General features: G+C 59.4%; 52 protein-coding genes and 3 pseudogenes (2 of these 55 cut by a window edge). 24 read left to right on the top strand and 31 right to left on the bottom strand.

From position 1 onward, the window contains the following. A protein-coding gene (locus tag AC4ANK_RS12365) for an efflux transporter outer membrane subunit (RefSeq protein WP_460382845.1) crosses the window boundary here: on the top strand, positions 1–787 show its 3' portion. Its footprint begins 647 nt before the window's first position; the window shows 787 of its 1434 coding nt (coding positions 648–1434); its start codon lies beyond the left edge, outside the window; the stop codon is at positions 785–787. Positions 788–807: 20 nt separating this feature from the next. Here the strand turns inward: AC4ANK_RS12365 and AC4ANK_RS12360 are convergent. The 7 genes and pseudogenes from AC4ANK_RS12360 to antA form a co-directional block, all read right to left on the bottom strand. Next, positions 808–1342: pseudogene (locus AC4ANK_RS12360) on the bottom strand (GNAT family N-acetyltransferase). A 537-nt stretch (positions 1343–1879) separates the two neighbouring features. Next, a complete protein-coding gene (gene catA / locus AC4ANK_RS12355) occupies positions 1880–2785 on the bottom strand; it encodes a catechol 1,2-dioxygenase (RefSeq protein WP_005733729.1) in 906 nt (301 codons plus the stop codon). Positions 2786–2846: 61 nt separating this feature from the next. Beyond that, complete coding sequence (catC, locus tag AC4ANK_RS12350) at positions 2847–3137, bottom strand: muconolactone Delta-isomerase (protein WP_005733728.1); 291 nt, start codon at positions 3135–3137, stop codon at positions 2847–2849. A 40-nt stretch (positions 3138–3177) separates the two neighbouring features. Then, positions 3178–4299, bottom strand: coding sequence for a muconate cycloisomerase family protein (locus tag AC4ANK_RS12345; RefSeq protein WP_002554202.1), 1122 nt, complete (start codon positions 4297–4299; stop codon positions 3178–3180). A 57-nt stretch (positions 4300–4356) separates the two neighbouring features. Beyond that, the gene (antC, locus tag AC4ANK_RS12340) at positions 4357–5379 is read right to left on the bottom strand and encodes an anthranilate 1,2-dioxygenase electron transfer component AntC (protein WP_002554203.1); all 1023 of its coding nucleotides are present in this window, start codon (positions 5377–5379) and stop codon (positions 4357–4359) included. A 15-nt stretch (positions 5380–5394) separates the two neighbouring features. Further along, entirely contained in the window at positions 5395–5904 is a 510-nt protein-coding gene (antB, locus tag AC4ANK_RS12335) for an anthranilate 1,2-dioxygenase small subunit (RefSeq protein WP_002554204.1), read from the bottom strand. 2 nt (positions 5905–5906) lie between these two features. Then, on the bottom strand, positions 5907–7310 hold the full coding sequence (antA, locus tag AC4ANK_RS12330) for an anthranilate 1,2-dioxygenase large subunit (protein ID WP_002554205.1): 1404 nt from the start codon (positions 7308–7310) through the stop codon (positions 5907–5909). Between the two features lie 208 nt (positions 7311–7518). Here antA and AC4ANK_RS12325 point away from each other — a divergent pair, with 208 nt between their 5' ends. Further along, the gene (locus AC4ANK_RS12325; RefSeq protein ID WP_002554206.1) at positions 7519–8529 is read left to right on the top strand and encodes an AraC family transcriptional regulator; all 1011 of its coding nucleotides are present in this window, start codon (positions 7519–7521) and stop codon (positions 8527–8529) included. Between the two features lie 160 nt (positions 8530–8689). Here AC4ANK_RS12325 and AC4ANK_RS12320 read toward each other — a convergent pair whose 3' ends face one another. The 9 genes and pseudogenes from AC4ANK_RS12320 to AC4ANK_RS12280 all read right to left on the bottom strand — a co-directional run bounded on the left by AC4ANK_RS12320 (position 8690) and on the right by AC4ANK_RS12280 (position 16100). Next, the gene (locus tag AC4ANK_RS12320) at positions 8690–8857 is read right to left on the bottom strand and encodes a hypothetical protein (protein ID WP_460382848.1); all 168 of its coding nucleotides are present in this window, start codon (positions 8855–8857) and stop codon (positions 8690–8692) included. Beyond that, complete coding sequence (locus AC4ANK_RS12315) at positions 8832–10238, bottom strand: methyl-accepting chemotaxis protein (RefSeq protein WP_460382850.1); 1407 nt, start codon at positions 10236–10238, stop codon at positions 8832–8834. Before AC4ANK_RS12315 ends, AC4ANK_RS12320 begins: the two co-directional genes overlap by 26 nt. An 83-nt stretch (positions 10239–10321) precedes the next feature. Then, positions 10322–11050, bottom strand: a pseudogene (locus AC4ANK_RS12310) (SphA family protein); the annotation flags it as partial. A 13-nt stretch (positions 11051–11063) separates the two neighbouring features. Further along, positions 11064–11813: an IS5 family transposase gene (locus AC4ANK_RS12305; protein WP_460382697.1), complete on the bottom strand. Its 750-nt coding sequence runs from the start codon at positions 11811–11813 to the stop codon at positions 11064–11066. Between the two features lie 90 nt (positions 11814–11903). Next, positions 11904–12116, bottom strand: a pseudogene (locus AC4ANK_RS12300) (phenol degradation protein meta); the annotation flags it as partial. A gap of 40 nt (positions 12117–12156) precedes the next feature. Beyond that, a complete protein-coding gene (locus tag AC4ANK_RS12295) occupies positions 12157–12693 on the bottom strand; it encodes a flavin reductase family protein (RefSeq protein ID WP_002554209.1) in 537 nt (178 codons plus the stop codon). Positions 12694–12716: 23 nt separating this feature from the next. After that, entirely contained in the window at positions 12717–13955 is a 1239-nt protein-coding gene (locus AC4ANK_RS12290; protein WP_031595090.1) for a styrene monooxygenase/indole monooxygenase family protein, read from the bottom strand. 84 nt (positions 13956–14039) lie between these two features. After that, positions 14040–14843, bottom strand: a complete 804-nt coding sequence (locus AC4ANK_RS12285) for an SDR family oxidoreductase (protein ID WP_002554211.1) — start codon at positions 14841–14843, stop codon at positions 14040–14042. A 9-nt stretch (positions 14844–14852) separates the two neighbouring features. After that, positions 14853–16100 (bottom strand): dienelactone hydrolase family protein, encoded by a 1248-nt coding sequence (locus tag AC4ANK_RS12280; protein WP_031595093.1) that lies wholly within the window; start codon positions 16098–16100, stop codon positions 14853–14855. A gap of 321 nt (positions 16101–16421) precedes the next feature. On the opposite strand from AC4ANK_RS12280, the gene AC4ANK_RS12275 reads away from it, so the two are divergent. The 3 genes from AC4ANK_RS12275 to AC4ANK_RS12265 all read left to right on the top strand — a co-directional run bounded on the left by AC4ANK_RS12275 (position 16422) and on the right by AC4ANK_RS12265 (position 19518). Then, a complete protein-coding gene (locus AC4ANK_RS12275; protein WP_031595095.1) occupies positions 16422–17435 on the top strand; it encodes an AraC family transcriptional regulator in 1014 nt (337 codons plus the stop codon). A 147-nt stretch (positions 17436–17582) separates the two neighbouring features. After that, positions 17583–18416, top strand: a complete 834-nt coding sequence (locus tag AC4ANK_RS12270) for an ion transporter (protein WP_002554214.1) — start codon at positions 17583–17585, stop codon at positions 18414–18416. 103 nt (positions 18417–18519) lie between these two features. Next, positions 18520–19518, top strand: a complete 999-nt coding sequence (locus tag AC4ANK_RS12265; protein ID WP_002554215.1) for a sulfate ABC transporter substrate-binding protein — start codon at positions 18520–18522, stop codon at positions 19516–19518. Positions 19519–19577: 59 nt separating this feature from the next. Here the strand turns inward: AC4ANK_RS12265 and AC4ANK_RS12260 are convergent, their stop codons facing one another. From AC4ANK_RS12260 to ccmA, 10 genes are read right to left on the bottom strand one after another with little or no spacing between them, the layout of a single operon-like run. Further along, positions 19578–19985: a hypothetical protein gene (locus tag AC4ANK_RS12260; RefSeq protein ID WP_002554216.1), complete on the bottom strand. Its 408-nt coding sequence runs from the start codon at positions 19983–19985 to the stop codon at positions 19578–19580. 11 nt (positions 19986–19996) lie between these two features. After that, the gene (gene ccmI / locus AC4ANK_RS12255) at positions 19997–21178 is read right to left on the bottom strand and encodes a c-type cytochrome biogenesis protein CcmI (RefSeq protein ID WP_002554217.1); all 1182 of its coding nucleotides are present in this window, start codon (positions 21176–21178) and stop codon (positions 19997–19999) included. Continuing rightward, positions 21175–21645, bottom strand: a complete 471-nt coding sequence (locus AC4ANK_RS12250; RefSeq protein ID WP_002554218.1) for a cytochrome c-type biogenesis protein — start codon at positions 21643–21645, stop codon at positions 21175–21177. Before AC4ANK_RS12250 ends, ccmI begins: the two co-directional genes overlap by 4 nt. Next, positions 21642–22178, bottom strand: a complete 537-nt coding sequence (locus tag AC4ANK_RS12245; RefSeq protein WP_002554219.1) for a DsbE family thiol:disulfide interchange protein — start codon at positions 22176–22178, stop codon at positions 21642–21644. The genes AC4ANK_RS12250 and AC4ANK_RS12245 overlap by 4 nt, the downstream gene beginning before the upstream one ends. Next, positions 22175–24148, bottom strand: coding sequence for a heme lyase CcmF/NrfE family subunit (locus AC4ANK_RS12240; RefSeq protein WP_002554220.1), 1974 nt, complete (start codon positions 24146–24148; stop codon positions 22175–22177). Before AC4ANK_RS12240 ends, AC4ANK_RS12245 begins: the two co-directional genes overlap by 4 nt. 3 nt (positions 24149–24151) lie before the next feature. After that, on the bottom strand, positions 24152–24619 hold the full coding sequence (gene ccmE, locus AC4ANK_RS12235; RefSeq protein ID WP_002554221.1) for a cytochrome c maturation protein CcmE: 468 nt from the start codon (positions 24617–24619) through the stop codon (positions 24152–24154). Further along, complete coding sequence (gene ccmD / locus AC4ANK_RS12230) at positions 24616–24792, bottom strand: heme exporter protein CcmD (protein ID WP_002554222.1); 177 nt, start codon at positions 24790–24792, stop codon at positions 24616–24618. Before ccmD ends, ccmE begins: the two co-directional genes overlap by 4 nt. After that, positions 24789–25592: a heme ABC transporter permease gene (locus AC4ANK_RS12225; protein WP_002554223.1), complete on the bottom strand. Its 804-nt coding sequence runs from the start codon at positions 25590–25592 to the stop codon at positions 24789–24791. Before AC4ANK_RS12225 ends, ccmD begins: the two co-directional genes overlap by 4 nt. A 54-nt stretch (positions 25593–25646) precedes the next feature. Then, entirely contained in the window at positions 25647–26318 is a 672-nt protein-coding gene (ccmB, locus tag AC4ANK_RS12220) for a heme exporter protein CcmB (RefSeq protein WP_002554224.1), read from the bottom strand. After that, positions 26315–26962 (bottom strand): cytochrome c biogenesis heme-transporting ATPase CcmA, encoded by a 648-nt coding sequence (ccmA, locus tag AC4ANK_RS12215; protein ID WP_044423772.1) that lies wholly within the window; start codon positions 26960–26962, stop codon positions 26315–26317. Before ccmA ends, ccmB begins: the two co-directional genes overlap by 4 nt. A gap of 190 nt (positions 26963–27152) precedes the next feature. Between ccmA and fliK the strand changes: the two genes are divergently transcribed. The 3 genes from fliK (at position 27153) to AC4ANK_RS12200 (ending at position 30129) form a co-directional block, all read left to right on the top strand. Then, positions 27153–28790, top strand: a complete 1638-nt coding sequence (gene fliK / locus AC4ANK_RS12210; RefSeq protein ID WP_031595100.1) for a flagellar hook-length control protein FliK — start codon at positions 27153–27155, stop codon at positions 28788–28790. After that, positions 28790–29113, top strand: a complete 324-nt coding sequence (locus tag AC4ANK_RS12205; RefSeq protein WP_002554226.1) for an EscU/YscU/HrcU family type III secretion system export apparatus switch protein — start codon at positions 28790–28792, stop codon at positions 29111–29113. The genes fliK and AC4ANK_RS12205 overlap by 1 nt, the downstream gene beginning before the upstream one ends. A gap of 119 nt (positions 29114–29232) precedes the next feature. Continuing rightward, positions 29233–30129 carry a metal-dependent hydrolase gene (locus tag AC4ANK_RS12200; RefSeq protein WP_002554227.1) on the top strand — a complete coding sequence of 299 codons (897 nt, stop codon included), beginning with the start codon at positions 29233–29235 and terminating at the stop codon, positions 30127–30129. Between the two features lie 18 nt (positions 30130–30147). Here AC4ANK_RS12200 and recR read toward each other — a convergent pair whose 3' ends face one another. Continuing rightward, positions 30148–30750 (bottom strand): recombination mediator RecR, encoded by a 603-nt coding sequence (recR, locus tag AC4ANK_RS12195; protein WP_002554228.1) that lies wholly within the window; start codon positions 30748–30750, stop codon positions 30148–30150. A 110-nt stretch (positions 30751–30860) separates the two neighbouring features. Further along, the gene (locus tag AC4ANK_RS12190; protein ID WP_002554229.1) at positions 30861–31745 is read right to left on the bottom strand and encodes a LysR family transcriptional regulator; all 885 of its coding nucleotides are present in this window, start codon (positions 31743–31745) and stop codon (positions 30861–30863) included. A 95-nt stretch (positions 31746–31840) separates the two neighbouring features. On the opposite strand from AC4ANK_RS12190, the gene AC4ANK_RS12185 reads away from it, so the two are divergent. The 5 genes from AC4ANK_RS12185 to AC4ANK_RS12165 all read left to right on the top strand — a co-directional run bounded on the left by AC4ANK_RS12185 (position 31841) and on the right by AC4ANK_RS12165 (position 37107). Continuing rightward, positions 31841–32977 (top strand): DSD1 family PLP-dependent enzyme, encoded by a 1137-nt coding sequence (locus AC4ANK_RS12185; protein ID WP_002554230.1) that lies wholly within the window; start codon positions 31841–31843, stop codon positions 32975–32977. Further along, entirely contained in the window at positions 32967–33359 is a 393-nt protein-coding gene (locus AC4ANK_RS12180) for a RidA family protein (protein WP_002554231.1), read from the top strand. Before AC4ANK_RS12185 ends, AC4ANK_RS12180 begins: the two co-directional genes overlap by 11 nt. A 19-nt stretch (positions 33360–33378) precedes the next feature. Beyond that, a complete protein-coding gene (locus AC4ANK_RS12175) occupies positions 33379–34563 on the top strand; it encodes an NAD(P)/FAD-dependent oxidoreductase (protein WP_031595101.1) in 1185 nt (394 codons plus the stop codon). Between the two features lie 38 nt (positions 34564–34601). After that, positions 34602–35462 (top strand): GNAT family N-acetyltransferase, encoded by an 861-nt coding sequence (locus tag AC4ANK_RS12170; protein WP_002554233.1) that lies wholly within the window; start codon positions 34602–34604, stop codon positions 35460–35462. 184 nt (positions 35463–35646) lie between these two features. After that, positions 35647–37107, top strand: coding sequence for an aldehyde dehydrogenase family protein (locus AC4ANK_RS12165; RefSeq protein WP_002554234.1), 1461 nt, complete (start codon positions 35647–35649; stop codon positions 37105–37107). A 900-nt stretch (positions 37108–38007) separates the two neighbouring features. On the opposite strand, the gene rlmM is transcribed toward AC4ANK_RS12165, so the two are convergent. After that, entirely contained in the window at positions 38008–39081 is a 1074-nt protein-coding gene (rlmM, locus tag AC4ANK_RS12160) for a 23S rRNA (cytidine(2498)-2'-O)-methyltransferase RlmM (protein WP_002554235.1), read from the bottom strand. Between the two features lie 192 nt (positions 39082–39273). On the opposite strand from rlmM, the gene acnA reads away from it, so the two are divergent. The 4 genes from acnA to AC4ANK_RS12140 all read left to right on the top strand — a co-directional run bounded on the left by acnA (position 39274) and on the right by AC4ANK_RS12140 (position 46057). Continuing rightward, complete coding sequence (acnA, locus tag AC4ANK_RS12155) at positions 39274–42018, top strand: aconitate hydratase AcnA (protein WP_460382860.1); 2745 nt, start codon at positions 39274–39276, stop codon at positions 42016–42018. 130 nt (positions 42019–42148) lie between these two features. Beyond that, the gene (locus tag AC4ANK_RS12150; RefSeq protein WP_002554237.1) at positions 42149–42940 is read left to right on the top strand and encodes a CPBP family intramembrane glutamic endopeptidase; all 792 of its coding nucleotides are present in this window, start codon (positions 42149–42151) and stop codon (positions 42938–42940) included. A gap of 96 nt (positions 42941–43036) precedes the next feature. Then, on the top strand, positions 43037–44602 hold the full coding sequence (locus AC4ANK_RS12145; RefSeq protein WP_031595104.1) for a methyl-accepting chemotaxis protein: 1566 nt from the start codon (positions 43037–43039) through the stop codon (positions 44600–44602). Positions 44603–45532: 930 nt separating this feature from the next. Then, positions 45533–46057 carry a hypothetical protein gene (locus AC4ANK_RS12140; RefSeq protein ID WP_002554239.1) on the top strand — a complete coding sequence of 175 codons (525 nt, stop codon included), beginning with the start codon at positions 45533–45535 and terminating at the stop codon, positions 46055–46057. Between the two features lie 64 nt (positions 46058–46121). Here the strand turns inward: AC4ANK_RS12140 and AC4ANK_RS12135 are convergent, their stop codons facing one another. Further along, positions 46122–47987: an autotransporter outer membrane beta-barrel domain-containing protein gene (locus AC4ANK_RS12135; RefSeq protein WP_005731598.1), complete on the bottom strand. Its 1866-nt coding sequence runs from the start codon at positions 47985–47987 to the stop codon at positions 46122–46124. A 766-nt stretch (positions 47988–48753) separates the two neighbouring features. On the opposite strand from AC4ANK_RS12135, the gene AC4ANK_RS12130 reads away from it, so the two are divergent. The 3 genes from AC4ANK_RS12130 (at position 48754) to AC4ANK_RS12120 (ending at position 52828) form a co-directional block, all read left to right on the top strand. Then, the gene (locus AC4ANK_RS12130) at positions 48754–50634 is read left to right on the top strand and encodes a hypothetical protein (RefSeq protein WP_002554241.1); all 1881 of its coding nucleotides are present in this window, start codon (positions 48754–48756) and stop codon (positions 50632–50634) included. A 51-nt stretch (positions 50635–50685) separates the two neighbouring features. Further along, positions 50686–52278, top strand: a complete 1593-nt coding sequence (locus AC4ANK_RS12125; protein WP_031595106.1) for an immunoglobulin-like domain-containing protein — start codon at positions 50686–50688, stop codon at positions 52276–52278. Positions 52279–52369: 91 nt separating this feature from the next. After that, positions 52370–52828: a hypothetical protein gene (locus AC4ANK_RS12120; protein ID WP_005731593.1), complete on the top strand. Its 459-nt coding sequence runs from the start codon at positions 52370–52372 to the stop codon at positions 52826–52828. A gap of 1 nt (position 52829) precedes the next feature. Here AC4ANK_RS12120 and AC4ANK_RS12115 read toward each other — a convergent pair whose 3' ends face one another. Beyond that, positions 52830–53519, bottom strand: a complete 690-nt coding sequence (locus tag AC4ANK_RS12115; protein ID WP_002554245.1) for an alpha/beta family hydrolase — start codon at positions 53517–53519, stop codon at positions 52830–52832. Between the two features lie 666 nt (positions 53520–54185). On the opposite strand from AC4ANK_RS12115, the gene ccoN reads away from it, so the two are divergent. The 4 genes in view from ccoN to ccoP are tightly spaced (at most 5 nt apart) and all read left to right on the top strand, a layout consistent with a single transcriptional unit that may run on beyond the window. Continuing rightward, entirely contained in the window at positions 54186–55628 is a 1443-nt protein-coding gene (gene ccoN / locus AC4ANK_RS12110; protein ID WP_002554246.1) for a cytochrome-c oxidase, cbb3-type subunit I, read from the top strand. Then, on the top strand, positions 55628–56236 hold the full coding sequence (gene ccoO / locus AC4ANK_RS12105) for a cytochrome-c oxidase, cbb3-type subunit II (RefSeq protein WP_002554247.1): 609 nt from the start codon (positions 55628–55630) through the stop codon (positions 56234–56236). The genes ccoN and ccoO overlap by 1 nt, the downstream gene beginning before the upstream one ends. A 5-nt stretch (positions 56237–56241) precedes the next feature. Further along, complete coding sequence (locus AC4ANK_RS12100) at positions 56242–56433, top strand: CcoQ/FixQ family Cbb3-type cytochrome c oxidase assembly chaperone (protein ID WP_002554248.1); 192 nt, start codon at positions 56242–56244, stop codon at positions 56431–56433. Then, positions 56430–56673, top strand: partial view of a cytochrome-c oxidase, cbb3-type subunit III gene (gene ccoP / locus AC4ANK_RS12095; RefSeq protein WP_002554249.1) — the 5' portion only. It continues 734 nt past the right edge of the window; 244 of the gene's 978 nt are visible here — the first part of the coding sequence; it begins with the start codon at positions 56430–56432; its stop codon lies off the right edge, out of view. Before AC4ANK_RS12100 ends, ccoP begins: the two co-directional genes overlap by 4 nt.

The raw sequence follows: 56673 nt of genomic DNA, 5'->3' as shown, positions 1-56673 counted from the left end.
TGCCGGGCGAGGCGATGAAACCCAGGTCACTCGCTCGCAGACGCAGTTCAAGTCACTGCGAGCCGAAATGCCCCGTTACGAAGCGCGGCGTCAGGCGGCGATGTTCCGCCTGTCGATACTGCTGGCCAAACCTGTAGAGCAACTGCCCGCCGGGGTCAGCAGCTGCAATGCGCTGCCGCACATTGCGCAGGTCATGCCGGTAGGCGACGGCGCAACACTGCTCAAACGCCGCCCGGATGTGCGTCAGGCTGAACGTCATCTGGCGATGTCGACTGCGCAAATCGGTGTTGCCACCGGCGAGTTGTATCCTGACATCAGCATCGGCGCGAGCATCGGTACTACCGGCCTGATCGAGAACCTCGGCAAACCGGCCGCCAACCGCTGGGGCTTCGGGCCGCTGCTGAACTGGACCATCCCGTCCAACGGCTCACGCGCACGCATCCATCAGGCTGAAGCCTCCGCGCAAGCTGCACTGGCGCGCTTTGACGGTGTGGTGCTCAACGCCATCCGTGAAACCCAGACCGGTCTGGCGCAATACACCGCCCTGCTCGACCGTCGCGATGCTCTCAAGGAAGCCGAACAATCGGCCAAGCAAGCGGCTGACCAGACCCACCGCTTCTATCAGGCCGGACGCGCCTCGTTCCTCGCTGACCTGCAAGCCACACGCACTTACACCGACGTGCGCGCACAAATGGCCGAAGCCAACACCCAGGTGGCCATGGGACAGATCAACCTGTTTCTGGCGCTCGGCGGCGGCTGGGAGAAGGATGACGTGGCGCAGAAGTAGGAAAGGCGCTCGCCTCGCCATCAGGCCTCGTTCGGATTGATCAGTGCCCTCAGGACATGGTCTTCCCAAACTCCGGCAATTTTCAGGTAGGCGCGCGCGTACCCTTCCTTTTCGAAGCCGAGTGATTGCAGAAGTCGCTCGCTGCGTACATTGGCTGGCCATGATTCGATGCAGCCCCATCTGTTCGAAACAATAGCGATTGCCCACCTCAAGCGCCCTTTGCATCAAGCCACGCCCCTGAGCAGTCTCTGCCAGCGAGAAGCCGAGGTTGCAGGCCTGAAAAACGCCCCTCACGATATTCGTGTAACTGAACCGCCCCAGCAATTCGCCGCCGACTGAGTCGATGACGAGGAAGAAAACCGCGCTGCCGGACTGCATGCTTTCCCACTGCTGCTGAACCCTGGATCTGGCGTTTTCGAGAATGAAATAGTCATCGTCCCTGAACGGTTCCCAAGGCTGCAGATGCTTGCGATTGGCCTTTTCGTACCGGTTGATCAACTCGCAATCATCAAACGCCAATACCCTTATAGAAAAGCCCTCACCTGAATACTGCATGCATCCTCCCGCGTCAGTCATTGCCGACGCTCACCACCTGGCTTGTTATACCTGATGATTCCAGCACTGGACGCTCTACGCCACAAGAGGACGCGGAGCGTCCAGAACGGCATGCGACGCAGAGCGACGCACGATAGTTGCGATGATCGTTCCTCACGCTCCCGAACGGCATGCGACGCAGAGTGACGCATGATAGTTGCGATGATCGTTCCTCACGCTCCCGAACGGCATGCGGCGCAGAGCGACGCATGATAGTTGCGATGATCGTTCCTCACGCTCCCGAACGGCATGCGGCGCAGAGCGACGCATGATAGTTGCGATGATCGTTCCTCACGCTCCCGAACGGCATGCGGCGCAGAGCGACGCACGATAGTTGCGATGATCGTTCCTCACGCTCCCGAACGGCATGACGACGCGGAGCGACGCACGATAGTCAGGGTATCGTTCCTCACGCTCCGCGTGGGAATGCCGTTCTGGACGCTCCGCGTCCGATCTTGAGTGGCCGAAGCGTCACATCTTCGTGAGAGGACGCTCGACTCAGACTTCCAGTGCCCGCAGGCGTTCCTGGCGGCGTTCGTCCTCGACAGTCGTTGCAGGCTGGAGCACAAAGTCGAAGTCTATGTCTGCGTGGCGGCCGTTGGCGTCTTCGGTGAAGCGAATTTCGGCGATCAGTTCATCGCGCGTGGCGTAGGCAAAATCATCGTGCAGGTACTTGTCGCCCGCCAGATTGATCTGCGTGGTCAGGTGACGATGGCCAGGCGCTGAAATGAAGAAATGAATGTGTGCCGGACGTTGACCATGACGACCCAACTGGTCGAGCAATTGCTGAGTCGGCCCATCCGGCGGGCAGCCGTAGCCTGATGGCACGATGCTCTGGAAGCGGTAGCGCCCTTGTGCATCGGTGCGGATCCGGCGACGCAGGTTGAAAGCCGATTGCGACGGGTCGAAATACGAGTAGGTGCCCCCGGTATTGGCGTGCCACACATCGACGATGGCATTGGCCAGCGGCGCTCCATCGGTGCCGCGAACCTGGCCGGTCATGAACAGTACGGTTGCAGGGTCCTGACCATCGTCCAGGCGGGCATAGTGATCGGACAGCGGAGCCCCTGCGACATACAGCGGCCCTTCAATGGTCCGCGGGGTACCGCCCGTCTGCCCGGCCTGTTCGTCTTCAGCGTCCATCAGCAAATCAAGGTAATGCTCGAGCCCCAGCCCCGCGACCAGCAAACCGGCTTCCTGACGGCTGCCAAGCACGTTGAGGTAATTGACGGCTTTCCAGAACTCTTCCGGCGTAATGCGCAGGTCTTCGATGATTTTTATCGTCTCGGTCAGCACCCGGTGCACAACGCTTTTCATCCGCGGGCTGCCACCCGGCTGGTCAAGGCCGCAAGCCTCATTGAAGAACTGTTGCACATCGTCGGTCTGGGAAATGCGTACGCTCATGGTCTTTTCCTCATCGGTGTTCATTGTTGTTTTGCCGGTGTCGGGCTGAAAAGGTACGAACTCAGCGGTCGTCTTGATGGATGGAAGACGGGTGCCTGCACAGGGCCGTAACCTCGATTTCCATGTAGGGATAAAGCGGCAGTTGCAGCAATGTGTCGTGCAGTGCCTGGGCGTCTGCCACATCAAAAATACTGACGTTGGCGTACAGCCCGGCGATGCGCCACAGATGGCGCCAGGTGCCCTCTTGCTGCAGGCGCTGGGCCAGGGCTTTTTCATCAGCCTTGAGTCGAGCGGCCTTGTCGACCGGCATATCGATCGGAAGTTTGACGGTCATGCGGACGTGGAAAAGCATGTTGTGGGTATCCTCGTGGCTAGTCTTGTGCTCCGGCAGATCAGCTGCGGGCAAAGTGCGAAAGACGCTCAGCATCCAGCTCCATCCCAAGCCCTGGGGTGTCGGGGATGATCAGTTGAAAATCGCGATAGACCGGAGGCTCGACCAGAATGTCTTCGGTCAGCAGCAGTGGCCCGAACAGTTCGGTGTGCCACTCCAGCCGGTCGAGTGTGGCGAAGGCGTGAGCTGCTGCCAGCGTGCCGACGCTACCCTCCAGCATGGTCCCGCCGTACAAACCAATACCGGCGGCTTCGGCAATCGCAGCGGTGCGCAACACGGCACGCGGGCCGCCGACCTTGGCGATTTTCAGAGCGAAAATCGACGCTGCACCCGACTGCGCCAGCGCAAAGCTGTCCTGCACCGACTCAATGGCTTCATCGGCCATCAATGGAATCGGGCTGCGAGCATTCAGACGAACCATGGCCGCGCGGTCGTGGCGCGAAAGCGGCTGCTCGATCAACTCGACGCCTGCCTCTGCAAGCAACTGGCAGCCACGTATGGCCACCGCCTCGCTCCACGCCTGATTGATGTCGACACGCACGCTGGCTCGATCACCCAATGCCCGCTTGATCGCCGCAACATGAGCGATATCACGGGCGGGTTCACCGGCACCGATCTTCAGCTTGAAATGCCGGTGACGGCGCATCTCCAGCATGTGCTCGGCTTCTTCGATGTCCCTGCCGGTGTCGCCACTGGCCAGTGTCCAGGCCACTTCCACACCGTCGCGCACGCGCCCGCCAAGCAATTCGGCAACCGGCAACCCAAGGCGCTTGCCCTGGGCATCAAGCAGCGCCGTTTCAACCGCCGAACGCGCGAACGTATTGCCGCGAACGGCACGATCCACGCGCTGCATCAACGCGTTGAGGTTGGTGGCGTCTTGCCCGACAAGAAGCGGAGCGAACCATTTGTCGAGGTTCACCTTGATGCTTTCCGGGCTCTCTCCGGCATACGCCAGACCGCCGATGGTGGTGGCCTCGCCGATACCGATAATGCCGTCACTGCACCGAATGCGCAGGATGACCAGTGTCTGACCATGCAGGGTATGCATGGCCAGTTTGTGCGGACGAATCGTCGGCAGGTCGACGATCAGGGTCTCGAAACGTTCGATCGTGATGGCACTCATGGGGGTTCCGTCTGCTGGGTAATTGTTCTGGAGCAGCGACTGGCGTCAGGCGGCCGGTCAAACGCTGCTGTCGGCGAATTTCTCGAAGTACAAACGCGAGGCGTCCAGCGAATGCCCGTGCAGCCAGTCCTTGATGGACTCGACCATCGGCGGCGGACCGCACACGTAAATGTCCGTGGGTACTTCGGCCAATGCAGCGGCGTCCAGGTGATCGACGATGTAACCGCGCCTTCCGCTCCAGTCGGCCTGCTCTTCGCTGACCACCGGGACAAACCTGAACCCGGGAATCTGCTGGCTGTAGGCTTCAATTCGCGCCAGCTGGCAAAGGTCCTGTGCCGTACGCACGCCGTAATAAAGATGCACGGGCTGCCCGCAGCCTCCTTTGGCGGCGATCTGATCGAGCATGCCGAGGAAGGCGGACAGCCCCGTACCTCCGGCAACAAGCGTCAGCGGCCGATCGACATGGCGCAGGTAGAACGTGCCCAGTGGTGCTTCGAACTGAATCACGTCACCCACCTGGCAGCGGTCACGCACGTAGTTGCTCATCGCCCCGTCAGGTAAAAGGCGAATCAGGAACTCCAGCGTGTTACTGCCGGGAGCATTGGCAAACGAGTAAGAGCGACGCAGATCAGTGCCGGGAATTTGTAACCGGGCGTACTGGCCGGGCAGATAATCCAGCCCACTGTTCTGCTCATCCAGCGTCACCTGCACGATGGCGGTGCCCTGCGAAACCAGTTCGACCTGGCTGACCTTGCCTTGAAGGGCGCTCGGGCCGGTGTTGTCACACAGGCTGGAGGCGAAATCGAAGTAGAACGCCGCATCGGACTTCACCCGGGTCTGGCAGCTCAGCACCTTGCGTTGCGCCAGGTCGCTGGCCGAAAGCGCCTCATCGTCCACGTAATCCTGGGTGTACTGCCCCGACTCGCAACGCCCCTGACAGGTGGCGCACACGCCTTCGCGGCAATCCATCGGCAACGTGATCCCGCTGCGTAACGCAGCATCCAGCAACAGTTCATTGTTCTGCACGTTGCAGAACAGCGTCTTGCCGTCAGCAAAACTGAAAGCGACCTTATAAGTCATGTCCGCTCCGCTACCTCAGAGGTGATAGAAATCGAGCACCGAGTTGATGGTGTCGTTGAGCAGCACCACGTGTTTGCGGGCGATTTTCCAGCTGTCGCCATCAGGACGCAGGCGATAGCTGGCGCGTCCGAAGAACTGCTCCGCAACTTGCAGGCGGTAATACAGGGTGTGCCAGTTGACCTGCACGTCCAGTTCGCCCGCCTGCCCATTTGCACCCTCACCCGCAGGTGCGATGCGCACATTGCTGATCAGGTGCAGCGTGCGCGGCATCGGGATGGTTGACGCCGCTTTGCCGGTACGCAGGCGGTAGACACGATCTTCCAGGCCACCGCGGTTGGGGTAATAGATCAGCGACATGCCTTTTCTGGGATCGGTGGTGTAGACATGCTCCGAATCCCACTGCGGCAGGTGGAACTCGCTGTCTTCACTGAACAGGTCCAGGTAGCGATCCCAATCCTGGGCATCGCAGACTTCGGCCATGTGGTACAGGAACTGCTCGATGCGGTACTGCAATTGGGCGCTCATGTTCAGACCTCACGCAGTTTCAGGGAGTGTTCTTCAGCGGCCTTGCGTGCCAACCCTTCAAGCAGGAAGCGCTGCCAGTTACCGTGCTGATTGACGTACAGCCCTTCGTGGGTGAACTCGGTGCCGGTGAGTACCGGCGAGATGCCGATGGCCTCGCTGTTGGGTGTTGCCCCGTCGACCCATTTTTCGTACCCGCGCGAGATGTCGCTCCAGCGTTCCAGGCGCGCCTGAAAGCCACGCTGGGCCTCGCGAAACTCCACCAGGTCATCCGGCGTGCCCAGCCCGGACACATTGAAAAAGTCTTCGAACTGGCGGATGCGGTTTTCGCGGTCGGCGTCGGACTCACCCTTGACGCCCAGGCAGAAACTGTTGATTTCGGTCTTGTTCCAGGCCAGCGGGCGGATAATGCGCAGTTGCGAGCTGATCTGGTCGAGGAAGAACATGCTCGGGTAGATGTTCAGGTTGCGCAGCCGGTGCATCATCCATTCAGCCTTGCTCTGCCCGTATTCCTCCACCAGGCGCGGCATGATGGTCGCGTAACCGGGGCGTACGCTCGGGTTGGGCATGTCGCTGAACAGCAGGCTGTGACCGTTATGAAACGAGAACCAGCCGTCGTCGGTGTCTGCATCACCGGCCCCCAGCTTGCTGTAGTCCAGCGTACTGCCCGCCGCTGCGCCCTTTTCGGCGTTGACCTGCTGGCGGTGCTGCACCGTGGCGACGTAGTTATAGTGCACGGTACTGACGTGATAACCGTCCAGACCGTTTTCGTTCTGCAGTTTCCAGTTGCCGTCGTAGGTGTAGGCCGACTTGCCCGGCAGCACTTCCAGTTCACCGGTAGCCGACTGCGCGACCATCATGTCGAAAAACACCTTGGCATCGCCCAGGTAGTCGGCAAGGCTGTCGCTGCCATGCACATCGAGGCTGATGAAAACAAACCCCTTGTAGCTTTCGATGCGCGCCTTGCGCAGACCACGCGTGGCCTTGTCGAAGCCTTCCGGGTACTCGCCGGGCGCCTTGACCTTCACCAGGCGACCATCGCTTTTGTAACACCAGGCATGGAACGGGCAGGTAAACGTCGACTGGTTACCCTTGCCGACCCGGGTCAGGGTGGTGCCGCGATGCTGACAGGCGTTGATCAATGCATTGAGCTGGCCGCTGCCATCACGGGTGATGATCATCGGCTGGCGACCGGCGCGCATTGTCATGAAGTCGTGATTATTGGCAATTTCGCTTTCATGACAGGCGTAGATCCAGTTCTTTTCGAAGATCAGTTCCATCTCCAGATCGAACAGCTCGGGCTCGGTGAACATCTCCCGGGCAATGCGGTACACACCTTCGACGGGACGAAAATCCAGACAACCTTCAACAAAGTGCTGCCATTGGCTTACGGTTTTTGCGCTGCTCATCAGGGGGCTCCTTTTTAGAGTCATCAGCCTTGAACTGATTGAACGCCCCGCAGCACTGCCCTTCTATCCGTTTTCCCGGCAGAACGTATCCGTTTTGCGGTTATTTGCAGTAAGTGGATAGAGGCGGCATACGCGCTGCAGTAACGTGAGCAGAACCTGATCAGAACCAGACCGGACTTACCGGCAGACCTACCGGCAGGGCATCGATATGAAGAGTGAAGCTGTTTTGCCCAACGACTTGCGCGCCCATGGCCTTCATGCCGCGCACCATGATCTGGACGGCGCGCGGGCCTGGATGTCGACCATCTGCGGCCCGCACAGCCTTCAGGCCAGCGCTCCGCATTGCCTGGAATTCGAACATTCGGCGAACGTGCTCAGCGCAATGTCTACGGTGCTGGGGCGTATCCAGTACGGCACCGATGTGGTGATCGGCGTCGAGCCCGGCAGTTCGTTGAAGAGCTACAGCATCAGCCTGCCGCTGGACGGCGAGCAGGAGCTTGACTGCGGCAAGGGGCTGTTGCGTTCCAATGCCGGAACCGGGCTGATTATTTCGCCGTTCGACTCGCAGCGACTGAGCATCACCGGCAACTGCCGCAAGTTGCAGGTGGCGATTGACTGCTGCTCAATGCAGCGCGTGCTGGACGAGTTGCTGGAGCGCCCGGCCCAGGCGCCGCTGGTGTTTGAGCCGTGTATCAACGCGGAGCTGGGTGCCACGGCGTCGTGGTGGCGCATGGTGCGGTATCTGGTCGATGAAATGGACGGCGACTGCGACTATTTCGAGCACCTGCCGATGGCGCGGGACCTGGAGCGCAGCCTGATCAAAGGCTTGATTCTCTCGCAACCGAACAACTATTCGGCGGCCCTGAACGAAAAGGTCCAGAGCCGCTGTCCGGCCTATCTGAAACGGGCGCAACAGTTCATCGAAGACCATTGCGGCGATGATATCCACCTGATCGATATCGAACGCGCGGCCGGTATAGGGCCGCAGAAACTGCACGACAGTTTCAAGACGCACTTCGGCGTCTCGCCCGTGGCCTACCTCAAGCGTTTTCGACTCCAGTCGGCGCGACGCAGCCTGTTGCAGGGGCACAGTGGCTACAACATCGCGGCCATTGCCTCGCAATGGGGCTTCAATCATCTGGGGCGCTTTGCACAGGACTACCAGCGCCTGTTCGGCGAGCTGCCCTCGCAGACGCTGGAACGCGGCAGCCGACACTGATCGCCCCTGTGCAACGCTCTTTGTCATCCACAAATCTGCTTTGATTGGCCGCAGGCCCCCACGAGACTTATAACTATCGTGCCAATGCTCCGCGTTGGCATGCAGTTCGTGACGCTCTGCGTCACAAATCTTCAGCCTGGCGAGACAGTAGCCGTAACCGCTAACGATCAAAGCGCTCGGCGAGGCTCCTCAAACCCTCCACCTGATGGCCGATTTCCTCACTGATGCGTCGGCCATCCAGTGCCTTGGCCGCACTTTGTCGCGAGGCGTCGGCGATCCGCATGGCTTGCTGGTTCAGGTCTTCAGCGACCTGCCCCTGCTGCTCCATGGGAGATCTGTACACTCATGGAGGAAATCCGGTCCAGCGCTTCGTTGACCTGAGAGAAACTTTCACGCACCGACGTGACCGCTGTCATGCCTTGCCGGGAAAGCGTCTGCCCCTCATGGGTGAGCTGCACCGTCTGTTCGGTGGTCTGGCGAAAACGCTGCAACAGCGGCTGAATATTCAGCGTGGCTTCCTGGGTGCGGGTCGCCAGTTGCCGAACCTCATCGGCCACCACGCTGAAGCCGCGCCCGGCATCACCGGCACGCGCGGCTTCGATGGCGGCATTGAGCGCCAGCAGGTTGGTCTGTCCGGCAATGTTGCTGATGATGTCAGTGATGCTGCCGATGGATTCGGTTGCCGTCGAAAGCTCGCCGGCCGCAGCGGAAATTTCGGCGACCGAGGCATTCAACCGCTGCATGGCCGACAAGCTCTGTTCAGCCAGGGCTTGCCCCTGACTGGATTGTTCCACCGCCTGGCCGGTGGCTTCAGCACTGTGTTGCAGGTTGCGAGAGACTTCCTGGATGGTCGCAGTCATCTCGCTCAACGCCACCACCGACTGATCGGATTCACTGCGCTGCTCTTCGAGTCGCCGTGCCTCGTGTCCGATCAGTTCATGCAGCGCGCCCATGTGCTCGTCAATCAACCGGCCACTCATGCCAATCCGGCTGAGGGCGGTTTGCAGACGCGCCTCCCCGGCGATCAAGGCCATGTTGACCAACGCTGGCGTAGCGCTCAGGTCAGCGTACAACCCGGCCAGCGCAGGGGCGGCGAACGCTTTGGGGTGCGACGCCAGTACCGCCCGCACTTGCCGGTTTTGACGCCAGCTCTGCCAACCCGTGAGCACAAGGACACCCAGCAATGCGCTGACACCTTGCAGCCAGGCCGACTCCAGCCCCGCGCAGGCCAGAGCGATGCCGGAACCGACCAGCAGAGTCGGCCAGCTCCACGACAACCAGCGAGTCATCGCCGCAACCGCCGAGACCGGCGAGCCACGACGCTGCCAGCGGGCAAAAAATACCTGGGCACGGTGTTGTTGCTCACTGCTTAGTGGCAGATAGATGGCACCGTAACCCTGCACACCTTCGCTGCCATACACCGGTTTGATGTACACATTATGCCAACGCTGGCTGCCGTCCCTGTGACGGTTGCAGACGATGCCCATCCACGGTGTGCCTTGGCCCAGCGTCGACCACAGGCTTGCAAAGACAGCGGCGGGCATCAACTCGTGACGAAGCAGCGTCACCGAGGCCCCCAGCAGCTCATCGCGAGCGTAACCATGCTCGCGGGCAAATCCATCGGAGCAGTGTTTGATCTGACCTTTGAGGTTGGTCCGGCAAATCAGTGCAGGCCTGCTGGGTGCAGAGCTATTAGAAGGAATGGTCATATCGAAAACTCGCACGCAGAAAAAAAGCCTGTCGCAACGACAGGCAAAACCCGAGTCAGCTGTGGAGCAGCGCCTGCGGTGATTTAAAAATGGTGAACGTAGCGCATCTGCACGCGACTGCCGTCAGGACGATTTTCGACATCCTGTTCGAAGTACGCGTTGACGAACACATGGTCGTTTTGAGAGAAGCTGTACATCGCACCTGGCCCGATTGCCCAGACTTTTTCCCTACGCCCGGAAACGTCGTGACCGTCGACCTGGGTGTCGGTGATCTGCTTGAGCCAGTAACCGTTGATCCCCAGCCGAAGCTGATCGGTGACCGCATACTCAGTCGCGAAGTTGGCGTGCAGCGCCTGCCCTGCCTGAATATCGCTGACATTGCCGAACGACTGTGCCGGGTCGTCATTCTTGCCGTTGTACAAGTAGTGCGCGCGAACCGACGCCGTCCACTTCGGCGTGAACCAGTAGGTCGCAGCCCAATACGGATTGAACGACCAGGCGTTGTTGCCAGGGTTAATTGCGTGTTTGTCGTCGTACTCGCCGGTAGGCAGGTTGACCTGCAACTCAATGCGCTGCACGAAGCGCGGCCCGGCCGGCCCCATCACCGGGTCGAACTGAATGAACGGCCCGATCAACAGATCGCCCATACCGGTCTGGCCGCGCAACGCGGCGTTGTTCAGCCCGTCGTCGACCTTCATGCGCGTCACCACAGGCAATACTGCGTTCAGCCCCAGGCTGGCGTTGCCCAGACGCACGTTCGACAGGTAGCTGAGCTGCGTCACCGCGACCTGATAATCCAGATCCTGCTTAGGGTCTGTTCCCGTTTCACATTGGCAGCCACAGAAAAGCGCAGGCCATTGCTATGACGCTTTCATAGTTTCTCTTGAGTTTGTCGAACCGAGAAGCCGCCGCCCGGAAATGCTTCAACCGGGCAAAGGCGTTTTCTACGAGATGTCGATTGCGATATAACCCTTTGTCCAGATCTGCGTTCCCTTTCAGAGAATTGCGCTTTCGTGGAATCACCACTTTGCTGCCTTGCTGCTCGACCTGAGCGCGTATCGCTTCAGTGTCGTAGCCCTTGTCCGCAATGATCACTTCTGCATTGGGCATCTTGGCAATCAACGAGGCCGCCTGCGAACAATCATTGGTCTGGCCTCCGGTCACGTCAAATGCAATGGGCAGCCCACAAGCGTCTACAGCCAGGTGAATCTTGCTGGTGTTACCGGCTCGGCTTTTTCCGATGGCCTGGTCCTGCGTGCTGGCAGCACCTGCACTGTGCTGATGAGCCTTTACATAACTGCCATCAATGAAAACCCACTCCATGTCAGGATCGGTCATCAGCACCTCAAGCACCTTGACCCACTTGCCTGAAGCAGACCAGGCATTGAACCGCTTGTAGACCTTGCTCCAGTTTCCAAACGCTTTCGGCAGGTCTCGCCAAGGGCAACCCACACGCATGCGGTACAGCATGCCTTCAACCGTGGTGCGCAAATCTCGCTTGTTGTAGATCGATTCGTGCAGCAAAATTTCTCGAAGCTTCGGCCAGTGCTCATCACTGAGCATTAATCGGGGCATTGCAGGCTCGTATTGGTGTTGTGTGAGAACTCCAACAATACGGGCCTGTTCTCATAGAGATCAATGGGTTACGTCGAAACGGGAACAGACCCTAGGCAAACCCAGGGCTTTGCCGTCCTTGTCGCGCAGGCGATCAGCGCTGTAATTCTGGAAATACTCTTGCAAGTACCATCCGGGACCTGCGGGCAAACCGCCGTCCAGAAAGCTGGTCAGGCCCAGATTGACCACCGGCAAGTCATAGGCACCGGCCCCTTGTGCGATCAATAAACCCGCCCCGCAAACACACATCAGTTGCGTTTTCATGCGTTTATCTCCCCGTTTTTCTGCATGTCGTGCGGCAGGCTTACTGGGCCAGTCCGGGGTGCGCGGCGGCAATCCGGTACTGGCCTGCGTGAAAGACCAGCGGTTCTGCGCCGCTGTATCGGTAATGCTCGATTTCGCCGATGAAGATCAGGTGGTCACCGCCCTCGTACTGGCGCACGTTGCGGCACACCAGCGTAGCGACCACGTCATCGAGCAGCGGTACGCCAGCCGTACCGGCCGCGTGTGCCACGCCGGCGAACTTGTCGCTGGAAGGTCGGGAAAAGTGCCGCGACAGGCCATGCTGCTCGGCACCGAGCACGTTGATCGCAAAGTGGCTGGCCTCGCAGAAATCGTTCAGGCTCGGTGCGCTGCGTGCCAGGCTCCAGAGCACCAGCGCGGGCTCCAGCGAAACCGATGAAAACGAGTTGGCGGTCATGCCCACCTTGCGTCCGTCGGCAGTGCAGGTCGTTATGACCGTGACGCCAGTGGCGAACTGGCCCAACAGACCGCGCAAGTCGCGGGGGTCAGAGTCTTTCGCGTCACACAGTGGCTGGGTGGTTTCGATATCAGTGCTCATAGGGGCTCCCTCTGGCAGCAGTCTTATGCCGCTTGTTTGTTGTTCTTCTGGATAAAGGCCTGGCATTGTTCGGCGTCGAACCACCACGGAGCAAACTGGCGCGGGTCGTCGAACGCGTTGGTGATGGCAGAAGCCAGCGGCAGTGACTGGCTGGCCGCGCCGAGCAGTTCGAGCAAATGCCGGGGCGGCGGCGTGAGCATGCTGTTGGTCCACTCCACCACATGCCGGGCGTAGCTCCAGTACTGCTCGAAGGTCTGCTCCATCCACGCCTGATCGAACGCTTGATCGCCACGATCGAGCACCGATTGCAGATAGACCTTGCTGCACTTGGCGGCGTTGTTGGAGCCTTGTCCGGTGATTGGGTCGTTGACCACCAGCGCGTCAGCCATACCCAACACCTGACGTCCGGACGGCAGGGTCAGTACCGGGCGGCGGACCATCGGCGTGAAGCGCCCGGAGAGGAAACCCTGATCGTCGGTGAGGCTCAGGTTGTGGCAACGCTCGGCTTCCCAGGGCAGGTACTGGCGAACGATTTCCAGGCTTTTCTGCAAGTGGGCTTCAGGCGTCTTGATGTCCTGCCAGCAGTCCAGAGGGCCGCCGGGGATACCTTCGAACACCATGATTTCGCAAGGGCCGCTGGTGGTCAGCGCAGGAAACACAAAGTATTCGCCGACTCCGGGAATCAGATTGAACGCCACCCTGGAAAACGGCGAAACCGGCGTCATGCCCTTTACGTAGGTCAGCGCCAGCGCCCGCTGCGGCTGACTGAACTGCGTGCGTTGCGGGTCTTTGGCGAACTGGTTGACCACTTCGCCCTTGCCAGCGGCCAGCAGCACCAGATCATGGTTCAACGACAAGGTTTCCAGCTCGTCGATGCCCACATCGGCAATGACCAGCTCGCCGCCACGTTTGACGAACTCGTCCATCCATACCGGCATTTTCACCCGCTGATCCACTGACTGAGCGTAGCGATCCAGCCGCGCGGCCCAACTGAACAGTTGCTCGCCGGGCAGCTCCGGGTGCGGCACGGTCAGGCCGATACCCTCGACAGCCGGGCATTGCTGCTCCCAGAAGTTGAGCCCCAGATCACGTTCGGTCTGCAGCGAGGTGTTGAACATGCACTGGCTGGACATGACCTTGCCGTTGCGAATCTGCTCGCCCGTGCGGTTGGTGGTCAGGGTGACGTGATAGCCCTCGGCAAGTAGCCCGAGAGCGAGTTGCAGACCGGCCTGGCCGGCTCCGACGATTGCAATACGACGCATGATGGCATTCCTGTTGTTGTGAGTGGGTAGGCGTGTCACACCGGGGCCAAGCGTTATGAAAAGGCTGCGTGTCTACCGAAGCCATCACTGCGCCAGGCGCGGGATGGCAGACAGGTTCTGCTCGGGCCCCATCGCCGAATAGCCGCCGTCCACGGCATAGTCGGCACCGGTGACAAAGCTGGCTGCTGACGAGCACAGGAAAGTCACGACGTTGGCCACTTCAGCGGGCTCGCCGAGCCTGCCCAGCAGGTGATACGAAGCCGCCACCTGATCGGCTTTGGCGCGATCGCCACCACTGACCTCGGCGATTACCCGCGACCAGGTCCAGCCCGGTGATACCGAATTGACACGAATGCCGTCGGGGGCTAAGTCCATAGCCATGCTGCGGGTCAATTGTTTGATCGCCGCCTTGGAAACCGGGTACAGCCAGCGACCGGTCTGCGCGCAGCCCGCAGAAATGGAAGAGAAATTGACAATCGCACCGCCACTGGCCTTGAGATCGTCGTGTACGGCCTGAGCCAGAGCGATGGCCGAAACCAGATTGACGTTCAATGCTTGCAGCCAGTCTTCGCGGCAGGAAGCAAAGCCGTCATCCTGATAGGTACAGGCCAGGTTGATCAGCAGGTTTACCGAGCCCAACACCTGGCGCACCCCGGTCAGGGCTTCGCTGATCTCTTCATCCCTGGTGATATCAACGGGGAAAAATCGCGCCTGCTTGCCCAGCTGTTCGGCAGCGCGCTGACCGGCTTCGGCGTCAATGTCGAACAGCGCCACTCGCGCGCCAGCATCGATCAGTCCACGGGCCACGGCCATGCCGATCAGTGTTGCGCCGCCGCTGATCAAAGCGACCTTGCCGTGCAAGGCATCGGAGTTCAGAAATGTAGACATGGTTAATCCTCAGGCGCTTTGGTCGGCACTGTTCGCCCAGTTGGGCATCAGGCTGTTGGAAGGCAGGCTCTCATCAAGCAGTTTGCGGGCGGTTTCAACCCCGGCGACGGGCAGCCCGGACGGGTCGAGCAGACCGACCTGCACCAGCACGCTGGCCTGGTCCCAATAGATGTGCTCGTGACAAAGCCTGGGGCCTCGAAACTTCACCACGCCAAGCATCGGTATCTGCACCTTGCGCCCCGTGGGAGCGACGCCCGGCAGCATCCAGTCGATCTCGCTGTCGTGGGTAAAGGTCATGATGAATTCGTCGACGATCTGGGTAGCGCCCACCGTTCGGGAAATAGGCGTCAGCGCCATGTCCTGCGGGTTGCCGTGCACAAAATGGTGCTGATAGAAGCGGCTCAATTGCGCATGGCCGACACCGCCGGTCATGGTCGGAATGTGATTGACGTACGGTTCGGCAACCATGGTGGCCATGGTTGCGGGCACGTCACGGGTCTCGAACTCATGGCGAATGTGCTCTTCCCAGAGCGCTGACAGGTCGTATTCGGGGCCAAGCGTGCGGCGCAGTGCCGCCACAGTGCGTTCATGCGCCATCAGCGCGGCGGGCTTGTTGAAGTGGTGGCCGTTGGGACGGGCGAAGGCGTGATCGACGCCGGGATAAAGGTAGGTTTCCACGCCCGGCGTGTTCTGTGCGGCGGCAAATATCTCGGCACGGGCCTCTGTGGGGCAGAATTGATCCAGCTCGGCAGCGTGCAACACCAGACGGCGACCTTGCAGCCCTTCCAGCTCGGCCAGCGCCTTCTCTATGCCAACCCCGTAATAGCCAACTGCACACGCCACCTCGGGTAGGCGGCAGGCGGCCAGATACGCCAGCTTGCCGCCCAGGCAATAACCCACCACCCCTTGAGCACTGCCGGTGCATTCAGGCAGTTGGCGCAGGGCATGCAGGCTGGCGCGAATGTCATCGACACCGGCACGCTCGTCAAACGCCTGATAAAAACCGAACGCCTGCTGAAAATCCTCTTCGCTGTAACCCAGCTCGACGCCAGGCTTCTGCCGCCAGTACAGATCGGGCACCAGTACGCTGTAGCCTTCCTCGGCGAGGAAGTCGGCAACGTCGCGCATTGCCTGATTGACCCCGAATATTTCCTGGCAAAGCACCACTCCGGGGCCGCTTCCACCGATTGCAGTGGCCACGTAGGCCTGGAACTGTCTTCCATCGTGCGCATTGACGCTGACATAGCGACCGTTCATTTGCGAGTCTCCAACATCGTGTGAAGTTGGAGCCAATCTTGCGAGCCTTGAACGGGATCCACTATCCGCTGGCTGCGGGCCCTGTCCGGACGGCGCGGAAAGTTGCACAACGCTTTTTTTCTTTCGATACGCAATAAATCCGCATGCGTAGAACTGGCGTGGCGTTTGCTAAGTACTCGTCAGGACCACAAAAAAGTGGCCAAAAAGAAACAGCAGAGCGGCCGCAGTATCCAGAAACTGCGAGCGTTATCCGCAGTGTGAAAATGGCGGGTGACATAAAGACTCAAGCTGCCTTGAAACCGTGCACGAGTGAGAGTTGCCATGAATTCGGAATTGGGTGGGGCGCTTTTTGAAAACACGCCGCTGTTTACAGCGCAGAACCGTCTCTTTTTGCTGCATGACCGGGAACGCATTCGTGAACAGGTGGGCAAGGTATTCAAACCTCATGATCTGAAGGTGGCGACATCCACGCAGGAAGTCAGTGCTTCCATGCACCATGTGCATCTGGGCAAGCTGTCGTTGAGCCGGCTGGAGTACGGGGTGCCGGTGAGCATCGATCCGGGCCGACTGGAAAATTTCTTTCTGATTCAGATTCCAACGCGCGGCAGTGCCGAGATCCACTGTGACGGCGTGCGTTTTACGTCCTCGGCACAATGCGCCTCAATCATCTCGCCCGACACACCGGTTTCGATGCGCTGGGCCGCCGATGCTCCACAACTGGCCTTGCGTCTGGATCGGCAAGAGGTCGAAAAACATTGTGCCCAGCATCTGGGCCATGGTTTGAAAACCCCGCTGCGCTTCAAACCCGAACTGCTGCTGACCCATCCTAACGCGAGCTACTTTCTGCAGTTGCTCGGTGCACTGGCCGATGCACTGGCCTGCGACGGGCACCCCATCCATAACCCGCTGGTGCTCAAGCAGTTTGAAGCGACGCTGATCAATGCCCTTATCTACGGGCAGCCAAACACCCTGCAAAACCCGTTGAGCGCGCCGGAACCGGCCCGTCGGGTTTCGCCGTACTTTGTCAAACGCACCGAAGAGTTCATCCTCGCCCACGCTCATGAGCCGCTGTCCATCGAACAACTGGCCGAGCATGCGGGGGTCAGCGTGCGTACGCTATTTTCCGGGTTCCGGGAGTTTCGCAACATCAGTCCGATGGCGTTCCTGCGCAACGTACGCATGGAGCGCGTACACCTGGAATTGCGCAACCCCGGTACCGATTCGGTGACCGATATCGCAATGAAATGGGGGTTTGCGCACCTGGGGCGGTTCTCGCAGGAATATCGCAAGTACTACGGCGAGTTGCCCTCGGCAACCTTGCGCTTTCGTCAATGAGGATAGTTGAGGTTATCGTTCCTGACCCTCCAGCGTAGTAACGCTGTTCTGGACGCTCTGCATCCGATCTTTGAATGGGGTGCCAACGCACTTGCACTCACCCGCCCATGCTCCTAGGCTCTGCCGATATTCGAATCGGGAAGCACCATGGACACCTCTCTCAGCCGCCGCGAGCGGTTGCATATCGTTATTTTCGAGGCGAATACGCCTGCTGGCAGAACGTTTGACAAGATTGTGCTGGTCGCGATTCTGCTCAGCCTGCTGGTCACGGTCATCGACAGCATCGAGAGTATTCATCGCGATTACGCAATGCTGTTCGCCTGGATCGAATGGGGCTTTACGCTGCTGTTCGCGATCGAATACATCCTGCGCCTGTACTGCTCGCCCCGACCGCTGAAGTACGCGTTCAGTTTCTACGGGCTGGTCGACCTGCTGGCCATTGTGCCGGGGGTTCTGTCGATCTATTACAGCGACGCGCAATACCTGCTGATCGTGCGGATCATCCGTATGCTACGGATTTTCCGGGTGCTCAAGCTCGGCACTTACCTGCGCCAGGCCAACTATTTGCTTGCTGCGCTGCGCGGCAGCAAGCAGAAGATCATCGTGTTTCTGGTCACTGTTTCCACTCTGGTCACGGTGTTCGGCACGCTGATGTACGTGATCGAAGGCCCGGAGCACGGCTTCACCAGCATCCCCAAAGGCATTTACTGGGCTATCGTGACCCTGACCACTGTGGGCTTTGGCGATATCGTGCCGAAGACGCCGGTCGGGCAGATGCTCTCGTCGCTGGTGATGATCATCGGCTACTCGATCATCGCCGTGCCCACCGGTATATTCACCGCCGAACTGGCCAACGCCATGCGCGGCGAACAGTTGAAACACGATTGCCCGGTGTGCTCGAAGAACTTCCACGAACACGGCGCGGCGTTCTGCTCACGCTGCGGTAATCAATTGTTTGCAAAAGTAGAGTCCAAGGCATAAGCAAAGACCTTTTCAGTCTTTAAACAGCAGGCGCGATACTGATAGTGTCGCGGCATTACGCCATCAGGCTTTACACACAATTCTTCATCTCAAGGACCCTGCAGTGAATAAACTCTTCGCCGCCTCGCTACTGGCCGCTGGCCTGGCCTTTGCCAGCGCTGCCCAGGCAGCCCCGACGCTGCTCAACGTCTCCTACGACGTGATGCGTGATTTCTACAAGGACTACAACAGCGCCTTCCAGAAGCATTGGAAAGCCGAGAAAAATGAAGACGTGACCGTGCAGATGTCCTTTGGCGGTTCGAGCAAGCAGGCGCGCTCGGTCATCGACGGGCTGCCGGCTGACGTCATCACCATGAACATGGCGACCGATATCAACGCGCTGGCCGACAATGGCGAGCTGGTGCCGAAAGACTGGGTCAGCCGCCTGCCGAATAACAGTGCGCCGTTCACCTCGGCCACTGTTTTTATCGTGCGCAAGGGCAACCCGAAAGCCCTGAAAGACTGGCCGGACCTGATCAAGGATGGCGTGGAAGTCATCGTGCCTAACCCGAAAACCTCGGGCAACGGCCGCTACACGTACCTGTCGGCCTGGGGCTACACCCTGAAAAAAGGTGGCGATGAAGCGGCCGCGAAGAAATTCGTCGGTGAACTGTTCCGCCATGTGCCCGTGCTCGACACGGGCGGTCGAGGCGCGACCACAACGTTCATGACTAACCAGATCGGCGACGTGCTGGTGACCTTCGAAAACGAAGCGGAAATGATCGCTCGTGAATTCGGTCGCGACCAGTTTGAAGTGGTCTACCCGTCCGTGTCGGCAGAAGCCGAGCCGCCAGTGAGTGTGGTCGACAAGGTCGTGGACAAGAAAAAATCCCGCGCCTTGGCCGAAGATTACCTGAAATACCTGTGGTCACCGGAAGGTCAGGAAATCGCGGCGAAAAACTACCTGCGCCCACGTGATCCGCAGGTCTTGGCCAAATACACCGACCGCTTCCCGAAAGTGGACTTCCTGTCGGTCGAGAAAACCTTCGGTGACTGGCGCACAGTGCAGAAGACCCACTTCATTGACGGTGGTGTGTTCGACCAGATCTATCCGGGCAAATAAGTCCCCCGAAACGCAAAACGGCGACCCATCAGGTCGCCGTTTTCATTTGCAGGCTTGAATCAGTTACTGAACTGCTTACCCAGCCCGGCCGGAACGCCGCTGGCGTCGGTCGCCTGCCACGGACCGTTAGGGTTGGTTGCCCAGCTCCAGCCGTTGTTCCACTGATAGTAAGTACGCTGGCGATAGAAGGTGTTGGGCTGATCGTCCATCACGTACACCCCCAGGCGCGGGTCCCAATGGCTGCCACCGCCCGGTGGCGGGGCGAAACTGGCCGAGGTCTTCGGCGCTGCGGCTGGCGCTTTGGCAGGCTCGGCAGGCGCCGTGTTCGGGCGCGGTGCGCCGGGTTGCTGGCCGCCCGGCAGGTTAAGGATCGGATCCTGGCTGTGAGGCGGTGCCGGATGCTGGACAGCACAGGCACTCAGGCCAACGACCAGCCCCAACAAGGTGATGCGTGCGGTACGGTACATAAGCGATTTCTCTAGTTATCCGGACTGTCGATGATCAACGCCTGCTGCGCCTGAGTATCGCTGGCCAGCGGCTGACTGCGGCCAACCCACTCACCGGTGGTTGGCTGCCCTGCGCGAGACACTCGCGCAACCAGTTGGACTTGCGCAAAGTTCGACAGGTTCAGTTGCGGCATCATTGCATCGGCATCACTCAGTTCAACCTCGGCAGGCAGGTCCGCCACCGTGATGCGTTTGACCGCCAGTGGCGCGGCCGGGCCGTTGATTGCACGGGCGAAGATGAACACGCTGTCACCCGGTTGAACATTACCCTTGAGCGAGGCAGCCAGCGTGACACGCACCTTGAGCGCCCTGGCCTTGACCGGCGCGGCCTGCCCGGCAAGGTTTTCTCTGGCGCGGGCTATGCCGCCTTCCAGCGCCGAGCGCGAAGCGTCCTGCGCGGGCAACGCCGCCAGCAGGCGGGTCCAGTAATCCACGGCTGCCTGATAACGCTGTGTTTCGAACGCGGCAATCCCCAGCAGGCCGAGGCTGGTGACTTCGTTGGGGTCGGCCTGCAGCGCTTCGTCGGTCAGCGCCTGCACCTGTGCGGTGAAGTGTTTGTCGCTGGCGAAATACAACGCCTGTGCCCACTGCCCGAGCAACTCTGGCGATCTTCCGGCCAGTGCCACCGAGCGCTCGAACATCTGCGCGGCGTCACCGGGGCGGTTCTGCGCCATGTAGCTGCGCGCCAGAAAATACAGGTTTTCGGCTGAATCCGGCTGAGCCTGCACGCTGCGCTCCAGGCGCTGGGTCAGGTCTGCCAGCGAGGTTGGTGGTCGAGCGAATTCGCGGCTCAGTTCAACCCGGTCACTGGCACCCAGTTGCAGATAACCCGCCAGCCCCAATACAGGGACCAGCACCGCAGCCAGCACCAGCGAGGGCTTGCCCAGACGCGATGTGCGGGCAGGCTCTGCGCCTTCAGTGTCGGCGAGCAGCTTGCGCGCAGCTTCGGCACGAGCGCCTTGCAATTGCGTCACCGACAACACGCCCTGCTCTTGCTGAACCTGCAACTCGCTAAGCCGCTCCTGATACAACGCCACGTTCAGGGCTGTGCGATCTTCTTCACGTTGCGCACGATGGCCGCGCAGCACCGGTATCAGCAGAAACCCCAGCGCCACGAGCAAGAGAAGCCCGGTCGCGATCCAGAAATCGGTCATGGGCGGTGGTCATCCAGCAAAGCGGCGAGGCGTTGTCGCTCATCCTCGGAAAGCACATCGGCCTGTTCGGAGTTCGCCTTGCGACGCCGCCCGACGATGAAACAGATCACCACCAGACCGCCGATCAGCAGACCGGCCGGGCCGAACCAGAGCAACCAGGTGCGCGCATTGAGGCTGGGTTTGTAACGAACGAAGTCACCGTAGCGATCAACGATGAAGTCGATGATCTGCTGATTGCTCTGCCCTTCACCCAGCATGCGGTAGATTTCCTTGCGCAAGTCAGCGGCAATAGGCGCGTTGGAATCGGCGATGTCCTGATTCTGGCATTTGGGGCAGCGCAGTTCCTTGGTCAGTTCGCTGTAGCGTGCACGCTCGGCCTCGTCGCGAAAAGTGTAGGCGTCGATGGCAGCGTGGGCGATGCCTGAGCACAGCACGCTGAGCAGGACAATCATCAGGCAGCGCTTCATGGCTGCGCCTCATCAACCAATTGCTGGTAACGGGCAGCGAGCTTTTCTCGCCACACAGCCTCATCGATGACCCCGACATGCTTGTAACGAATAATGCCCTGACGGTCGATCAGGAAGGTCTCCGGCGCACCGTACACGCCCAGGTTCAGCCCCAGCGAGCCGTCGTCGTCACGGATATTCAGCTGATAAGGATCGTGAAATTCCTTGAGCCATTTCAGCGCGTCGGCGTTGACGTCCTTGTAGTTAACGCCGTAGATCAGCACGCCCTGCTGCGCCAGCCGGGTCAGCACAGGATGCTCCACCCGACAGGCCACGCACCAGGTGCCCCAGACGTTGACCAGTGCGGGTTTGCCCAGCAGGTCGGCGCGGGTCAATACGCGGCTGCTTTGAACTTCGGGCAGCGAAAACTGCGGAAACGGCTTGCCGATCAGCGCCGACGGCAGCTCGGCGGGGTCCAGATACAAACCGCGATACAGGAACGCCGCCACGCCGAGAAACAACGCCAGTGGAAGGAGCATGACCCAGCGTTTCACAGTGCAGCTCCCGACATGCCCAATGCCTCGCGCACCTTGCTTTTGACCCGCGTGCGATAACGACGGTCAAACGCCGCCAGCACACCACCCAGACCGGTCAGCAGACCGCCGAGCCAGATCCAGCGCACAAACGGTTTGACGTGAACCCGTACGGCCCAGGCGCCATTGCCCAGCGGTTCACCCAATGCTACGTAAAGATCACGGCTGAAACCGGCATCAATGCCTGCTTCGGTCATCATTGACTGTTGCACGCTGTACAGACGTTTTTCCGGGTGCAGCTCGGTGAGCTGAAGCCCGTTGCGCAAGACGCGAACGGTGCCGCGATCGGAGGTGAAGTTCGGCCCTTCATAATGCTTCGCGCCCTCGAATACAAAGACGTAACCGCCCAGCTCAGTGGACTCGCCAGGGGCCATGCGCAAATCGCGCTCGGCGCTGTTCTGGCTGGACAACACCACGCCCAGCGCGCACACCACGATACCAAGGTGCGCCAACTGCATGCCCCAATAACTGCGGGTCAGGCCAAGCGCGCCGCGAAGCAGGCCCTTGTGACGGGTCTTGTCGAGCAAGTCGCGGACCCCGGCCAGCAGCACCCAGGCGGCGAGCATGAAGGTGGCCAGCACCGCCCACTGAAAATCGCCCATGAGCAGGGCGGCGATCACCGCCAGCACGGCGCTGCCGACCAGTACCGGGGCGAGCATGCCCAGCAGCCATTTCAGCGGTGTGTCCTTCCAGCGCACCAGCACGCCGACCGCCATGACCACCAGCAACAGCCCCATCAACGGTACGAACAGCGCATTGAAATACGGCGGGCCGACCGACATCTTGGCTCCGCTCATGGCATCGATCACCAGCGGATAAAGGGTGCCCAGCAGGATCATCGACGCAGCAGTCACCAGTAACAGGTTATTGCCAAGCAACAGGGTTTCCCGCGACCACAGGCCGAAGCCGACATGGCTTTTGACCACCGGCGCACGAATCGCAAACAGGGTCAGCGAGCCGCCCACCACGACCAGCAGGAACATCAGAATGAACACGCCGCGTGCCGGGTCCGAGGCAAAGGCGTGCACCGAAGTCAGCACCCCGGAACGCACCAGGAACGTGCCCAGCAGGCTCAGGGAAAAAGCGGCAATCGCCAGCAATACCGTCCAGCTCTTGAACACGCCACGTTTTTCCGTGACCGCCAGCGAGTGAATCAGCGCAGTGCCCACCAGCCAGGGCATGAACGAGGCATTTTCCACCGGGTCCCAGAACCACCAGCCGCCCCAGCCCAGTTCGTAATAAGCCCACCATGAGCCAAGGCTGATCCCGATACCGAGAAAGGCCCAGGCCACCAGCGTCCATGGCCGCGACCAGCGCGCCCAGGCGGCGTCGAGTCGGCCGCCAAGCAAGGCGGCGATGGCGAAGGCAAAGGCCACGGAAAAACCGACATAGCCCATGTAGAGCATCGGCGGATGCACGATCAGGCCTATATCCTGCAACAGGGGGTTGAGATCGCGTCCGTTGGCAGGCATTTGCGGCAGAAGACGGGCGAACGGGTTGGAGGTGAGGATCAGAAACAACAGAAAGCCCAGGCTGATCATGCCCATCACGGCGAGCACCCGCGCCAGCATTACCTGAGGCAATTGCCGGGAAAACACCGAAACAGCGAAGGTCCAGCCGCCGAGAATCAGCGCCCAGAGCAGCAACGAGCCTTCATGCGCGCCCCACACGGCGCTGAATTTGTAATACCAGGGCAGCGCCGTATTGGAATTCTGCGCCACATAGGTAACGGAAAAGTCGTCGGTCATGAACGCGTAGGTCAGGCAACCGAAGGCAAAGATCAGAAAACTGAACTGGCCCCACGCCGCCGGACGCGCCAGGCTCATCCACAGGCGGTCGCCGCGCCATGCACCGATCAGCGGAATAATGGCCTGCACCAGCGCAAAGCCGAGTGCCAGAATCATCGCGAGATGGCCGAGTTCGGGAATCATCGATCAGCCCTGTTTCGCAGGTGTGGAAGAGCCGCCCGGTACCGCCTGGCCGCTGTCGCGCAGCGCCTTGGTGACTTCGGGCGGCATGTACTTCTCGTCATGTTTGGCCAGCACCTCATCGGCCACCACCACACCCTGCGCATTGAGCTTGCCTAACGCGACAATGCCCTGCCCTTCGCGGAACAGATCGGGAAGAATGCCGCGATAGGTGATGGTCACCGACTTGTTGAAATCGGTGACCACAAAACGCACATCCAGCGAGTCCGCCGAACGCTGCAATGAGCCCTTTTCCACCATGCCGCCAGCACGAATGCGCGTGTCCAGCGGTGCTTCGCCGTTGGCGATCTGGCTTGGGGTGTAGAACAGATTGATGTTTTCCTTCAGCGCACCGAGCGCCAGGGTCAGGGCCAGCCCGACGCCAGCCAGCAGGGCGGCAATGATCAACAGACGTTTTTTGCGCAACGGGTTCACCAACGATTCTCCCGTTTCAGGCGACGCGCCTGTTGTTTCAGGAACCGCTGGCGCGCCACCAGCGGCATTGCCACGTTGATCAGCAACACCAACAGGCACAGACCGTAGGCCGACCAGACAAACAGCCCGTGGCGGCCCATGGCGAGAAAGTCGCTGAATGACGCGAAGTTCAAGACCTGCCCTCCGACGGTTCTGGCGTTTGCCCCAGGCTCCGCAGAACCTCGGCCTTGACCCACTGGGTGCGCGACTCGCGACGCAGCACTTCAAGGCGCATACGCAGCAGCAATACGACGCCGAAGAAGCAGTAGAAACCCAACACCGTGAACAACAACGGCAGCCACATTTCGGCAGGCATGGCCGGTTTTTCCGTAAGGCTGAACGTCGCGCCCTGGTGCAGGGTATTCCACCACTCGACCGAATATTTGATGATCGGGATATTCACCACGCCGACGATGGCCAGCAGTGCACAGGCCTTGGCAGCGCTGGCGCGGTTGCTGATGGCATTGCCCAACGCGATCAGGCCGAAATACAGGAACAGCAGAATCAGCATTGAGGTCAGGCGCGCGTCCCAGACCCACCACGCGCCCCAGGTCGGCTTGCCCCAGATCGCGCCGGTCGCCAGTGCCAGCGCGGTCATCCACGCGCCAATGGGTGCAGCGCATTGCAGCGCGACATCGGCCAGTTTGATTTTCCAGACCAGCCCGACCACGCCGCACAGGGCCAGCATGACGTAGCAGGACTGGGCCAGCATGGCGGCAGGCACATGGATATAAATGATCCGGAAGCTGTTGCCCTGCTGGTAATCCGGCGGCGCAAACGCCAGCCCCCAGATGATGCCGATGCCGAGCAGCAGTGCAGCGGCCACACTCAGCCACGGCAGCAGACGTGCGCTGATGCGGTAAAACCCTTTTGGTGAGCCGAGTGTGTGCAGCCAGGCCCAACCGATGCTGCTTTTCATGGCGTTGCTTTTCATCAGGTGTATCCAGGGTGTTGACCGGCATCGAATTCTCGATCCCGGAACCTCAATTTATTCACCGACGCTGATTTTCAGGCCAGCGGCTATCGCAAAGGGGGTCAGAGTGATCGCCAGCACGCTCAGGCAGCCCAGCCACAGCAGATAGCCAGTCGCTGGCATGCCTTGCAGCGCGGCTTGCAACGCACCGCTGCCCAGAATCAATACCGGGATGTACAGCGGCAGAATCAACAACGCCAGCAACAGGCCGCCGCGCTTCAAACCCACGGTCAGCGCCGCACCGACTGCACCCAGCAGGCTGAGCACTGGCGTGCCCAATAGCAGCGACACCATCAACACCGGCAGGCACCGCACCGGCAGCCCCAGCATAAGCGCCAGCAAGGGCGACAACAATACCAGTGCCAGCCCGGAAAAAACCCAGTGTGCCAGCACTTTGCTCAAGACCAGAAGGGCCAGCGGGTGCGGCGAAAGAACCCACTGTCCCAGCGAGCCATCCTCGAAATCACTGCGAAACAGCCCGTCCAGCGACAGCAACACGGCCAGCAGTGCCGCGACCCAGACCAGCCCCGGTGACAAGGCTTGCAACAATTGCGTCTGCGGCCCCAGCGCCAGCGGGAACAAGGCGACCACAATCGCAAAGAACACCAGCGGGTTGGCAAGCTCTGCCGGACGCCTGGCCAGCAGGCGAAACTCACGGGCGATCAGCAGGGCAAAGACATTGTTCATGCTGACCACTGCCCCAGATCGATGTCCCGATAGCCCGCAGGCAGGCGGCTCAGGGTGTGATGAGTGGTCATGACGATCATGCCGCCCTTTTCACAGTGCCCGGCAAGATGGTGTTCCAGTTGGGCAATGCCCTGGCGGTCCAGCGCGGTGAACGGTTCATCGAGCAGCCAGAGTGGCGGGCCTGGCAGATACAGACGCGCCAGCGCGACGCGACGCTGCTGCCCGGCCGACAAGGTGTGACACGGCACATCTTCGAAACCTGCCAGCCCGACCGCGTCAAGCGCATTGAAAATGGCATCGGCATCGGCATCGGCAGGATGATGAAGCGCACAGAGCCAGGAAAGATTCTCCAGCGGTGTCAGCAGGTCCTTGAGCGCCGACGCATGGCCAACCCACAACAGATTGAGCCCCGGCGCTGTCGGCTGGCGGCCCGCTGGCTGGCCGTTGAGCAGCACGTGCCCGGCCGTGGGTTGCATCAGCCCGCACAACAGGCGCAGCAGGCTGGTCTTGCCACTGCCATTGGGGCCGCTGACCTGCAGCATGTCCCCCGTGCGCACCTGCAGATCAAGGTTTTCGAAAAGCATCCGCCCGTCCCGCTCACACGTCAGGGCCGTCGCTTGCAAAAATGGGGGGGCTGGGATCATCGGGCGTTTCCAGTGCTGGAGCATCGCGAAATGTACCAAAACAGACACATACGCAGTAAAAGGCGGTTCAAGTCGGGGGTGATATGGCCGTTACATGAAGAGAAGTTAATGGCGGCCGGTCCGGTTTTGGCCGGTATTATACATGCGAGTCCTGTTATCAAAGGGGCAATTTCCTCAGGTCGATATTTCAATGACAGGCGACATCACCAGCGTCCCGGCGACAATCCCTACCACAACCCTGCTGCGCGCCGGCATCTCCCCTGCGCAGGTGCTGACCCTGCTGCAATCGGCGGATAATCTGATCCCCGAAGGCGAAACCGTCGACGCCGAAGTGCTGACCCTCAAGCAGGTCAACCAGAACTTCCAGTTGCTGCTGCGGCTGGTACTCGCCAATGGCAGCCTGACCAACCTGCAGGTCACCAGCAGCGTACCGTTCACGCCCGGCAGCCTGTTGCAGGTGGCGCAAGCCTCGCCCAACGAGCTGACACTGACGCTGCAACAGATCAACAGCGCACTGAAAAACTCGATGACCAGCATCGATACGCAACAATTGCCGGTCGGCACGCTGTTGCAGGGCAAGGTCATGACCAGCCAGGTGATCGCGCAGGCAGTCAATCAACTGGCCACGCAAAACCCGGGTGCCGCAACGCCCACCTATCGCTCCATCGTGATGCTGCTCAATACTGCACTGGCGGGCTCCAGCCTGACCATCGAAAGCCCGCAGCCGCTGACGGTCGGCAGCCTGCTGAGCGCGCAGGTACAAGGCAACCAGGCGCTGAACTTCGTCGCCCTGCCCGGTCGTTTCGATCAACTGGCCGTGGCGCAGCAACTGGCTGCTCAGCAAAACCGCCAGGGCTCGCTGGATAACCTGATCAACGCCCTGCAAAACCTGCAGTCAGCCAATACAACCAGTGCCAGCCCTGCCAGCAACTCTGGGATCAGCGCCCCGCTGCAAGCCGCCATCAGCCAGTTGCTGGACGATCTGCCCGACATAGAGCAGATGAGCACACCGAAAGGCGTCGCCCAGGCCCTCAATGCCAGCGGCGTGTTTCTGGAAGCGAAGCTGCTTGCCGGGCTCAATCCGGCTCAGGTTCCGGACATGAAAGCCAACCTGATGCGCCTGATTGCACAGATTCTGCCGGGGTTGCCGGACAACACCACTTACAGCGCCGCCGCTGCTTCCAACACCCTGGCGCGGGCCATGCCCAATGCGATTCGCAATGCCCTGGGCACCCTTGGGCTGGTTGCCGCACGCACCCAGCCGAGCATCTTTCCGTTGCCGTCGCGCAATGTTAGCGGTGGCGAAAAAGAGGACGACCTGGAGATTCTGCTCAAGCTGGCTGCGGCGGCTGTTTCGCGCCTGCAAAGCCACCAGTTGGGCGGTCTGGAGCAGACCCGCACCAATGCCGACGGCACGCAGGTGACCACCTGGCAACTGGAAGTGCCGATGCGTAACGCGCATGACATCGTGCCCTTGCAGGTCAAGGTGCAGCGTGAAGACAAGCCGGATCAGGAAGCTGCCGAAGACCGCGACGATGTCGAGATCAAGGAAACCCGGGAAAAGCTCTGGAAAGTCGATCTGGCATTCGACCTTGAGCCGTTGGGGCCGCTGCAGGTGCATGCGCAGTTGTTGCGCGGCACGCTGTCCAGTCAGCTATGGGCCGAGCGGCCCGACAGTGCGGCCTTGATCGAACATGAACTGGGATATTTGCGCGAGCGGCTGATTGCCTGCGGCCTGGCAGTGGGCGAACTGGCCTGCAGCCACGGCGCACCGCCCAGCGGCCCGCGCACCGCCCTTGAACAACGCTGGATTGACGAGAACGCCTGATGTCCCTACCCGATCATGTCCCGCGCCAGGCTATTGCCCTGAGCTACGACGGCCAACAGGCCCCGACGCTCAGCGCCAAGGGCGACGACCAGCTGGCCGAGGCCATTCTGGCCATTGCCCGTGAATATGAAGTGCCGATCTACGAGAACGCCGAACTGGTCAAACTGCTGGCACGCATGGAACTGGGCGACAGCATCCCCGAGCCGCTCTACCGCACGATTGCCGAAATCATCGCGTTTGCCTGGCACCTGAAAGGCAAGTTTCCGGTGGGTCAGGACCCGGATGCGCCGCCGGTGGAGCGGGATATTACGCCGCGTCGATAAACGCGCAGGCACCATCGCGAAATAGTCTTGCAGTTGGTCTGCCAGAGGCATTGTTGAACGTCTGAACATCTAATCTTCGTGGTTACTGAAATCAAGAGTACTCAGTCGGAGGATTAATGATGAATCGTCATACAGCGCCGGTGTCGGCAGAACTCAATTACGGGAGCACCCAGGATGGCCTGATATCCATGATCCCGGTGCGCAGAGACCTGAAGTTTGACCTGCCGGCGGATCGCATTACCGACTGGCACAACCACTGCGTTCAGACAACGGTATTGCTCAATACTATGTCCATCGTAACGCCGCTGACGGAGCGCTACATCATCGAGAGCCTGCGCGAATATCGCGAGAGTATCGAAGATCCGGAGCTGATCGAGAAAATCGACGGTCTGGTGGCGCAAGAGGCCATCCACAGCCGTGAGCACCGACGCTACAACGCCTTGATTGAGGCAGCCGGGCTGCCCGTCGACCAAATCATCCGGGGATGGCAGACCTTGTACGGTATCACCCAAAAGCGCTGGGTTGCCCGATGGTTCAGGTTGGCGACGGTCATGATGCTCGAACATCACACCGCTGCCGCCTCGTCAAAACTGTTGAAAATGCCATCCATTCTGCAGAGCAGCGTCGAAGGCTATCGAGACATGCTGACTTGGCATTCACTCGAGGAGCTCGAACACAAGTCGGTGTCCTTTGAGGTCTGGCAGCAGGTGATCACGCCAGGATGGCGGCAGTACGTGTACCGCACACTGACCACATTGGTTATAAGTCCACCCTTCTGGAGTGCCTTTTATATCTCACTGCTGCGGGTACTCTGTGCAAGCAGGCGGTCGGACAAAGCGCTGTCCGGCTACTGGCAGTTGTTCAAGATGATGTTTGGCGTCAGAGGCTTGATCTCCTCCAACGCCTGGGTATGGATTCAGTACCTGCTGCCAGGCTATCACCCTTGGAAGGACGACAACAGCGCTGCCCTGGCATCCGCCATGAGAAAGCTGGTCAGACGCCAGACCTCACCTTGAAGGAGGCTGTCGGCACGGTCACAACGCAATCGGCTTGCGCCCTGCAAACGAGTGCGCCAGGGTGCCGCCGTCGACCAGATCCAGCTCGCCACCCAATGGCACACCGTGAGCAATGCGCGACGCCACCAGGCCTTTTTCGTGGAGCAACTGGGCGATGTAATGCGCCGTCGCTTCGCCTTCCACCGTCGGGTTGGTGGCGAGGATCACCTCAGTGAAGGTGCCCTGCTGGCTGATACGCTCCATCAGTTGCGGAATGCCGATGGCTTCCGGTCCCAGGCCGTCGAGTGGCGACAGATGGCCCTTGAGCACAAAGTAGCGACCGCGATAACCAGTCTGCTCCACCGCGTAGACATCCGTCGGCCCTTCCACCACACACAGCAGCGTGTCATCACGGCGCGGGTCGGCGCATTGCGGGCAGAGCTCCTCTTCGGTGAGGGTGCGGCATGAGCGGCAATGACCAACGCCATCCATCGCCTGCCCCAAGGCCAGCGCCAGCCGTGAGCCGCCGCTGCGGTCGCGCTCCAGCAGCTGCAACGCCATGCGTTGAGCGGTTTTCTGACCGACGCCCGGCAGCACGCGGAAGGCATCGATCAACTGGCGAATCAGGGGGCTGAAGCTCATGGAGAAAAATCCGACAAAAACACAAGACGCGGTTTATACCCGCGCGTTGCTGTGAGCGTCAATTGAGGTGTTCGATACTGCGACCAACAGCGCCTACGTGATTAATGTGATCAGCTCTTCAGCGCCGTCTCCAGAAACTCCGTCAGTGCCTGCACCCTGGCGCTGCGGTGCTTGCGCACGGGCACCAGCAGGTTGATCGGAGCGCTGGCCAGTTGCCAATCGGCCAGCACCCTCACCAGCCTGCCGCTGGCAATGGCGTCGCTGACGTCCCACTGCGAGCGCAAGACGATGCCCAGCCCCTGCTCGGCCCAGCGCCGGGCAACCGAGCCGTCGTTGCTGAGCAGCGCAGGCTCGATGCGCAGGGTCTTTTTCGCCTGGCCCTTGCTCAGGTGCCAGAGGGTCACGTCTTCATCGTTTTCGCGAATGCAGATGCAGCGATGACAAGCCAGCTCGTCAGGCGTCGAAGGCGCGCCGTGCTGCTCCAGATAAGCCGGGCTGGCGCACAGCCAGCGATGGTTGTGCGCCAGAGGTCTGGCGATCCACAGACTGTCATTGAGGCTGCCGATATGAATCACTGCGTCGCTGTCATGCCGATCAGGCCACGGCGTTTCGCGCAGGTCCAGGTGCAGGCACAACTGCGGATGCAGTTTGGCAAAGCGCGCCAGCAAAGGCGCAATGCGCTGGCGACCGTAACCAAACGGCGCTGCCAGACGCAGGGTGCCGACCAGTCGCTCATCGTGCTGCTTGAACGATTCCGGAAGCGCTTCAAGCTGTTCCAGCAGGTGCGCGCTTTCCTGTGCGAAACGTTCGCCATCGGCCGTCAGGCTCAAGCGCCTGGCGTCACGATTGGCCAGGGTAATGCCCAGTTGCGTCTCCAGCTTGCGCAAGCGCATCGACAACGCGGGCGGCGAGACATTCAGGACTCTGGCAGCAGCACTGAGGGATTCGCAGCGCGACAGGGTCACGGCCAGACGCAGGTCTTCAATAGCGATCATTCAGCTCAGCTTAAGGATTGATGACAAAGCATTGAACCACAGCTTCATCACGCATGAGTAGAGTGACAGCCGTACCCAGTCACGCGAGCTCTGCCATGTCTGCCCTCTTGTCTTCTCTCGATACGCCTGTCGCGTTGCTTGATGTGCCGCGTATGCAGCGCAATATCCAGCGCATGCAACACCGCATGAATGAACTGGGTGTGCGTTTGCGTCCGCACGTGAAGACCAGCAAATGCCTGCCGGTGATTCAGGCGCAGATAGCTGCAGGTGCCAGCGGCGTGACGGTCTCGACCCTGAAGGAGGCCGAACACTGCTTTGCCGAGGGCATCAACGACGTGTTCTACGCCGTCGCCATCGCACCTGGCAAACTGGACCAGGCACTCAAACTGCGGCGCAACGGTTGCCGCCTGAGCATCCTGACCGACAGCGTGGTCGCTGCCCAGGCGATTGTCGCCTTCGGCCAGCGACATGATGAGAACTTTGATGTGTGGATCGAAATCGATTGCGACGGCCATCGTTCCGGGCTGACCGTCGACGACCCTTCGCTCTTCGACGTCGCGAGAACGCTGATCGAGGGCGGCATGCACCTGCGAGGGGTCATGACCCATGCCGGGTCCAGTTACGACCTCGACACCCCCGAAGCGCTGCAAGCCCTCGCCGAGCAGGAGCGCAGGCTTTGCGTCAGCGCCGCCGAGCGCATTCGGCAAGCGGGGCTGCCCTGCGCGGAAGTCAGCATCGGCTCGACGCCTACCGCGCTGTCGGCGCAGAGCCTGCAAGGCGTGACCGAAGTACGTGCCGGGGTCTATGTATTCTTCGATCTGGTGATGCACAACATCGGCGTGTGCCGCGCCGACGAACTGGCCCTGAGTGTGCTGACCACGGTCATCGGCCATCAGCAGGACAAGGGCTGGATCATCGTTGACGCAGGCTGGATGGCCATGAGCCGGGATCGCGGCACCCAGCGCCAGTGTGAGGATTTCGGCTACGGCCAGGTGTGCAGCGAAACCGGCGAGTGGATCGACGGCGCGCGGGTGACGGGTGCCAATCAGGAGCATGGCATCATCACGCTCGCCACCGGCAGCCAGGCAGACATTACTGCGCGCTTCCCCATCGGCAGCCGGCTGCGCATTCTGCCCAACCACGCCTGTGCTACCGGTGCGCAGTTCCCGGACTACCACGCCTGCGATGCCGAAGGCGCAATTCACACCTGGAGTCGCTTGCATGGCTGGTGATATCGAACTGATTCGCACACCCCTGGCCGCCGCGCCAGGCGGGCATTATTCCCAGGCAGTGTTGCATGAAGGCACGCTGCATGTTTCCGGGCAACTGCCGGTGCGCGCTGACGGCAGCCACAGCGTCGACGAGCCATTCGAGGTGCAGGCCGTTATTGCGCTGGACAACCTGGCTGCCATTCTTGAGGCAGCAGGATGCACGACCGATGACCTGCTGAAAGTGACCATTTACATCGCAGGCATCCAGCACTGGCCGGCCTTCGACCGCATTTATGCAGGCTATCTGGGCGACCATCGCCCGGCCCGCGCCGTGGTGCCGGTTCCAGAATTGCACCACGGCTACCTGATCGAGATCGAAGCCCTGGCGCGCACCGTACGATGAACACTATCGGGAGCACCTCATGACCCCGCAAAAAAGCGACGTTCTGATTATCGGCGGCGGCTTCATGGGCTCGTCATCAGCGTTTTTCCTGCGCCAGCACGGGCGCTCGGTAACTCTGCTGGAACGCGACCAGATCGGCCAGTACGCCAGCGGCGTCAACTTCGGCAACGTGCGCCGCCAGGGCCGCTTTCTCGGCCAGCTGGAACTCTCCAATCGCTCCTGGGCGCTGTGGAAACGCCTGCCCGAACTGATCGGCGAAGACCTGGAGTTCATTCCAAGCGGCCATATGCGCGTGTGTTATCGCGAAGACGAAATCGCTGAACTGGAGGCCTATGCCGCCGCACCCGAAGCCCGCGAGCTGGATTTGCAGGTGATCAGGGGCAAGACGCTGCATGAGCGCTTCCCGTTTCTCGGCCCGGAGGTCAAAGGCGGCTCTTATGCGCCCCACGACGGGCACGCCAACCCGCGCCTGGCCGCACCCGCCTTCGCCCGTGCGGCGATTCGCGCCGGGGCAAGAATCGAAGAGCGCACCGAGGTGGCAGAGGTGCAGAAGGTCGGCGGCGAGTTTCACGTCAGCACCACCGACGGCCAGTTGTTCGTCGCCGAGCAATTGCTGATCACCGCCGGGGCCTGGGCGGCCAAGCTGGCCGAGCAGTTCGGCGAGCCGGTTCCGCTGGAGCCCAACGGGCCGCAAATGTCAGTGACCGAACCGGTTCCCTACGCCCTGCCGACGGTGCTCGGAGTGTTCACCAAAATCAAGGAAGAAGTGATCTATTTCCGCCAGATACCGCGCGGCAACATCATCATCGGCGGTGGTAATCGCAACAAACCGGACATGCTCAATCGCCGCGCCTACTTCAAGCCGGAAAGCCTGATCAACCAGATGAAGCAGATGAAACGCCTGTTACCCGGCGCAGAGAAGCTGAACATCATCCGTGTCTGGAGCGGCATCGAGAGCTATACGCCGGATTCTCTGCCGATCATGGGCCGCAGTGGCAAGGTGGACGGCCTGTTCTACGCGTTTGGCTTCTGCGGCCACGGCTTTCAGCTCGGCCCCGGCGTCGGCGATGTCATGGCCGAGCTGATCAGCACCGGCAGTACGCGCACCTTGATCAGCCCGTTCGATATTCGCCGCTTCACTGACCCGACGGCCATCGAGATGCCGTTCACGTCCAGCCTGATGAGCACAGGCAAGCTCATATGAGCCGAAACGACCCACTTCACCCTTGCAACGGAGGCTCCATGCACGCGACCCCAGATACCCTCTATCGATATCGCCCGGTGACTGAGGCGGACATTCCTGCGGCCCATGCCCTCTCGGTACACCTCAAATGGCCGCACCGCGAAGAAGACTGGGCCATGGTGCAACGCACCTCCGAGGGTTTTGTCGCCGAACGTGACGGCCAACTGGTGGGCGTGGCATTCACCTGCCACCAGGGCGACTGGTCATCCATAGGTCTGGTGATTGTCAGCGATGAACATCAGGGCAAAGGCATCGGTCGCCGCCTGATGCATCTGTGCCTTGACGCAACCGCACCGCGCACACCGATCCTCAATGCCACGGAACTGGGCGCGCCGTTGTACCGGAGCCTTGGCTTTGTCGATTTTGCGCGGATCCAGCAGCATCAGGGCATTGCTGACCTGTCAGGGCTGGCGACACCGAGCGATGGTCTGCCGGTTCGGACGCTATGTCCGGCCGACCATGCCGAACTGATCAGGCTGGCCAACACGGGCAGCGGTCTGGATCGCACCGTCGTGCTGAATGACCTGTTGTCGCGCGATGCAGAAGAGGTGGTGGGCATCGACCATGAGGGGCGCCTGACAGGCATCGCCCTGCTGCGTCGCTTCGGCAGCGGGCATATCATCGGCCCGCTGGTGGCCCGTGACGTGGGGCAGGCACGGCAGTTGATTGCCCATCTGCTGCAACGGATACCCGGCATGTTCGTGCGCTTCGACATTCTGGCTGATTGCGGCCTGGCGCCGTGGCTCGAAAGCCTGGGCCTGCCGTGTGTCGACAGGGCACCGCGCATGGTGCTCGGAACGCCGCCGCCATCGAGCAAGAACGTGCAGCAGTTTGCACTGGTGACCCAGGCCATAGGCTGAAATCAGCGCGGATAAAGCCCCGGAACAGGTCCGCAATGTTAGCGGGTCGCATACAGCAGATTATTCTTTGCAGACCGGCAGATCGGCGCTTTTTATCCAGACCGCTTTGTTAGCTTATAGGCATATAACGGCCTGATATCAAACGGCCTGACCTCGCCCATTATCGCTCCAGGGAGCTCGCTGGATGACCTCACAGTCCTTGAACAGCCGTCGCGTTGATCCAGACACCGCGCAGAAATTCTATATTGATGGTCGCTGGTCGGCGCCGCTCAACCCGGCCAGTATTGCGGTGATCAACCCGGCGACCGAAGAAGTGGTGGCGCACGTTGCCAGTGGCTCGGCCGCCGACGTCGACCGCGCGGTTGCAGCGGCGCGGGCAGCCTTTGCGGGCTGGTCCGGCACCTCGGCGCCCGCCCGGGCCGAGATAATCGGGCGCATCCATGAGCTTATCCTCGAGCGCAAGGAACAACTGGCGCAGGCCATCTCGCTGGAGATGGGTGCAGCTATCAGTTCTGCGCGGGCGATGCAGGTGCCACTTGCCGCAGAGCACGTTCGTGTTGCGCGTGACCTGCTGGCGACCTATCGCTTCCAGAGCGTCGAAAGCGGCACCGCGATTGAACGCGAACCCATCGGTGTGTGCGGGCTGATCACGCCGTGGAACTGGCCGCTGTATCAAATTACTGCAAAAGTCGCCCCGGCGATTGCCGCTGGCTGCACGGTGGTGCTCAAACCCAGCGAACTCTCGCCATTGAGCGCCTTGTTGTTCGCGCAACTGGTGCATGACGCGGGCCTGCCGCCGGGAGTGTTCAACCTGGTCAATGGCAGCGGCCCTGAAGTAGGCAGCGCGATGGCTGCGCACCCTGACATCGACATGATCTCGATCACCGGGTCCAACCGTGCAGGCGCGCTGGTTGCGCAGGCTGCCGCACCGACCGTGAAACGGGTGACTCAGGAACTGGGCGGTAAATCACCGAACATTCTGCTGCCCGACGCCGACTTCGCCAAAGCGGTGCCGCCCGGCGTGATGGCCGCGTTCCGCAACGTTGGCCAGTCGTGCAGCGCGCCGACCCGCATGATCGTGCCCAGGAACCGACTGGCGGAAGTTGAAGCGCTGGCAGCCGAGACGGCCAAGACGATCATTGTGGGAGATCCGCAGCGTGAGGAAACAGTGCTGGGGCCGATCGCCAACGAGGCACAGTTTCACCGCGTACAGGCGATGATCGATGCCGGGCTGAGTGAAGGCGCGAAGCTGGTCTGCGGCGGGCCAGGCCGTGTGCAAGGCCATGAGCAAGGCTTCTACACCCGGCCGACGGTATTTTCCGAAGTGGACTCGTCCATGCGTATCGCCCGGGAAGAAATATTTGGTCCGGTGCTGTGCCTGATTGCCTACGACACGGTTGATGAGGCCGTGGCGATTGCCAACGACACCGTTTACGGTCTGGGCGCGCATGTACAGGGGCAGGATCTTGAGCAGGCCCGTTCGGTGGCTTCGCGCATTCGTGCCGGACAAGTGCATCTGAACTACCCCGCCTGGAACCCGATGGCCCCGTTCGGCGGCTACAAGCGCTCGGGCAATGGCCGCGAGTATGGCGTGCATGGCTTTGAAGAGTATCTGGAGACCAAGGCTATTGTGGGGTTTGGTTGAGTGGCGCTGGTGCTGAAAGTCCGGAAAATGGGCTCAGACTACGATGAGGATCGTTCCCACGCTCCGCGTGGTAATGCCTTTCGTGACGCTCTGCGTCACACAGTTCTGCGATTCAGTGAGATTCAGGGTCGACTCAGGTCACCTTTTCGCCCCTCGGCGAGTGACTTTGACGGGGCAAAGTAACCAAACCCCTCGCTCCTGTTTCCGGCCCGACTTCGTCGGGTTCCTTCGCCCTGACACTGATCCGGGGGTCGCCGCAACGGGCCATCCTTGGCCCGGTGCGGCTTGCTCGGCGTCCTGCCTCGCATCCCCCGGATCAGCGCCAGGACTCAGCCGTCACTAACGTCGCACTCTGCGTCGTCAGTGCCATCGCGGTTAAAAAGCACTGCGTTTGATTATCGTGCCTGCGCTCCGCGTAGGCATGCAGTTCGTGACGCTCTGCGTCACACAGCGGTTCTGCGACTTCAGGTGGATTGAGGGTCGACTCAGGTCACCTTTTCGCCCCTCGGCGAGTGACTTTGACGGGGCAAAGTAACCAAACCCCCTCGCTCCTGTTTCCGGCCCGACTGCGTCGGGTTCCTTCGCCCTGACACTGATCCGGGGGTCGCCGCAACAGGCCATCCATGGCCCGGTGCGGCTAGCCTGGCGTCCTGCCAGGCTACCCCCGGATCAGCGCCAGGACTTAGCCGTCACTAACGTCGCACTCTGCGTAGACAGTGCCATCGCGGTTGAAAAGCACTGCGTTGGCAGCGACTGCGTGTAAGGCATGACATTGTTTCGTATCGAAGATTTGTGACGCAGAGCGTCACGAACTGCGTACCAACGCGGAGCATTGGCACGATAATCCGATAGTCACTGAAATCCGATAGTCACTGAAGCATGCGGCGCGAGTGTGAGAAATCACTTTCTGGCCGCTTTGGCCACATCAAGCCTGCGCAGGTGGCAGGTGACTTCTTCGCGGTCGTGGTAGAGCTGTTTGCAGCCGATCGACACCCGTACGCCACGCGCCTGAAAGCCTTCTTCGATACGGTCGAGCAATCGGCGTACTTCGGCGTAGCGCTGTTTCATCGGCAGTTTGAGGTTGACCACTGCTTCGCGGCACAGGCCTTCACCCAGCCAGGTTTCCAGCAACGCGGCATTGCGCGCAGGCTTCTCGACGATGTCGCAGACCATCCAGTCCACCGGATGCCGGGGTTTGTAGGTAAAACCGTCAGCCATCAAGTGCTGGACCAGCCCGGTATCCATCAGGCTTTCCGCCATCGGCCCATTATCGATGGCCGTCACCAGCATGCCCCGGCGCACCAGTTGATACGTCCAGCCACCCGGTGCGGCGCCAAGGTCCACGCCGGTCATGTCGCCGGAAAGGCGTTCGTCCCACTGGTCTCTGGGGATGAAATGGTGCCATGCCTCTTCCAGCTTCAAGGTGGAACGGCTAGGCGCCTCGCGGGGAAACTTGAGGCGCGGGATGCCCATCGGCCACATGGCAGAGTTGTCCGCATCGGCCAGACCGAGAAACACTTCACGGCCACTCTTGAAGGTCAGTAACAGACGCGGCTTGCGCGGATCGTCAACCAGCTTGCCTGCCTGCATCAGAGCCTTGCGCAGCGGTGCCTCGAACTTCCTGCAGAAATTCGACAGCTCCTTGCCGTCGTTGGTATCCACGACCTCAAGCCACAGGCTGCCGCAGCCCGGAAACGCCGAAAGCTGCGCAAGGATCACACTGATGCGGTCGGTTTCCGGCAACTCGAGAAACATCCCCCGCGCCCATTGCCGGGGAAAGATCAGCGCGTCGAAACGCTGACCATTCATCAACCGTTCGGCACCATCCGCCTCGGTGCAGATGAATTCGGCACAGGCGGTATCGGGACGTGCCTTGGCGTACCCGGCAACGTCCAGGCGCGCGGCGTGATCGGATATCTCCGAGCAGACTTCGCCCTCAAAACCGGGTCGGCAGTGCATAAACAGTGTATTCATGGGTTACTCCTGGGCAGTGGGCACTCGGGCGTAACCCCGCAGACTTGAAAGCCGCGCATGATAGCCCAATCCAGGAACCACTGGTGCTGCGCAACAGTCCACAGCAGTTGAAGCCTGATGCGGCGCTCCCGACCTGATGCACATGGAGCCCGTGAACCGATGTTCGGAGAACAATCCAGAAAGGAGACATTCATGCCCTCCCTTGATAGCCTGAAGAGCCTGAAAACGCTCGAAATCGACAACAAGACCTATCATTATTTCAGCCTGCCGGAAGCTGCCCGCTCCCTTGGCGACCTCGACAAGCTGCCCATGTCACTCAAAGTGCTGCTGGAAAACCTGCTGCGTTGGGAGGACAACAAGACCGTCACTGGCAACGACCTCAAGGCTATTGCCGACTGGCTGACCGAGCGCCGTTCGGACCGGGAAATTCAATACCGCCCTGCCCGCGTGCTGATGCAGGACTTCACCGGTGTGCCGGCAGTGGTCGATCTGGCCGCCATGCGCGCTGCCGTGGCCAAGGCTGGTGGTGACCCGCAGCGCATCAACCCGCTGTCCCCGGTGGACCTGGTCATCGACCACTCGGTGATGGTCGACAAGTTTGGCAACGCCGAAGCGTTCGGCGAGAACGTCGACATCGAGATGCAGCGCAACGGTGAGCGCTACGCGTTCCTGCGTTGGGGTCAGAGCGCTTTCGATAACTTCAGCGTAGTGCCGCCCGGCACCGGCATTTGCCATCAGGTGAACCTCGAATACCTGGGCCGCACTGTGTGGACCAAGGAAGAAGACGGCCGCACTTACGCGTTCCCCGACACCCTGGTCGGCACCGATTCGCACACCACGATGATCAATGGCCTTGGCGTGCTGGGCTGGGGCGTGGGCGGTATCGAAGCCGAAGCGGCGATGCTTGGCCAACCGGTGTCGATGCTGATCCCGGAAGTCATCGGTTTCAGGCTGACCGGCAAATTGAAGGAAGGCATCACCGCCACCGATCTGGTGCTGACGGTCACCCAGATGCTGCGCAAGAAAGGTGTGGTCGGCAAGTTTGTCGAGTTCTACGGCGACGGCCTGGCTGATCTGCCACTGGCAGACCGGGCGACCATTGCCAACATGGCACCGGAATACGGCGCGACCTGTGGTTTCTTCCCGGTCGATGAGGTGACGCTGGACTACCTGCGTCTGTCCGGTCGTCCTGACGAGACCGTCAAGCTGGTCGAGGCGTATTGCAAAGCTCAGGGCCTGTGGCGTCTGGTAGGTCAGGAACCGGTGTTCAGCGACAGTCTGGAACTGGACATGAGTACCGTGGAAGCCAGCCTTGCAGGCCCCAAACGTCCTCAAGACCGTGTCGCGCTGCCGAATGTATCCAAGGCATTCAGCGACTTTCTCGGTTTGCAGGTCAAGCCCGCCAAGGTCGACGAAGGTCGTCTGGAAAGCGAAGGCGGCGGCGGTGTCGCGGTGGGCAACGAGGCTCAGGTCAGCGGTGAAACCCAGTATGAGTACAACGGCCAGACCTATAACCTGAAGGACGGTGCCGTGGTCATCGCGGCGATCACCTCCTGCACCAACACCTCAAACCCCAGCGTCATGATGGCCGCCGGGCTGGTGGCAAAAAAAGCTGTCGAGAAAGGCCTGAAGCGCAAGCCCTGGGTGAAAAGCTCGCTGGCACCCGGTTCGAAAGTCGTGACCGACTATTACAACGCGGCAGGTCTGACCCAATACCTCGACGCCCTGGGCTTCGATCTGGTGGGTTACGGCTGCACCACCTGTATCGGTAACTCCGGCCCACTGCTGGAGCCTATCGAAAAAGCCATTCAGCAATCCGACCTGACAGTGGCCTCGGTGCTCTCGGGCAACCGCAACTTCGAGGGTCGCGTCCATCCGCTGGTCAAGACCAACTGGCTGGCATCGCCGCCTCTGGTGGTCGCCTACGCACTGGCAGGCTCGGTGCGAATCGACATCAGCAGCGAGCCACTGGGCGAAGGGTCGGACGGGAAACCGGTTTACCTGCGCGATATCTGGCCAAGCCAGCAGGAAATCGCCGATGCGGTGGCCAGCGTCAACACCGGTATGTTCCACAAGGAATACGCCGAAGTGTTTGCCGGTGACGAACAATGGCAAGCCATCGAAGTGCCACAGGCCGCCACTTATGTCTGGCAGGACGACTCCCCGTACATTCAGCACCCGCCGTTCTTCGAAGACATCGGTGGTCCATTACCGGTTATCGAAGACGTGGAAAACGCGCGCATCCTCGCCTTGCTGGGCGACTCGGTGACCACCGACCACATCTCCCCTGCCGGGAATATCAAGGTCGACAGCCCCGCCGGACGCTACCTTCAGGAAAAAGGCGTCAAGTATCAGGACTTCAACTCCTACGGCTCACGCCGCGGTAACCACGAAGTGATGATGCGCGGCACTTTCGCCAATATCCGCATTCGCAACGAAATGCTCGGCGGTGAGGAAGGCGGTAACACGTTGCATGTGCCCTCCGGCGAGAAGCTGGCGATATACGATGCAGCCATGCGCTACCAGGCAGAAAATACGCCGCTGGTGATCATCGCGGGGCTGGAATACGGCACTGGCTCCAGTCGCGACTGGGCGGCCAAGGGTACTAATCTGTTAGGCGTCAAGGCTGTCATCGCCGAAAGCTTCGAACGGATTCATCGCTCGAATCTGGTCGGTATGGGCGTGCTGCCTTTGCAGTTCAAGAACGGCCAGACCCGCAAGACACTGGGCCTGACCGGCAAGGAAACGCTGAAAATCACCGGACTGACCAACGCCGACGTGCAACCGGGCATGAGCCTGACTCTGCATATCAACCGCGAAGACGGCAGCAAGGAAACCGTCGACGTGCTGTGCCGCATCGACACGCTTAACGAGGTGGAATACTTCAAGGCGGGGGGCATTCTGCATTACGTGTTGCGACAGCTGATCGCTTCCTGACACGCATTGCCTGACACGCAGCCTGCCCCAGCTTAGGGGTCAGGCTCGTGCATGAAGATTTGTCTAAGCTCAAACCGGCATCGCTGGACGTCGGATAGAATCCTGCGCTTCTTGAAGCAGGATGTATCTCATGAGTACGAGGCACTGGCTGGTTCTCTTTCTTCTGAGTGCTGGCTACGCGCTTGCACTGTCCTATGGCAGCCTTGCCCCTTCTGCGGCCGCAAGTTTCAGCCTGTTGCTCCTCGCCTGGTTATGCGTGGCGTTGCCCTCCCATCAATACATCCGCCTTTTTGGTCACGCGCTGTTTATTGTGACGGGCCTCGCGTTGGCTTTTCATCTGGCACCCGGCTTCAATAGCGCGCAAGTCATCGAGGCCACCCGATTCACGGCCGATGCCCAGGTTTTTTCCATGTCGCTTTATCTGGACAAGCCTCTGATCGGCTTCTGGCTGATACTGGCCTGCCCGTGGATCATGCCCAGGGTCGACATGACCCATTCGCTGCAAACCGGCGTTCTCGCGCTGATCGTGACGTCAGCGTTCTGCATGACAGCAGCCGTCATTCTCAACGTTGTCGGCTGGGCACCCAAATGGCCTGATCAAGGCCTGATATGGCTGCTCAACAACCTGTTGCTGGTGACCCTGACCGAAGAACTGTTTTTTCGCGCATATCTGCAAGGCGGTCTGCAGCGCCTGTTCAAGGGCTCTAGGTTTGCGAGCGCACTGTCGATCACCCTTGCTGCAAGCCTGTTCGGGCTCGCTCACACAGGCGCCGGCTGGGAGTGGATGGTGCTGGCGAGCATGGCAGGTGTGGGTTACGGCATCGCGTTTCGTTTTGGTGGCCTGCAAGCGGCGATCATCAGTCACTTCGGTCTGAATCTGGTGCACTTCGGGCTTTTCACCTACCCCATGCTTGGCCGGTAATGCTGACTGCCCGGTCATTTGTGACGCACCGCTCAATTTATCGACACGCCGGCCGATAACACACCATAGTCTTCCGGATCGAAGGATCGAAACCCAATGCGCAACAACCAGCCCATCACTCAACATGAGCGGACTTTTCCTGCCGAGCAGCGACTGATCTCCACCACCGACACCCGCGGTACGATCACGTATTGCAACGATGCCTTCGTCGACATCAGTGGTTACAGCGAGGCGGAACTGCTCGGTGCAGCGCACAACACCGTGCGTCACCCGGACGTGCCACCTGCGGTTTTCGAGCACATGTGGACCACTCTCAAAACCGGGCAGCCGTGGATGGGCATCGTCAAGAATCGCTGCAAGAACGGCGATCATTACTGGGTCAACGCCTACGTAACGCCGATGCTGGAAAACCGCAAGGTGGTGGGTTTCGAGTCGGTACGCATCAAACCGACAGCCGAACAGATCCGTCGTGCCGAGGCGCTTTATGCCCGGATCAACAAGGGCAAGAGCGCGATACCGAGCCGCGACAAGTGGCTGCCGGTACTTCAGGACTGGCTGCCGTTCATTCTGGTCAGTCAACTGAGCTTCCTGATCGGCGTATGGCTCAACTCGCATTGGGGCTTTGCCCTGGCGGCGGCGCTTTCAGTGCCACTGGGCCTGCTGGGGTTGTCCTGGCAGCAGCGCGGCACCAAACGTTTGTTGCGCCTGGCCGAGCAGACGACCTCTGACCCACTCATCGCACAGATGTATACCGACAGCCGTGGCCCACAAGCGCGCCTGGAAATGTCGATCCTCAGCCAGGAAGCACGTCTGAAGACTTGTCTCACGCGTTTGCAGGACACCGCCGAACACTTGACCAGTCAGGCTCGTCAGTCCAACTCGCTGGCCAATGCCAGTTCGACCGGGCTGGAGCGCCAGCGTGTGGAAACCGAGCAGGTCGCCGCCGCGATCAACCAGATGGCCGCCACCACCCAGGAAGTCGCCAGCCACGTAAACCGTGCTGCCGATGCCACCCAGCAGGCCAATGAACTGACGCGTCGCGGCCGCGATATCGCCGGTGAAACCCGCGAAGCCATTCAGCGCCTGTCCACCTCGGTGGGTGAAACCGGCCTGACCGTGATCCGACTGGCCAAGGACAGCGATGAAATCGGCGGCGTGGTCGATGTGATCAAAGGCATCGCCGACCAGACCAACCTGCTGGCCCTAAACGCCGCGATCGAAGCGGCGCGCGCCGGCGAGATGGGCCGCGGCTTTGCGGTCGTGGCGGATGAAGTACGCCAGTTGGCGCAACGCACTGCTGAGTCCACCGGGCAGATCCATGGTCTGATCGCCAAACTGCAGCAGACCGCCAACGACGCGGTACAAACCATGGACGCAGGTCGCCGTCAGGCAGAAGAAGGCGTGGCCCGGGTGCTGGAAGCGGACCAGGCACTGGTGGGCATCAGCGAGGCCGTCGCCAACATCACTGACATGACCACCCAGATCGCCACCGCCACTGAAGAGCAAAGCGCCGTCGCCGAGGAGATCAACCGCAATATCGCCACCATCGCCAGCCTGGCTGACCAGACATCGGACGAAGCCCATCGCTCGGCAGTGTTGAGTGGTGAACTGACCGATACGGCAAACTCGCAGTATTCGTTGGTGGAGCGATTTAATCGCTGAGACTTGAGACTGTTTTCAACGCCTCGACAAACTTCGGTTGGTCGGGGCTTTTTTATGGAACGCTAGTGGTGTGCGCGGTTAGTTTTAAATATAAATCTGACAGAATCCGGGAAGCGATCTGAAGACTGCGTAGGATATTTCTTTAACACCTTCGACGACAGCAACGTAGCACTTTTTACCGTTACAGCGCACTCATACTCCGATGAGTTGAAATTCAAGTGGTGCGGTAGTTATTTATTACCCCTGTAACTATCGTTTATCACTTGAGTAAAAACTTCAGCTCTGCGCCATGTGGCGCCTGCCTTTTTAATTGGAGAGACAACTTGCAGGATTTCAGCGAGTACTATCAATTTTCCACACCCGTGTTCCAGCAGCAAGCCCTGTAGATAGCTTTCAGTCAGAGGTTCCTGCCAGCGACCATGTCACGATCAACTATAAGGTCATCGACTGTGCGGACAATGCGTCACTACTCTCGCACTCCGTGACGCTGTCAATGCAGCTTTAAGCACAGCAGCCTACATTTCTTGCCTACAACTTGACGGTTTCGCACGCTGATGCGTGCGAGACCCTAATGATAAAGTTGAGTGAATATTCCTATGCATGAGTGGGAATCTAGACAAAACGCAGTTTTTACCTTTTGTAAGATTTATCTGTAGTTAACGTCCTACAGGTATTTCACGCAGAAAAAGTTCAAGAAAAATACCTGCACCCAGCTTTACCCTTTATTTACAGCATCCTTGACACTAATGATCAATAATTTAGTACGCACATGCTACAAAATGTAACCTCACAACCATACACAACCCGTGCATGGCTTTGAAATGGGCAGACACTTGACCTGAACACTTATGTGCCTTGTAATATTTCCGCTGCCGACAACTGCCGGCATATACATAACAACTCAACTTAATGTCAATAAAAGAGTTTACGATGGATAAAGAACAATCCACGGATGTAGCGGCGCGCACCCAAAAAGAAAAAAACAACCCCAAAAGCGCGAGTGCTGTTCAAGAAGCCCCACCCCACGAGAGCCTCTACCGACAGGCGAGCCCCCTCCATCTTCCGTCCGATATTTCCAACACGCTGAAAGCACCTGTGCTGCCTGACATCGATCCTGATTCCATCAGTCACGAACAGGCACATGCGGGCATTACCATTCATATCCCCGGGTCGGTCAAAATGTGCTGGGGTGACGAAATCCATTTCTATTGGGGGAAAAACCTGTCATCGACAACGCTTTTCCATCGGGTAGGCGAAAACAGCGTGGTACGTGTGCTGTGTATTTCCTACAACTTCACGCCCTATGTTCAGTACGGTCTGGTTGACCTGTATTACGAGCTTTATCGCGATCATCGCCTGATCGGCACATCGCCGGTGTTGCGGGTGAACGTCAACTATGCAGTGCCTGTCACGTCCCGACAGAGGCAACGCAAACGCAGGTTTATCGATCAATAACTGAAGAGCCCCCGGTGATCACTCACCGGGGACTCTGGTGTTGCTCAGGTACTGGCCTTAAGAATCAGAATGCCAGGCGTAGCCCCACATTCGCACCCCAGGGTTGCTCGATATGCCGACCTTTCATGTAATCGAAGTCTGCATGCAGTTTCAGACGCTCGGACAGCGACACCGATACCCCGGCGCCCAGTTCGCCGCGAGAACCGAACAGGCTGTTATCAAATTTAACATCGTTGGCTTTCACCTCGTTATGGCGCGAAAACTCCTGCGCAATGGCGACACGCACATAAGGCTGCAACACTCCGCCATCCTTGAGCGCAACACTGCGGCCGAGCGAGGTGCCAACCTTGCCCAATACCGACTGGGTCTGATCGTTCTTCGCTTTCATGCCGTTGTCCAGGCGCAGCTCCTGCCCCTGAACGACAACGCTGGACAGCTGAGCGAAGGGCTCAAGGAAGTAATCGTCCGCCAGCTTGATGTGGCGGCCGAACTCTACCCAGCCCCCTACCCCGTTGTTGGTGTAGTCACCCTTGGCCTTGCTTGCATCGCTCATGGCAACATCTGCCTTGTTGCGAAAGCGGTTGAGCTTGAGCACCCCGTCAACGTAGTAGCCGTCGTCCGACAGCCAGGTGGCATAGGCACCTGCATAGTAGCTGTCGACTTTTCCCGTAGTACCACGGCTCAAATCGATACCGGACGTGCTGTACCCTCCCAGCACACCCAACACCAATTGGCCGCTGCTGACCTCGACAGGCGCATCGGCACCCAGCGACAGGCCACTTTGCTTCTGCCGGTAGCCGACACCATCACTGGTCGTGGCATTAAGCCTGTTGCCATAGGCACGCATCCAGCCGCCCGCCCTGCCGCTTGCGCGAACCTCGCCCATGCGCGAACGCAGGGTAGAGAGCTCACTCATCCAGATGGCAGGTGCCGCGCTGTAAAGCGCAAGTGCGCTCTGGGTCGAGGGGCTTATGACCTTGTCTTTACCGACGATGAACCAGTCATTGCCCTGTTGCTCCAGCAGATAAGAATAGGCGCCGAGGTCGACACGCCCGCCCAGCAGGCTGAATTGCGCGTCACCACCTTCGGTATGCACCACCTTGAGCGGTGCCATGTCAGCAGAGACAACCTCCACCCCCGTGTTGCGCACCCGCAACCCGAACTGCCCACTGGCCGGGCCGTTGACGTCTATAAGATCTCCGACACCGTTGTCCAGATCCACGCGCAAGCCAAACGTGCCGCCCCCTGACAACTCATTCAGCGAAAGTGTATGGAACCCTTCACCAGCAAACGAAACCCTCCCCCCGTGCAGAGAAAGCGACTTGACGGCATTGTCGCCCTGCATCTGCCAGTGACTGCCCGAGGTAATCGCCAGACGGTTGCCATTGACGATGTTGCCGTTCAATTGCGCGTCGTTTTGCAGCGTGATGTTCAGGGTGCTGGTGTCATCGGCGACAAGGTCGCCGTAGAGGGTGCTGTTGTCGACGTTGAAGTTGACAGTGCTGTGATCTTCCACCTCCAGCAGGTTGCCATTTCCGGCCCATAGCTCGGAATGGTTTTGCACAGCAATGTCGGCCTCGATGTCGAGCGCAGCGCGCTGGTTTACTTTGATGGCGGCCCCGGCCAAACCCTGGACTATCGATCGGTCAATCACAGCAACGGACTTGTTTCCGACCAGTATTCCGGCTTGGGATCCATCTACCAGATGGATTCCATTCATGTCGCCTGTCACATGACTGTTGTCGGCGATCAGCACATTGGCGCCAGAAACAAAAATCCCCTGGCCACTTTTGCTTTGCGACGCAAACCCGCGCACATCGGTATTGAAAATACTCAGCGCCCCCCACAACCCGACTGAAATACCGTAGCCCGATCCCGATACATCGCTTGAATGAGCCGATACCGTGGAGCCAGGGTTGATAGAGCCCATCACTCCATGAAGAACAATGCCGCTATCTGTCGCGTTTTTCACGGTAGCGTTGGAGAGACTACCCAGCGCATCGGAAAGGCTGATACCGCTTTCAACCACGCCGGACTGAATATTGACAGTAGCGTCTCTCACAACCACCTGGTCTGCTCGCCCACCGACAATATTAAGAATACTTTGATCACCAATATGATAAGAATCGAAGGGAGTATCAGGACCTACGGTAATGATTTCAGCCCGTCTAACGGTTTCATCTGGCAACTTTTCATCCGGCCACAATCCGGTGACTGCTTCAGTGTCTAAAGACAGACCATTATTATCGCTCGATGCCGCTGCCGACGCCTGCACATTAGCTAGAGCACCAAAGGCAATCACGGCAAGTTGAAACGCGCCACCCCGCGACTTAACGACATTACTTCTTCTACTAGACACCGTCCATCTCCTCGTTTTTTTGAGAGTGGAAAGATAGCTCACTTAATTCATAAACTCTGGCCCTGTTCAATACCCAAAACGTAGGATCATTCCCAAAATAATATAAGAATTTTCTTACAGCGAGCATCCAAATGGACGCCAAGCAAAAAATTCGCAAACCAATTAAATAATTCCCACGCAACCACTTGACCAACCCACTAAAACCCTATTACGTCCAATTGTGACTGGGAACATCATTAGCTCTTTCGCCAAGTACCAGCCAAAAAAACCTTATTCAGAAACGCGCTCGAAAAAGTAGGAAATCCCCTACAAAATTTTAATGACAAGGCATCTACACATGAAAAATTGCTCAAACAACTATCTCCCAACACCTGTTTCAGTTTCCGGAAACAGGCATCGAAACTTGAATCTTGTATTGACTGCACCCGATATTGCAGTCGCATTTCATGATCAGGATACGCCAGGGCTCATACCGGTCGCTGACGCATCCCAAACGTTGACGGTCGATCTCGTTGTATGGCCAGCCGCACTTCCTGGTTACACCTATCAACTGCTGTTCAACAGTATCGCGACCGGTCCCCGAAAACTGATTCTGCCCTCACATGCACCAGGAGACCCCCTGCACCTGGAGATCCCGGCCGAACTGTTGCTGGAAGGTTTCCACGATGTCGCGTACGTCGTTGTCAATCCGATCAATCAGGTAGAACAGAAATCGGAAATTTTCCGGATTCAGATCGACCGGACAGCGCCAGGCGCTCCGGAGCTTGCTGCCATACAGTTCCCAGCCGAGATCCAGAACGGTCTGACTGCCGCCGAGCTCGATCAACTGGGTGGCCAACTTGATGTACAGATTGCCGGCTACACCGGTATGGCCAAGCATGACCGCATTCTGACCAGGTGGGGAGATATCGTAGGCCCCACTGCTGTCGTCAACGAAACCGATATGGGGCTGGACAAGGTCTCGGTCACTTTTACACGAGCGTTTCTACAAACGTTGGGGGAGGAAGAAAAGCAGGTGTGTTACCAGGTCATCGACCGTGCGGGCAACCCTTCAATCCTCTCGAACACTGTAGAGGTGAAATTAAGGCTGAAAGACTTGCCTTCTGATTATCCGGCACCTGTCATTGATCAAGCGGTAGGCGATCTGGTTGATTATCTGGAAGCTCAAGCGGGAGTACTTGTCGACATCCCCCATTATCCGGGCGCAGCGGCGCTTGATAGCATCCAGCTATTCTGGGGCACCAGTAATCCCTTGACCCCTGTATTCGTCGCGCCTGGCGACGAAGATGAAGCCGTCATACTCACGTTGAAACTGCCATTTGAGGCCATTGCCCAAGGTCCGCAAGGCGACACAGCGGTTCATTATGAAGTGTTTCGCAACGGCGAACTGACGGGCACATCGCTGGACACCCATATAGACGTTTTTACAACACTTCCCTTCCCCACCCCCTTGAACAATTTGACGATACAAGGGACGAGCGTACAAAACCCGAACACTCAGGACAACTTTATCGATGAAGACGATTACGAGTTGAACGGCAGAGGGGGGGTGGCCTGGAATACGGGGTTCGAAATCAATGATGATCTGAACCTGTACTGGGGCAATCAGGTAAAAACGCAGTGGTATCAAATACGGTCTAGCGACGTTGCAGCGGCAAGAGACTTGATTATTCCGATTGATAACGAGCTGATGAAGTTGCAAGGCACCGGCGAAGCCATTCCCGTGTATTTCACAGTCACGCGTACAGGAAACCCAAACAGTATGACGAGTCCGACTCAGCCTGTAACAGTACGGTCTCGAGAAGAGCAACCCGGTGGCGAAAACGGATTGACCGGGCCCACGTTCAATCTCACGTCCAACGGAGTGCTGGGCCCCAATGAAAATCCGGACGGTGCCGATGTAAAAGTTTCACCTTATGTAAATATTGCCGAGGGCCAGAAGATCACCTTCACGTTCAAGGGTTTTGACGACTTCAATAATCCCATCGAAGCCGCTACTTATGTGACGACTCGTAAGCTGGATGAAGTGGATGTTGTGCAAGGGCATGTATTCAAGGTCCCTCAGATCAACACACTGCTTATTTGCACAGGGTTTGCGGAGGCGAGTTATACCGTCGACCCTGTCGAAGGCAGCAATCAAAGTCCGGCAAACTCCACGGTCACTCGCGTCATCGTGCATATGCTTAAACCTACCGACTTTACCTGTCTGGGTCGCTAAACCGTTGCGGGCTCACAACGCCCGCAACTTTTAAACTTATAAGGAACACCCATGTATAACCTTGCGACTGAAAAAAAAGAAACCGTGCTGACTGCGCCAGTCATCGCAGCCGCCTTGAACGATGGGCTATTACCCATCGACAGTTTGAACACGCCCCTCGAAGTGCTGTTGAACGTCTGGCAAGGCGCGCGCCCCGGCTATACCTATCAGCTGTACTTCGATGGAGTGCTTATTGGTCTCAAGAAAGAGATCCTGCTTTCGCAGATGCCAGGTGACGACCTCATGCTGCACATTCCATCCGAGCTGTTGACGGAAGGTCGTCACTCTGTGGCTTACGCGGTCGAAAACCCGATCAATATGGTCGTCGAGTTTTCTGCCGAGGCAGTTGTAATCGTAGACCTTACCCCGCCTGGCGATCCGCTGCTGGCCCCCATCATTTTTCCCACGCAGGTACAGAACGGTCTGACCTCAGAAGAACTGCAAACCATGGGTAACGTGCTTTCAGGGACGATTGCCAGCTACAACGGCATGCAGGAGGGCGATGTTGTCCGCACCTACTGGAATGATCTGCCCGGTCCGATGGCGGTGGTGAGCAGTGATGACGTGGGTCTTAAACGAACAATGGTCGACTTCGCCAGGCCGTTTCTGGAGTTGATCGGCGACATTGAGGCGCCGGTTTACTACACGATTACAGATCTGGCAGGGAATCTGTCCATGGCCTCGGAGGCGGTGGACGTGAAGCTGCAACTCGCGCAAGCAACGCCCCTGCCCACTCCAACCATAAAAGAAGCCACCGGCAACACGCTAGACCCAGCTAACGCCCCATCCGGGGCAACCGTAGTGATCGACGCCACCGCCAACCTGAAAGCCGGCGATCAGGTGATCGTGCAATGGCAAGGGCCCAACGGCAATGACACACGGGAAAAGACGCTGACCGGCGCGGACGCGGGCAAGACGCTGGAGGTAGTGTTTGCTGCGGCGCTGGTAACGGCAAACGCCGGGCAGACGGTGGCGGTTTCTTATGTGGTCAATCGCGTCAATGGTCTGGTACAGGTATCCGACACACTGGCCTTGCAGATTCTGATGGGGCAGCCCGAGCTGGTGCTGGACACTTCGCCGGTTACGCTGGCCGGCAAGGTTTATCTGCTTCCGGGCTCGCCGGACCTGCTGCCGAACTTCCCGGCCGACACCACCCTTCAGCGTCAGGCCAGCGGCGGACAGGCACCCTATCAGTACACATCGAGCAACCCGCTGGTCGCGAAAGTGGACAGCAACGGCCTGGCCTCGGTTCGAGGCAACGGCACGGCCACCATTACGGCGTCCGATGCTTCGGGCGCGAGTAAAAGCTACCTGATCACCGTCGTCGGCGTCATCCATTGCATCGGCCTGGGCAGCGGGAGCTTTTCTCAGATCAGCAAAAACGCAGGCAACAACGGCGCAAGGATTCCGACTATTCACGAACTGGTGGAGATCTATAACCTGTACGGCAATCGCTGGCCGATGGGCAACGGTAATTATTGGTCGTCCACTGTTTCAAGCGCCGGCATCGGGGGCTGGAACTGGTACTACGTGAAGAACATGGTCTCTGGCGGAAACTTCAAGTTGAAGAGCCACAACTCCAGTCTTGGCGTTGGCATCAGATGATCGAAAACTGATGAACCTGTAATTATCAAACAGGGCGTTACCTGAGAGGGCAACGCCCTGCTTCTATTCATACGTTCTACAGAGTCAGGCCATGCACCCCACCACATCCCCAGCCAAACGCTTTGTTCGTCCCGCGTCGTGTGAAGGCAGCTTTCAGGCCTGCGTCAATAAGCGACCGTTCAAGGTGCTTGCCCTGGCGGGCCAATTGACCCTGCGGGCTGAGCTGGAGCAGGCACCCGATCAGTGGGTATGGAAGCTGATCGTCGACGGCAAGGTGGGCACAAAACGAACGACTATCGGGCTGTTTCTGGACAACGACCTGAAACCCGGTGATCACAATCTGCCAGGCCATGCCCAGATCAAAGTGATTTACAACGAGACGCAGCACCGGCAGAACACCCTCTATCATTCGGCACACTTTCAAAACGGCACCCTGAGCCTGTTGGAAGCCAATCCCTATACTCTGCGCCTGCGCGGACGCTTCAGTTTCAGCATGTCATCGATTAATTTCGAAGTGACCAACGGCTTTTTCGACGTACATTGCCGATAAATCAGGTGCGCAGAAAGCGGGCAATCACTTGCGCCGACTCGACCAGGCATTGTTCATGGCTGATACCTGCGACTTTCAATGGTTTGAGGTCGTGATTGGCGGTCGGCAACCAGTGCAGTTGAATAGCGCTGGACAACGCATAACCCTCCACTGCTTCGCGATTACCCAACGCATCGCGCTCGCCCTGAACGATCAGAGCAGGTGTTTTCAATTCAGCCAGATGGGCCACGCGCGGTTTCTCCGGCTTGCCCACGGCATAGAACGGATACCCCAGGCAAACCAGCGCATCCGCCTCGATCTCATCGGCAATCAGGCTGGCCATTCGCCCGCCCATCGACTTGCCGCCAACAGCAAGTCGCCCAGCCACAAAAGGCCTGACCAAGGCATAGACCTCTCGCCAGCATTCCAGCAATTGCGCCTGCGGATTGGGCGGACGCTTGCTGCCGCCGTGACGCCGCAGGGCCATGTAAGGAAACTCGAAGCGCAGGACGCTGACGCCTTGCGCCGCAATATCGGTGGCCATGTGGCTCATGAAATCGCTGTCCATCGGTGCGCCTGCGCCATGTGCCAGCAGCAAGGTGGGCGCCTCCTGCGCGTCTGCCCGCAGGGTGGGCGTCCATAACCAGCCTTTTTCGTTGATCAGTTGCAGCCATTGATCCTTGCCAGTGCCGGGCTGTGGGCCTTTGCTCATGCTTGCCTCGTTCAGATGAATCTCAGAGTAGCCCGCTACTATAACCGCGAATCCTGCGTGAATCGCGCAAGCGCAGAGCGCGTGGACGCACCGACAGGCCCTGCCGGACAGCCACCATTCAGGTCCGCCCGGTTAATCTGCCAAGGTGCACAAGGTAAAAGTACCAAGGCGATGAGCGCCCCAAACCTGACACCGCCGGGCGGTTTCATTGACGGTACTGGCCTCGCACAATTGCAACAGAACCGCTGAGTCGGTCGCCAGAGTCATATGCCTGCTCAGGCCAGTTTGCTGGGCTATGACAGATGCAACCGCCGATTGAACATGCGTGACAGTCTTTGCGCGAGTCCTGATCAACTCGTCTGTACGCGAGGGTCGCCACCGCTTTGCTCCAATCCAGCGGCGATGCGTGAACTCCGCACCCTGCAACGGGGTGCGGAATACTCGCTGACAATACAACGCAGATTATCCGCTCCGCGCTGCGGCTTCCCACACCCTTCTTTCAAAGCTAAACTCGTCGACACACGTCTGCTGCAACCATTTGACGCTCGCTAATGTGCCTGTCTGTTCCTGCCCCTGCCTTTTCGTGTGCCTCGATGCCATTTCCAGCGATGCATCGCCCGAGCCCGATTACGTCTGCGGTCAACATCTGAATCGTGGAAGTCTGTAATGAACACAACAACCAGTCCGACGACCTACAACTACACAGTGGTGCGCCAGTTTGCCATCATGACCGTGGTCTGGGGCGTGATCGGCATGAGCCTGGGAGTGTTCATCGCTTCGCAGCTGGTCTGGCCGGGACTGAACCTGGAACTTGAATGGACTACCTTCGGACGCCTGCGGCCGTTGCACACCAACCTGGTGATCTTTGCGTTCGGTGGCTGCGCGCTGTTTGCCACCTCTTATTACGTGGTACAGCGCACCTGCCAGACACGGCTTGTTTCCGATGGCCTCGCGGCGTTTACCTTCTGGGGCTGGCAAGCCGTGATTGTCGGCGCCATCGTGACGCTGCCGATGGGCTACACCACCACCAAGGAATATGCCGAACTTGAATGGCCGGTGGCCATTCTGCTGGCGATCGTCTGGGCCGCCTACGCTGCGGTGTTTTTCGGCACCATCGTCAAACGCCGGACCCGGCATATCTATGTCGCCAACTGGTTTTACGGCGCATTCATCGTGGTGACCGGCATGCTGCACATCGTCAACCACATCTCGCTGCCGGTCAGCCTGTTCAAATCCTATTCGGCCTACGCCGGAGCGACCGACGCCATGATCCAGTGGTGGTACGGGCACAATGCCGTAGGTTTTTTCCTGACTACCGGCTTTCTCGGCATGATGTATTACTTCGTGCCCAAACAGGCCGAGCGCCCGGTGTACTCGTATCGTTTGTCCATCGTGCATTTCTGGGCATTGATCACCCTGTATATCTGGGCCGGTCCGCACCATCTGCACTACACCGCCCTGCCAGACTGGGCACAGTCGCTGGGTATGGTCATGTCGATCATTCTGCTGGTACCCAGCTGGGGCGGGATGATCAACGGCATGATGACACTGTCGGGTGCATGGCATAAGTTGCGGACCGATTCGATACTGCGCTTTCTCGTGGTCTCGCTGGCGTTCTATGGCATGTCGACCTTTGAAGGCCCGATGATGGCAATCAAGACCGTCAACTCGCTGTCGCACTACACCGACTGGACCATCGGCCACGTACATGCCGGGGCATTGGGCTGGGTGGCGATGATTACCATCGGGTCGGTTTATCACATGATCCCGAAACTCTACGCCCGTCCGCACATGCACAGTGTCGGCCTGATCAACACGCATTTCTGGCTCGCGACCGTCGGTACTGTGCTGTACATCACCTCGATGTGGGTCAATGGCATCACCCAGGGCCTGATGTGGCGTGCAGTGAACGACGACGGCACGCTGACCTATTCCTTCATCGAGACCATGCAGGCCAGTCACTCCGGCTACATCGTGCGCGCCATCGGCGGTGCCATCTTCACCAGCGGCATGCTGTTGATGGCCTACAACGTGATACGTACAGTGCGAGCCTCTGACCCGCAGGCGGCCGAGGCCGCTGCGCGCATTGCCGTCGTGGGAGCGCATTGATGAAACATGATGTGCTCGAAAAAAACATCGGCCTGCTGGCGTTCTTTATGGTTATTGCCGTGAGCATCGGCGGGCTGACGCAGATCGTCCCGCTGTTTTTTCAGGATGTGACCAATCAACCGATCGAAGGCATGAAACCACGCAGCGCGCTGGAGGTAGAAGGCCGCGATGTATTCATCGCCAATGGTTGCGTAGGCTGCCACTCACAGATGATCCGGCCATTACGCGCCGAAACCGAACGCTACGGGCATTACTCGGTGGCGGGCGAAAGCGTCTGGGACCATCCGTTTCTATGGGGTTCCAAACGCACCGGGCCGGACCTGGCCAGGATCGGCGGTCGCTACTCGGATGAGTGGCACCGTGTGCACCTGAATAACCCTCGGGACGTGGTCCCAACGTCGATCATGCCCGCCTATCCGTTTCTGGCCGAGAAAAAGATCGACAGCACGCAGACGGCAAAAAAGCTGCAAGTGCTGCGTACCCTTGGCACCCCGTACACCGACGCGGACATCGCCGGTGCGGCCGCCGCCGTGCAGGGCAAGACTGAAATGGACGCGCTGGTGGCCTATCTGCAAGGCCTCGGCACGCTCATCAAGAGCAAACGGTGAACATGATGGACATCGGAATGATTCGAGGCCTTGGCACACTGGTCGTGATGGTTGCGTTCATCGGCCTGATGCTGTGGGTGTTCAGCCCTGCCCGCAAGGCGCACTTCGACGATGCGACCCTGTTGCCTTTCGCAGATGACCCCGAGGCCATAGGCAGGGTCGAGCGCGCCAGGGCTGAACGGGAAGATCAACCATGAGTACGTTCTGGAGCCTGTACGTCGCGGTCCTGACGCTGGGCACAATCATCGCCATGCTCTGGCTGCTGCTGTCCACGCGCAAAGGTCAGCCCGACGAACCGACAGATGAGACCGTCGGCCATGCGTTCGACGGCATTGAGGAGTACGACAACCCACTACCCAGATGGTGGTTCTATCTATTCATAGCGACCATCGTTTTTGCGCTGGGGTATCTAGTCCTGTACCCGGGCTTGGGCAACT

This window comes from Pseudomonas sp. Pmew2 (assembly GCF_058129885.1).
This window is presented reverse-complemented; position numbering and strand designations above follow the sequence as displayed.

Coding starts and splice junctions, on each gene's coding strand:
- AC4ANK_RS12130 (WP_002554241.1), top strand. CDS start 48,754: ATGAAAAATTGCTCAAACAACTATCTCCCAACACCTGTTTCAGTTTCC.
- AC4ANK_RS12280 (WP_031595093.1), bottom strand. CDS start 16,100: ATGAACGGTCGCTATGTCAGCGTCAATGCGCACGATGGAAGACAGTTC.
- ccmB (WP_002554224.1), bottom strand. CDS start 26,318: ATGAACAATGTCTTTGCCCTGCTGATCGCCCGTGAGTTTCGCCTGCTG.
- AC4ANK_RS12305 (WP_460382697.1), bottom strand. CDS start 11,813: ATGCCCCGATTAATGCTCAGTGATGAGCACTGGCCGAAGCTTCGAGAA.
- ccoN (WP_002554246.1), top strand. CDS start 54,186: ATGAACACAACAACCAGTCCGACGACCTACAACTACACAGTGGTGCGC.
- AC4ANK_RS12170 (WP_002554233.1), top strand. CDS start 34,602: ATGCACGCGACCCCAGATACCCTCTATCGATATCGCCCGGTGACTGAG.
- AC4ANK_RS12270 (WP_002554214.1), top strand. CDS start 17,583: ATGGACACCTCTCTCAGCCGCCGCGAGCGGTTGCATATCGTTATTTTC.
- AC4ANK_RS12285 (WP_002554211.1), bottom strand. CDS start 14,843: ATGTCTACATTTCTGAACTCCGATGCCTTGCACGGCAAGGTCGCTTTG.
- AC4ANK_RS12315 (WP_460382850.1), bottom strand. CDS start 10,238: ATGACCATTCCTTCTAATAGCTCTGCACCCAGCAGGCCTGCACTGATT.
- AC4ANK_RS12125 (WP_031595106.1), top strand. CDS start 50,686: ATGTATAACCTTGCGACTGAAAAAAAAGAAACCGTGCTGACTGCGCCA.
- AC4ANK_RS12185 (WP_002554230.1), top strand. CDS start 31,841: ATGTCTGCCCTCTTGTCTTCTCTCGATACGCCTGTCGCGTTGCTTGAT.
- AC4ANK_RS12250 (WP_002554218.1), bottom strand. CDS start 21,645: ATGAAGCGCTGCCTGATGATTGTCCTGCTCAGCGTGCTGTGCTCAGGC.
- acnA (WP_460382860.1), top strand. CDS start 39,274: ATGCCCTCCCTTGATAGCCTGAAGAGCCTGAAAACGCTCGAAATCGAC.
- ccmI (WP_002554217.1), bottom strand. CDS start 21,178: ATGACCGATTTCTGGATCGCGACCGGGCTTCTCTTGCTCGTGGCGCTG.
- catC (WP_005733728.1), bottom strand. CDS start 3,137: ATGCTTTTCCACGTCCGCATGACCGTCAAACTTCCGATCGATATGCCG.
- AC4ANK_RS12345 (WP_002554202.1), bottom strand. CDS start 4,299: ATGAGTGCCATCACGATCGAACGTTTCGAGACCCTGATCGTCGACCTG.
- antC (WP_002554203.1), bottom strand. CDS start 5,379: ATGACTTATAAGGTCGCTTTCAGTTTTGCTGACGGCAAGACGCTGTTC.
- rlmM (WP_002554235.1), bottom strand. CDS start 39,081: ATGAATACACTGTTTATGCACTGCCGACCCGGTTTTGAGGGCGAAGTC.
- AC4ANK_RS12200 (WP_002554227.1), top strand. CDS start 29,233: ATGAATCGTCATACAGCGCCGGTGTCGGCAGAACTCAATTACGGGAGC.
- AC4ANK_RS12165 (WP_002554234.1), top strand. CDS start 35,647: ATGACCTCACAGTCCTTGAACAGCCGTCGCGTTGATCCAGACACCGCG.
- AC4ANK_RS12150 (WP_002554237.1), top strand. CDS start 42,149: ATGAGTACGAGGCACTGGCTGGTTCTCTTTCTTCTGAGTGCTGGCTAC.
- AC4ANK_RS12325 (WP_002554206.1), top strand. CDS start 7,519: ATGAAGAGTGAAGCTGTTTTGCCCAACGACTTGCGCGCCCATGGCCTT.
- fliK (WP_031595100.1), top strand. CDS start 27,153: ATGACAGGCGACATCACCAGCGTCCCGGCGACAATCCCTACCACAACC.
- antA (WP_002554205.1), bottom strand. CDS start 7,310: ATGAGCAGCGCAAAAACCGTAAGCCAATGGCAGCACTTTGTTGAAGGT.
- recR (WP_002554228.1), bottom strand. CDS start 30,750: ATGAGCTTCAGCCCCCTGATTCGCCAGTTGATCGATGCCTTCCGCGTG.
- AC4ANK_RS12225 (WP_002554223.1), bottom strand. CDS start 25,592: ATGAAAAGCAACGCCATGAAAAGCAGCATCGGTTGGGCCTGGCTGCAC.
- AC4ANK_RS12190 (WP_002554229.1), bottom strand. CDS start 31,745: ATGATCGCTATTGAAGACCTGCGTCTGGCCGTGACCCTGTCGCGCTGC.
- AC4ANK_RS12290 (WP_031595090.1), bottom strand. CDS start 13,955: ATGCGTCGTATTGCAATCGTCGGAGCCGGCCAGGCCGGTCTGCAACTC.
- AC4ANK_RS12115 (WP_002554245.1), bottom strand. CDS start 53,519: ATGAGCAAAGGCCCACAGCCCGGCACTGGCAAGGATCAATGGCTGCAA.
- AC4ANK_RS12205 (WP_002554226.1), top strand. CDS start 28,790: ATGTCCCTACCCGATCATGTCCCGCGCCAGGCTATTGCCCTGAGCTAC.
- AC4ANK_RS12180 (WP_002554231.1), top strand. CDS start 32,967: ATGGCTGGTGATATCGAACTGATTCGCACACCCCTGGCCGCCGCGCCA.
- antB (WP_002554204.1), bottom strand. CDS start 5,904: ATGAGCGCCCAATTGCAGTACCGCATCGAGCAGTTCCTGTACCACATG.
- AC4ANK_RS12140 (WP_002554239.1), top strand. CDS start 45,533: ATGGATAAAGAACAATCCACGGATGTAGCGGCGCGCACCCAAAAAGAA.
- ccoO (WP_002554247.1), top strand. CDS start 55,628: ATGAAACATGATGTGCTCGAAAAAAACATCGGCCTGCTGGCGTTCTTT.
- AC4ANK_RS12135 (WP_005731598.1), bottom strand. CDS start 47,987: ATGGGCTCTATCAACCCTGGCTCCACGGTATCGGCTCATTCAAGCGAT.
- AC4ANK_RS12120 (WP_005731593.1), top strand. CDS start 52,370: ATGCACCCCACCACATCCCCAGCCAAACGCTTTGTTCGTCCCGCGTCG.
- AC4ANK_RS12240 (WP_002554220.1), bottom strand. CDS start 24,148: ATGATTCCCGAACTCGGCCATCTCGCGATGATTCTGGCACTCGGCTTT.
- catA (WP_005733729.1), bottom strand. CDS start 2,785: ATGAGCGTACGCATTTCCCAGACCGACGATGTGCAACAGTTCTTCAAT.
- AC4ANK_RS12320 (WP_460382848.1), bottom strand. CDS start 8,857: ATGGAGCAGCAGGGGCAGGTCGCTGAAGACCTGAACCAGCAAGCCATG.
- ccmA (WP_044423772.1), bottom strand. CDS start 26,962: ATGATCCCAGCCCCCCCATTTTTGCAAGCGACGGCCCTGACGTGTGAG.
- AC4ANK_RS12175 (WP_031595101.1), top strand. CDS start 33,379: ATGACCCCGCAAAAAAGCGACGTTCTGATTATCGGCGGCGGCTTCATG.
- AC4ANK_RS12275 (WP_031595095.1), top strand. CDS start 16,422: ATGAATTCGGAATTGGGTGGGGCGCTTTTTGAAAACACGCCGCTGTTT.
- AC4ANK_RS12260 (WP_002554216.1), bottom strand. CDS start 19,985: ATGTACCGTACCGCACGCATCACCTTGTTGGGGCTGGTCGTTGGCCTG.
- AC4ANK_RS12295 (WP_002554209.1), bottom strand. CDS start 12,693: ATGAGCACTGATATCGAAACCACCCAGCCACTGTGTGACGCGAAAGAC.
- AC4ANK_RS12100 (WP_002554248.1), top strand. CDS start 56,242: ATGGACATCGGAATGATTCGAGGCCTTGGCACACTGGTCGTGATGGTT.
- AC4ANK_RS12145 (WP_031595104.1), top strand. CDS start 43,037: ATGCGCAACAACCAGCCCATCACTCAACATGAGCGGACTTTTCCTGCC.